This is a genomic window from Streptomyces sp. NPDC057438 (genome assembly GCF_042802995.1).
Classification (GTDB): domain Bacteria; phylum Actinomycetota; class Actinomycetes; order Streptomycetales; family Streptomycetaceae; genus Streptomyces.
Genome location: NZ_JBHVDD010000001.1, coordinates 1 through 57,671, shown reverse-complemented (window position 1 = coordinate 57,671; position 57,671 = coordinate 1). Strand labels below are relative to the sequence as shown.

Below are 57,671 nucleotides of genomic sequence, written 5' to 3'. Positions count from 1 at the left end.
CGGGAGAGTTCACGCCGCCGGGCGTGACGGCCGCCGCGCGCGCGAAGAGAGTCTGCGAAACTGGGGCTTCGTACGGATAGCTCACACAGGCCATGGTGTCAGAGGCTCCGGAGATCCCGCCGACTGGTGTTTGCGCACACGTTTCGGCGAGCGGTCGCGGGGGAGGTCACTGACACGATGATCGGGTTGCGCGGCGGGGGTCACGCGGCCCAGAAATGCGTTCGGGTGGAGATATGCATCGCGGTGGCGGACTGGGCGACGGGACCGGTGACCTCGGTCCTCGTCGTGCCCGGCGGGGCAGGCACCGACGCGAGGCGGAGGAGGCCGCGGAGACCCGTCAGGAGCGCGGCGCGTCCACCGACCGGGGCGCCTCGGCCGACCGGAGCGGATCCCCGGAGCGCGGCACCCCCACGGAACGGACCGCGCCGGGCGAGCTGAGCGGACCGGCGGGCCCCGGCCCGCAGGGATCGACGCCGGTGCCGCCTGCCGTGCCGCCCACGCCCGCCACACCACCCCCCGTACCGCCCGTGCCGCCGCCCCCGGCCGCACCACCGGCGCCTTCGGGGCCGGTGGGGTCGTCGGGGTCACAGCCCCCGTACGTCCCGCAGGGTCGGCCGGGCGTGTACGGTCCGCAGGGTGCACACGGCACACACGACGCACACGGTCCGCGGGGCGACGCCGACCGTACCGACCACACCGACCGCACGGAAGCGGGTTCCGGCCGTCCCGAGACCGGTGGCGACCGTATACAGAGCGGTTCCGACCGGATCCCGTCCAATGGTTCCGACCGGATCCAGAGCGGCGGGCCTGAGCGGATCGGGCGCCGCAGCCGTATGGACGGTATGGACCGTATGGATCGTGCCGATCATGTGGATCGCGTCAATCGTGTGGACGGAATGGATCAGACGGACCGGATGGACCGGCCTGACCTGGTGGATCGCAGGAGTCGCGCGGAGCGCAGGAGCCGCGCGGACCGCAAGGACCGCACCGACCGCGTCGAGAGCGCGGACAGCGCGGGCCGGGTGGACGGCCTGGACCACGTGGTCAACCGGCTCCGGGCGGGGAGCGGGAATGGTGGCCGGGTGGGGGTGACGTACAAATACTTCGGCGCGCCCGACGGCGCGACCGCGGCCCGTGTCCCGATCTCGATGCGCCCCGAGGAACTCGGCGGCGACGAACTCGGCATGAACGGCATGTTCACCAAGATCAAGCCGGAGACGATGGCCGCGATGGTGCTGACCGGCATCGAGGGCGTCCCCCTGCACAAGGTGCCGCCGCTGGAACTGGTCGTCCTCCACCCCGACTACGCCGTCGTCAAGCTCCCGATGACCGTCGTCGACCCGCTCCGCGGCATCGGCGAGGAAGCGGTCGGCGCGGCCGCGTTCATCTGGTCGACGGTCCCGGACCGCGGTGGACCCCGCGACGCCTTCAACGTCTACCAACTGCTGCACGAATGGCAGGACTTCAGCCACCGCCTGCACGAGGCGGGGCATCAGCCGTACTGCCTGGTCTGGCCGTGAGCTGACCTTTCGGGAGGTCCGGGCGGGGTTCTCGCGACCCCGCCCTCGTCATGTGCCGGGCCGGCGCATCGTGTTCCGACGGCGCGCCGGGTCCCGACGCGCGCCGACCGCACCCATGCCCCGGCGAGACCCCCGACGTCATGGGACTCGCCGAGATTCCCGGCATCCTCACGGCCGGCGTCGACGTGCTGCTCGCCGAGCCCCGCCGCTCCTGACTCGACCGCGACCTCGCCACGGGGCTGGGCCCGTTCCACGCGCCCGCCCTGTTGTGAGGGAACCCCGTGTGACGGGAGTGGCGTCTCAGGGAGTCGGGAAGAGATCACGACTCCATGAGGGGAAGACCTTGGAAAGCAAGGGAACACATCTTCGCCGCCGCACGATGCTCGGCATCGGCGGCCTGGGGGCCGTAGGCGCTCTCGGCGCTCTCGGCGCCGGGTCGGCGCACGCCGCGGCACCCGGGGACACCGGGCTCTCGCGGCAACTGGGCGAGCTGGAGCGGGAGTACGCCGCGCGGCTGGGGGTCTTCGCCCACGACACGGCGACCGGACGCACGGTGGCGTACCGGGCGCACGAGCGGTTCCCCCTCTGCTCGGTGTTCAAGACCCTCGCCGCGGCGGCCGTGTTACGGGACCTCGACCGCGACGGCGCGTACCTCGCCCGGCGGATCCACTACACGAAGGAGTACGTCGAGGCGGCGGGCTACCGCCCCGTCACGGGTACGGCCGAGAACGTCGCGGCCGGGATGACCGTCGGGGAGCTGTGCGCCGCGACCGTCTCGCACAGCGACAACGGGGCCGGCAATCTGCTGCTGCGCGAGCTGGACGGGCCCACCGCGATCACCCGTTTCTGCCGCTCGCTGGGCGACCGGACGACCCGCCTCGACCGCTGGGAGCCGGAGCTGAACACGGCGGAACCGTGGCGGGTCACGGACACCACCACCCCGCGGGCGATCGGCGGGACCTACGCGCGGCTCCTGCTGGGCCGGGCCCTGCCGGACGCGGACCGGGAGCTGCTGACCGGCTGGCTGATCGCCAACTCGACGAACGTCGAGCGTTTCCGGGCCGGCCTGCCCGCCGACTGGACGCTCGCGGACAAGACCGGCGGCGGGTCGGCGTACGGGGTCGCCAACGACGTCGGCGTCGTGTGGCCGCCCGGCCGCCCGCCTCTCGTCCTGTCCGTCCTGTCGACCAAGTACGACCCCGCGGGCCCCACGGACAATGCGCTGGTGGCCAGGGCGGCGGGGCTGGTCGCGGGGGCGCTCACGGCGTAGCGGCCTTCGGTCGGGGCAGGGGCCGCACCGTCCGCACGTCGGTCGGCGCTGGCCCCGGGCCCCCTCGGGGCCGCAGCATGAGCGGCATGAGTGATGTGAACGACGTGAGCGGCATGAGTGATGTGAGCGGTACGGGTGCTTCAGGGGACATCGGAGGCGCGCGCGTCTCGCGGCGGGCCCGGGCCGTCGCCCCCTTCTACGCCATGGAGTTCGCCAAGGAGGCCGCCTCGCTGACCGCGCAGGGCCATGACGTCGTCAAACTCAGCCTCGGGGAACCGGACTTCGGCGCTCCGCCGGCCGTGGTGGCGGCGATGCGGGAGGTCATGGACGGGCGGCCGATGACGTACACGGCGGCGCTCGGCCTGCCGGCCCTGCGGGAGGCCATCGCCGGGTTCTACGGGGACCGGCACGGCGTCGAGGTCGACCCGGGCCGGATCGTCGTCACCGCCGGCGCCTCCGCCGCGCTCGTGCTGGCCACCGCCGCCCTCGTCGACCCCGGCGACGAGGTGCTCATCGGCGACCCCTCCTATCCCTGCAACCGGCAGATCATGGAGAGCTTCGGCGCCGAGGTCACCCTCGTGCCCACCACCGCCGCGAGCCGGTTCCAGCTGGACGCGGCGGCGGTGCGGGCGCACTGGACGGGCCGTACGCGCGGTGTGATGGTCGCCACCCCCTCCAACCCCACCGGCACCTCCGTCCCCGCCGACGAGCTGGCGGCGCTCTGCGGCCTGGCCCGCGAGCGCGACGCGTGGCGTCTCGTCGACGAGATCTACCTCGACCTCGGCGATCACGACGAGCGGGGCCGCCCACCGCGCACCGCGCTCTCGTACGACCCCGGGGCCGTCGTGATCAACAGCTTCTCGAAGTACTTCGGCATGACCGGCTGGCGGCTCGGCTGGTGCGTCGTCCCCGAGGCCCTCGTACCGGCGCTGGAACGCCTCGCCCAGAACTACTTCCTCTGCGCCTCCGCCCCCGCCCAGCACGCGGCACTCGCCTGTTTCACCCCCGAGTCGCTGGCGGTCTGCGAGGCCCGCCGGGTGGAGTTCGGTGAGCGGCGCGCGCTCGTCCTGGACGGGCTGGCACGGATCGGGCTGCCGGTCCCGGTGCCGCCCGACGGGGCGTTCTACGTCTACTTCGACGTCAGCGGGACCGGCCTGACGTCCTGGGAGTTCTGCGAGCGGGCGCTGCGGGAGGCGCACGTCGCGCTGACGCCCGGCCGGGACTTCGGCTCGCACACGGCCGACACCCACGTCCGCCTCTCGTACGCGGCCTCGGCGGACGAGCTGCGGGAGGGCATCGCCCGGCTGGGGAAGTTCCTGACGGCACTGCGCTGAGCAGGGGCGGTCCGGCCGGTTCACCGGCGGGCGGCAGGGGTGCGGCGGCGGCCGGGCCGAGCGGGCTGCCCGCGGCGCTTATCTTGGCGCCATGCAGTCCTACACGATCGGTCAGGCCGCACGGCTGCTCGGGGTCAGCCCCGACACCGCGCGGCGTTGGGCGGACGCGGGCCGGGTGGCGACCCGCCGCGACGAGAACGGCCGCCGGCTCATCGACGGCCCGGACCTCGCCGCCTTCTCCGTGGAGCTGGCCTCGGACCCCGCCGACGAGGCCGACGCCCCGTACACCTCGGCCCGCAACGCCTTCCCCGGCATCGTCACCGCCGTGAAGCTCGGTGACGTGGCGGCCCAGGTCGAGATCCAGGCGGGCCCGCACCGCCTGGTCTCCCTGCTCACCCGGGAGGCCGTGGAGGAACTGGGGCTGGAGGTCGGCATGGAGGCCACGGCCCGCGTGAAGTCGACCAACGTGCACATCGACCGCACCTGAGCAGGTTTCCCGGGCGGCCTCACCACAGGCCCGGCGCGGCCCGGCCGTCCTCCCCTGGGCAGCGCTCGTACCGGCCGCCGGGGGCCGGCAGGTCGAACCACACCGCCTTGCCGTCGGGCTGGGAGCGGCCGTCGCCCCGGGAGGTGCCCCAGTGACCCTCGGTGAGGGCGTCCACGAGGTGGAGGCCTCGGCCCCCTTCCTCCCAGCCGCCCGCGCCGGGCTCCCTCATGACCGGCGGGTTCTCGTCACCGTCGTAGACGATCACCCGGACCCGGAAGGACTCCACCGCCAGCCGGAGCACCGACCCTCCGCCCTTGGCGTGCACACAGGCGTTCGTGACCAGCTCGGAGGTGCACAGGGTCGCCGCGTCGACGAGGGCGTCGAGGTCGAGGGCGCGCAGGACGGAGGCGACGAAGTCGCGGGCGATGTGCGGGGAGGTGTCGAGGGAGGGACAGGTGAGGGTGTACGTCGTCGTCGCGGGGGAGAGCCAGGGGGCGAGGCCCGCGAGCGGGGCCGCGGGGCCATGGGCGGTTTCGGTCATGGGTGATCAACTCCAGGGGATGGAGTCTGAGTACGGCGCCGTGTGCGGGCGGATGCGCGCGAGTAACCAGATGAGCACTCTCCGTGAGCGCAGGATCGACCGTAGTCGGCGTGTTCGCGCCGCCGCAATGGGGTCGGTGGAAGTACTACGAAAGCGGGGCCGCCCGGCCGGGTGCGCCACGGCCCGCCTTTGCCGCGAACGGCCGCGGCCCGGCCCGGACGCCGTGTGATGATGGGCGGCGGGCGCCCGTAGGGGACGGGCGGCGCTCCCCCCGGGGGGCGGGAACGGGTACGGGGACGGAACTGTCATGACCAGTCGGCTGCTCATGTCGTACAACGCGCAGACCAGGCGGGCCGGGGTGCCCGCCCGGGAGCCGGCGGGTGTGGCCGGGTCCACGCGGGCCACGGCGATCCTGGACCACGACGACCCACTGGTCGGGGCGCTCGCGCGCCGGGTGCTGAGCGAGGCGACGCCGCGTGACGCGCTGCGGACCGCGCACCGGATCATCGCGCGGGACGTCCGGCCGGTGTACTCGGTGGAGGACCGCCGGCGTGTGTCGCGGACCCTGCGGCTGCGGCGCGGTTCGTGCAGTCAGCGGATGGCCGCGCTGGAGGCGGTCGCCCGGGCCGTGCGCGTACGGACGCGGGTGCGCGGGCTGCTCGTGGACGGCAGCTTCTGGTACCCGAGGTTCCCGAGACTGAAGCCGTTCGTGCCGGAGCAGGTGCTGCTCGCCTGGCCGGAGTTCAGGATCAGCGGCGCGTGGCTCCCGATCGGCGACCTCTTCGACGCCCCCGCCCGGAGCGGCGACGGCTTCTCCAACCGGGGCGGCGAGACCCTCTTCGACGCGATCGCCCGTACCGGCGTCCAGTGGGACGCCTGCGGTGCGGCCCCCGGCGCCGTCTGTGACCTCTCCGCCCAGGTGGTCGCCGACCTCGGCCACTTCGACGACCGCGACGAACTCTTCGCCCGCCACGGCCAGACCCTGTGCCGGACGGCCCGCACCCTCGGCGAGCCGGTGCTCGGCCGCTGGAGCGCGGGAGCGGCCCGCCCCACCGCCTGACGCAGCGCCGACGGCGTCCGGGAAGACCGCCCCACCCCCGCGCCGGTCACGGAACGGCCACCTCTCTCACACTTTCCTCACATCAGACGCCCCTGGGCACTACGGTCACTCCACCCGAATCACCCAGGGGGACGAGATGACCCACCCGTACACCAGCCCCACGCCGCCGGCGCCCCGCCCGCCGGACAGCCGCCCGCTGCACAAGCGCGTCCTCGTGTGGATCGGCGGCTCGGCCCTGCTCATAGCCGGCACGCTCATCGGCTCCGCCGGGGACGACGGCCAGGAGAGCGTGCGGGCCGCCACCGAGCCCCGGGCGACGGTCACGGCGACCGTGACGGCGACCCCCGAGCCCGGCCCGACCGTCACCGAGACGGTCAAGGCGAAGGCGAAACCGCGCCCCACCGTCACCGTCACGAAGACTGCCGCCGCGAAGGCGGCCGACAGCGACGGCAGCGGCGGCGCCGGCACCAGCGACGACACCGGGGACGAGGACACCACCGGGACCTGCTCGATCGTCTCCAACTCCGGCAACTGCTACTCGGCGGGGCAGTTCTGCCGCAACAGCGACCACGGGGCCGTCACCACCACCGAGGACGGCACCGAGATCACATGCGCCTACCGCTCGAACGCCTGGCGCTGGACCTACGTCTGACCCGGCCCGACGGGGCCACCCGCCCCGGTCACCCGCCCGCACCCCGCACCGTGAACCCGGTCACCAGGCCCCCGCCCTCCCGCCGGAACGCGAACGGCGCGCCGCCGTGCGCTGCCGCCACGGCGCGCACGATCGACAGCCCGAGCCCGGACCCGGGCAGGCTGCGGGCGTCCGGGGCACGATAGAAGCGGTCGAAGATGCGTTCGAGGTCACAGTCCGGGACACCCGGCCCCCGGTCGAGGACCTCGACGCGGACGACATCCGAGCCGCCATCCGCTTCCCGCACGCCCCCTGATTCCCGCACGCCACCCGGCTCACCGAAGCCCCCCGGCCCCGCCGCACCCTCCAGGGCGCGCGGGTCTTCCGGCTCCGCCCGCTGCCCCAGCTCCTCCAGGCCGCCCAGCTCTCCCAGGCTTCCCGCCGAGCCCCGCGCCACGACGATCACGATCGCGCCGGATCCCTCGCGGTCGAACTTCGCCGCGTTCTCCACCAGGTTGGAGATGGCCCGCTGGAGGGCCCCGGCCCGGCCCTCCACGGTCGTGTCCCCGGCCACGCGGACGACGACCTCACGGCCGGTGCGGCGGCGTGCGGTCCCCGCGACCTCCTCGGCGAGGTCGGCCAGTTCGACCCGCTGCACGGGCTCGGTGCTGGACTGCCCGGCCGCCAGATCCACCAACTCGTTGACCAGATCGGTCAGTTCGAGCGCCTCCTGGGAGAGGTCGTCGACGAGTTCCGCGCGCACCCGGGGCGGCAGCTCGTCGATGCGCCGGAGCAGCGAGATGTTCGTCCGCAGGGAGGTGAGGGGGGTGCGCAACTCGTGCCCCGCGTCCTGGACCAGCCGCCGCTGGTCCTCCTCCGACTGCGCGAGGCGGACGAGCATGCGGTCGAAGGACCGGCCGAGCCGCCCCACCTCGTCCCGGCCCGCGACCGGCACCTGGATGCCCAGCTGCCCGGTGCGCGCCACGTCCTCCGCCGCCCCCGCCAGCTGCACGAGCCGCCGGGTCTGCCGCCGGGCCAGCCACCAGCCGAACAGCCCGGCGGAGATGACGATGCCGGACACGAACAGCAGGGTCCGCTGCTGCAGCTCCCGCAGCAGGTCCTCGGTGTCGCTGAACTCCTGCGCGACCTGCACGGCACCCCGGCCGCCGCCCAGCGCGACGGTCACCACCCGGTAGCGGTCGTCGCCGACCTCGACCTCGCCGTGCTCGACCATCACCCCCGGCAGGGCCGCGTCGGCCGTATGGCGGTCCGCGTCGCGCACGGGCAGCCCGGGAGCGCCCTTCTCCAGGATCTCCCCGCGCGGGCCGAGCACCTGGACGTCCGTGCGGCCGGAACGGATCAGGTCGTCGCGCGGGCCGCCGCTGCCGCTCGGCGCGAAATCCTCCGGGGCCAGCCGGTCCTGCTCGACCAGCTCCCGCAGATCCCGCACGACCTCGGCGAACACGGTCTGCTCGTCGACCCGCACCAGCCGCGCCGCCGCGCTGTAGCTGAGGATCCCGACGAGGACGGTGACGACACACGCGACCGCCACGAACGACACGGTGAACGTCGCCCGCAGCGAGGGGACCGGACGCAGCCGGGAGAGCAGACGGGACAGTGCCCGCACGGGACGCGGCGGCACCGGACGCCGCCCTCAGTCTTCCCGCAGCGCGTACCCCACACCCCGCACGGTGTGGATCAGCGCCGGCGCGCCCGGCTCGTCGAGCTTGCGGCGCAGGTAACCGACGTAGACCGCGAGGTTCTTGGAGCCGGGGCCGAAGTCGTAGCCCCAGATGCGGTCGTAGATCGTCGCGTGGTCGAGGACGATGCCCGCGTTGCGGACGAGGAGTTCGAGGAGGTCGAACTCGGTGCGGGTCAGCTCCAGTTCACGCGTCCCGCGCCAGGCCCGTCGCGCCTGCACGTCCATCCGCAGCCCGGCGGCCGCGAGCAGCCCGCCGGTCTCCGGGGCCCCGGTGGCGGTGGCGGCCGCCGCGCCGGCGGCCGGCGGCGGGAGGGGCGGGGCGAAGCCGTCCGCGCCGCCCGTCCGCCGCAGCAACGCGCGCAACCGGGCGAACACCTCTTCGACGTCGAAGGGCTTGACGACGTAGTCGTCCGCGCCGGCGTCGAGGCCGGCGATCCGGTCGGCGGTCTCCACGAGCGCGGTGAGCATCAGGATCGGCGTCCGGTCGCCCTCCGCACGCAGCACACGGCAGACCTGGAGCCCGTCTATGCCGGGCATCATCACGTCCAGCACGAGCACGTCGGGCCGGGTGCGGTGGGCCTGGGCGAGCGCCTCGACGCCGTCGGCGACCGCCGTGACCTCGTACCCCTCCAGGGTCAGCGCGCGTTCCAGGGCATGACGGATGGCACGGTCGTCCTCGGCGAGCAGCACGTTCTGGGGCACCCCACCAGTCTGCCAAGGTCACGGGCGCCCACCACCTCGTCAGGGGCGCCGGACGGTCCTTCTTACCGGCCTCTCACCCCGGCCGTTACCCGCCTCTCACCCCGACCGCGCGCTCGGCTTACCCCTCCGGAGCAGCGTCGTCCGTGTGACACCCGCCCGCACGGGAACCCGGCCGGAGCGAGCAGATGGAGTACAAAGGGTCGGAAGCATCTAAAACACCATGACCAGCACCATCAACGGACAATCGTCCCACTGTCGTACAACCGCGTCATCGCACCCCTCACCCGTCGGGAAGGCAGGGCCTTGAGCCGCCGCATGAAGATCGTGTTCCTGCTGCACAACGCGTACGCCATCGGCGGCACCGTCCGTACGACGCTGAACCTGGCGTCGGCGCTCGCGGACCACCACGACGTGGAGATCGCCTCGATGGCCCGTCACCTGGACGAACCACGCTTCACGGTCGACCCGCGGGTCACGCTCGTCCCCCTCGTGGACATCCGCCCGTACAGCCCCGACCTGCGCGAACCGGCCCAGGTGCAGCCGGCCGTGGACTTCCCCGCGGCGGACAAGCGGCACCGCCAGTACAGCCGTCTCACCGACCTCCGGGTCCGTGCCTATCTGGCCCGCTGCGGTGCGGACGTCGTCATCGGCACCCGCCCCGGCATCAACGTCTACGTCTCCCGCTTCGCCTCCCGCCGCGCGCTGCGCGTCGGCCAGGAGCACCTGCGCCACGACGCCCACGGCAAGCAGCTGCGCAAGGTGCTCGCCCGTCACTACCGCACCCTGGACGCGGTCGTCACGACCACGGCGGCGGACGCGGCCGTGTACCGCGCGCGGATGAAACTGCCGGGCGTCCGGGTGATGTCGGTGCCCAACATCGTCCCGCCGGCCTCGGTCGCGCCGTCGGACGGCACGGCTCCCGTCATCGCGGCCGCGGGCCGGCTGGCCCGCGGCAAACGCTTCGACCTCCTGCTGGAGGCGTTCGCGAAGGTCGCCGCGAAGGAGCCGGACTGGCAGCTGCGGATCTACGGCGGCGGCAAGCAGAAGGACCGGCTGGAAGCCCTCGTCGAGGACCTCCGTCTCGGCGACCGGGCCCATCTGATGGGCCCGCACACCCCGATCGAGGAGGAGTTCGCGCGCGCCTCGATCGTCGTCAGCGCCTCGGACGCCGAGTCGTTCGGGATGACCCTCGTCGAGGCCATGCGCTGCGGTGTGCCGGTCGTCAGCACGGACTGCCCGCTCGGCCCCGCCGAGATCATCACCGACGGCGTCGACGGCCGCCTCGTCCCGGTCGACGACCCCCACGCCCTCGCCGAGGCCCTCCTGGACCTCACCGCCGACCCGGACCTGCGCCGCGCGATGGGCCGGGCCGCCCTGGCGAGCGCCCACCGCTACGACCCGGCCCCGATCGTCGCCGAGTACGAGCGCCTCTTCGCCGACCTGCGCGAGACCAGGGTCCACCGCACCTGGGAACGGGGGGCGACACGGGCGCGGGCCTGGCTGGGCCGGGGGCTGCGGTCCTGCAAGCGGGCGGCTCCGGCGTACTTCAGGGGCGCGGGAACCTGCGCGGGCGGACAGAAACAGCACGCGGCCTGAAGCTCCCCGGCAACCCGGGTCCTCGGGAACCCGGTCCTCGGCGACCCCGGTCCTCGGCGACCCGGGTCCTCGGCGACCCGGGTCCTGCGCACCCCGACGGTGTTCCTCAGCCCCGCAAGGCGGCCAGCTGCTCAGCGAAGGGGACCACGACGAACCCCTCCGGTCCGGCGGGCGGCGCGGCCGCCTGCCGGGACAGCCCGCCCATCAGGCCGGCCAGCTCCGCCGCCGCCCGCTCGATCCGTCCGGCCAGCCCCTCCGCACCCCAGTCCTCGGAGGCGGCGTACACCGCCGTGGGCACCACCACGGCCCGCAGATACGCGAACAGCGGGCGCATCGCGTGCTCCAGCACCAGCGAGTGCCGGGCCGACCCGCCGGTGGCGGCGACCAGCACCGGCTTCCCCGCCAGCGCGTCGCGGTCGAGCACGTCGAAGAAGGACTTGAACAGACCGCTGTACGAGGCGGAGAACACCGGTGTCACCACGACCAGCCCGTCGGCCCCCGCCACCGCGTCCAGCGCGGCGGCGAGCTTCCGGCCCGGGAAGCCGTTGGTGAGGTGGTGGGCGATCTCCACGGCCAGGTCACGCAGTTCGACGACCTGGACCTCCACCGAGGCGTCGTGCCCGACGACCGCCGCGGCCAGCCGGTCCCCCAGCAGCCGCGTGGACGACGGCACGCTCAGCCCCGCCGAGACGACGACCAGTTTCATGCCACGCTCTCCTTCTCCTGCGCGTCCTTCGTCTGCGCGCCCGTCTTTCCCGCGTCCGTGCTGCCGGCGTCCGCGTTCCCCGCGTCCTTCCCGGCCGCGGCCAGCAGCGACGCGTGCGTCGGCGCGTCCGGCACCTCGGCGGGCCGCCCCTTCGCGAACTCCGCGCGCAGCACCGGCACGACCTCCTCGCCGAGCAGGTCGAGCTGTTCCAGGACGGTCTTCAGGGGCAGCCCCGCGTGGTCCAGCAGGAACAGCTGCCGCTGGTAGTCACCGGCGTACTCCCGGAAGGCCAGCGTCTTCTCGATCACCTGCTGCGGCGACCCGACGGTCAGCGGCGTCTGGTCGGTGAAGTCCTCCAGCGACGGACCGTTGCCGTACACCGGCGCGACGTCGAAGTACGGCCGGAACTCCCGCACCGCGTCCTGCGAGTTCTTCCGCATGAACACCTGGCCGCCGAGTCCCACGATCGCCTGCTCGGGCGTGCCGTGCCCGTAGTGGGCGTACCGCTGCCGGTACAGCTCGACCATCCGCTTGGTGTGGTCGGCCGGCCAGAAGATGTTGTTGTGGAAGAAGCCGTCACCGTAGAAGGCGGCCTGCTCGGCGATCTCGGGCGAGCGGATGGAGCCGTGCCAGACGAACGGCGGCACGTCGTCCAGCGGGCGGGGCGTGGAGGTGAACCCCTGCAGCGGTGTACGGAACTTGCCCTCCCAGTTCACGACGTTCTCGCGCCACAGGCGGCGCAGCAGCGCGTAGTTCTCGACGGCGAGGTTGATGCCCTGCCGGATGTCCTGCCCGAACCACGGGTAGACGGGTCCGGTGTTGCCGCGCCCCATCATCAGGTCCACCCGGCCGTCGGCCAGGTGCTGGAGCATCGCGAAGTCCTCGGCGATCTTCACCGGGTCGTTGGTGGTGATGAGGGTGGTGGAGGTGGAGAGGACGAGCTTCTCCGTGCGCGCGGCGATGTAGCCGAGCATGGTCGTGGGCGAGGACGGCACGAACGGCGGGTTGTGGTGCTCGCCGGTCGCGAAGACGTCGAGCCCGACCTCCTCCGCCTTCAGCGCGATCGCGACCATCGCCTTGATGCGCTCGCGCTCGGTCGGCGTCCGGCCCGTGGTGGGGTCCGGAGTCACGTCTCCGACACTGAAGATCCCGAACTGCATCATCGCTGCCACCCTCCCAGGTTGTTTACGATTCAACTATACCCATGAACGAGTGCCCCCTCTCCACTATTCCTCGACGGCACGGTGACGGTGGGGGAGCCCCCGGCGGCGCACACGGAAGCGGTGTCCCCGGCGGCGCACACGGAAGCGGCGCCCCGGCCCGCCTGACCCCCCGTGGGCGGGGGTGGCAGCGGGCGCGGGGCAGCGGGCGGCCGACGGCAGCTATTTCGCGTGCGTGACCGCGTAGATCATCACGAAGGCGACCAGGTGGATGCCGAAGAGGAAGTACGCGAGGTACCACCACACGTACCGCTCGTTCCTCTTCTCCTCCGCCAGCCGGCGCCGCTCCGGGGTCAGCTCCGCGTCGTCGGGAGTGGAGGCTCCGCCGGCCTCCATCACAGTTCCCGGTGGACCTTGGTGTTGGAGGCCTGGGCGCGGGGGCGCAGGACCAGCAGGTCGACGTTGACGTGGCTGGGCCGGGTGACCGCCCAGGCGATCGTGCCGGCGACGTCGTCGGCGGTCAGGGGCTCCGCGACACCCTCGTACACACGCGCCGCCTTCTGCGCGTCGCCACCGAAGCGGGTCAGGGCGAACTCGTCCGTCTTCACCATGCCGGGCGCGATCTCGATGACCCGGACCGGCGTGCCGACGATCTCCAGCCGCAGCGTCTCGGCGAGGACGTGCGCGCCGTGCTTGGCGGCGACATAGCCCCCGCCCCCCTCGTACGTCCCGTGCCCGGCCGTCGACGACACCACGACCACCGTGCCGTCACCGCTCGCGGTCAGTGCGGGCAGCAGGGCCTGGGTGACGTGGAGCGTGCCGATGACGTTCGTCTCGTACATCGTGCGCCAGTCCGCGGGGTCGCCGGTCGCCACCGGATCGGCACCGAGGGCGCCGCCCGCGTTGTTGACCAGCACGCCGATGGTCCTGAACGCGCTCGCGAACTCGTCGACCGCCGCTCGGTCCGTGACGTCCAGGGCGTACGCGGTGGCCTGCCCGCCCCCTGCGTTGATCTCCTCGGCCAGCGCCTCGATCCGGTCCTTGCGGCGCGCGGTGAGCACGACGCGGTACCCCGCGGCGGCGAGCTGCCGGGCCGTGGCGGCGCCGATCCCGCCGCTCGCACCGGTGACGACGGCGATGCGGGAGGCGGCGGACGGTACGGCGGTGGCCATGGGCTGCTCCTGAACGTGTGCGCGTCTGTGGACGAATCGAACAGCGATCCGCGAGGCCAGGATAGGCGCGCGGTGAGACAATGGGATGGGTGATCCCCTGCACAGGAGGTGGATCATGGGACAGGCTCGCGAGCTGATGGACCAGCTCACCGAGGCGCTCACCACACACCAGGACCCCAAGACCATCGCGAACCTCTTCGCGACGGACGCGGTCGCCCACACCCCCGACGGCGGAGAGATCCACGGGCGGGACGACATCGCCGAGTACTGGCGGCAGATGACGGACGCCGTGCCCGAAGCCACCTTCGAGTCGCTCGCGTCGTTCGAGGTCGGCGACACCGCCATCGACGAGGGGATCTACAGCGGCAGGAACACCGGCCCGCTGGAGTTCCCCGACGGAACGTCGATCCCCGCGACCCAGAAGAGCATCCGGATACGCGGCGTGGACTTCGCCACCGTCCAGGACGGGCAGATCACCAGCTACCGGCTCTACTTCGACCAGATGGACTTCCTGAACCAGCTCGGCCTGCTGCCGGAGGAGCCGGCACAGCCGTCATAGACCCACCGGCCACCGCCCCCACCCGCCGCGCGGCCCCGGCGGCCTGACCGGCCCCCCGCCACACCCCTCTCCCACGCGACCGACCCGGCGGTCGCCGCGAGGCTGCGTGGGGAGGGCGTGGCAGGGGCGTGATGGGGGCGTCAGCCCTTCACGCACACGACCTGCTTCAGCTTCGCCACCACCTGCACCAGGTCCCGCTGCTGGTCGATGACCTGCTCGATCGGCTTGTAGGCGCCCGGGATCTCGTCCACGACACCGGAGTCCTTGCGGCACTCCACGCCCCGCGTCTGCTCCTCCAGGTCCTTCGTCGAGAAGCGCCGCTTCGCCGCCGTCCGGCTCATGCGCCGGCCGGCTCCGTGCGAGGCCGAGTTGAAGGCCTTCTCGTTGCCGAGGCCTTTCACGATGTACGAACCGGTGCCCATCGAGCCGGGGATGATCCCGTACTCCCCGGAGCCCGCGCGGATCGCTCCCTTACGGGTCACCAGCAGGTCCATGCCGTCGTAACGCTCCTCGGCCACGTAGTTGTGGTGGGCGCTGATCTCGGACTCGAAGGCCGGCCTCGCCTTCCTGAACTCCTTGCGGACGACGTCCTTGAGGAGCGCCATCATGATCGAGCGGTTGTACTTCGCGTACTCCTGCGCCCAGAACAGGTCGTTGCGGTACGCCGCCATCTGCGGGGTGTCCGCGACGAAGACGGCGAGGTCGCGGTCGACCAGGCCCTGGTTGTGCGGGAGTTCCCGGGCGATACCGATGTGATGCTCCGCCAACTCCTTGCCGATGTTCCGGGAGCCGGAGTGCAGCATCAGCCAGACAGAACCGGTCGAATCTGTGCAGACTTCGACGAAGTGGTTTCCGCCGCCTAGCGTTCCCATCTGCTTTCCGGCCCGGTCTTGACGGAACTTGACCGCCTCCGCCACCCCGTCGAACCGCCCCCAGAAGCCGTCCCACCCGCCGGCCGCGAACCCGTGCAGCTGCCCCGGATCGACGGGATCGTCGTGCATCCCCCGGCCCACCGGGATCGCCTGCTCGATCTTCGAGCGCAGCCGGGAGAGGTCGCCGGGCAGGTCGTTGGCCGTCAGGGAGGTCTTCACCGCCGACATTCCACAGCCGATGTCCACCCCCACCGCCGCCGGACAGACGGCTCCCCGCATCGCGATGACGGAGCCGACCGTCGCGCCCTTGCCGTAGTGGACGTCCGGCATCACGGCCAGACCCTTGATCCAGGGCAGGGTGGCGACGTTGCGGAGCTGCTGCAGGGCGCCCTCCTCGACCGACGCGGGGTCGGTCCACAGACGGATGGGTACCTTCGCGCCCGGTATCTCGACGTACGACAAAACGCCCTCATTCCCCCGAAGAACAGATGAAAGTCTCAGAACGCAAAAGCAGCGCCAAGGACGGTGAAAAGGGATGCCGGACCGGCGTCCGCGGCAGTGCGTGCGATACACATGGTGCCCGGGGGTCACCCCTGGGCGGCAACTGAAATAACCACAGGCAGGACAGCGCAGGCGTCCCGAGGGACCCCGTCGAGAGGAGCCCCACCGTGCAGCGGAAGGCGTACGTACCCGGCGTCGCCGTGCTCCTCGCGGCACTGCTGGCCGCGTGCACGGGTTCCGGCGACGACGGGTCCCAGGACGACCCACGCCCGGGCGACCCCACCGCGACGGCCACCGTCGCCCAGCCCGGCCGCTACGACACGCTGCCCGAACCCTGTGGCTCGGTCGACGAGAGCACCCTCGACCTCCTCCTCCCCGGCATCAGGCAGCTCCCCGGCGCGGCCCAGCGCAAGCAGGCGTACAAGGGCGAGGCCACGCAGACGTACGACACGGACAGCAAGGCCGGCTGCCGCTGGAAGGTGGAGTCCACGGACGGCACGCACTACCTGTTCGTCGACTTCGAACGAGTCGTGTCGTGGAACAACGCGGTCAGCGACGACAGCAAGGCGCAGGAGGTGTACGGCGGCAAGGTCGAGGCGGCCGACCTCCCGGAGCCGGCGCCGAGCGACTCCGAGGAGGAGACCGGGGCGGCCGACGAGGAGACCGACGAGCCCGCGGAGAAGGGCACGAGCACCGCCGGCCCGTCCACGAGCCCCTCCCCCACCGCGTCGCGCACGGCGTCCCCCTCCGGTTCCGCCACGTCCTCCGGTTCCTCCTCCCCCTCCCCGTCCGGCACTCCCGCCTCCCTCCAGCCCCGCACGCTGGACGGTCTGGGCGACGAGGCGTTCCTCGACGACGCGCTCGGGACGAGCAAGCAGCGGACGGTGACTGTGGTCTTCCGCACGTCGAACGTGATCGTGACCGTGGAGTACGAGGAGCAGCCGGCGACCACGACGGTGGTGCCGGACAGTGAGGAAATGCAGGACAGGGCCCTGAATCTGGCGGACCGGCTGGCCGCCGCGTTCGAGGACTGAGGGGCGCTCGGGGGCGGTTCCGGCGTCCGCGTGAACCCCCTGAACCAGAACCGCACTTCTTCTTCACCGCGTACGGTGGCCTCTCGGAGACCCGATCCGATTGTGAAGGAACCATGCAACGAGCCGCAGAGTCAGATCAGCATCAGTCGCCGCGCGTCGCGCGTTCGCCGCGGATGACGCGCGTCGGACACCTCGGGCGTCCGGGCCGGGCCCGGGTTCTCGTCGGCGCGGCGGTCGTGCCGGTGATGCTGCTGGCGGTCGGCTGTTCGTCGGACTCCGGCTCGGACAGCGCCTCCGGTGACGAGACCCCGGCGGGCGTGGACCGGTCGGCGTCGCAGAGCCCCACGCCCGAGGTGGTCGCGGGGAAGTACGCGTCGCTGCCGGACGCCTGCGAGGTGTTCTCGGACAAGACGCTGAAGTCGGTGGTCCCGAAGGGCGTGAAGTCGGGCAAGGCCATCAACAAGGCCGAGGAGAACGTGACCGGCGACTGCCGCTGGATCAGCCTCGACAACAACGGCGTGGACGGCTCCCAGTACCGCTGGCTGAGCGTGTCGCTGCACCTGCTGGCCTCCGACGAGGCGAACGGCCCCGGCGAGGACCGCGCGGCCAAGGCGTACGAGTCGAAGGTGACCGCGGCGAAGGCCGTGGACGGCGCGAAGAACGTCAAGACGGAACCGCTGACGGGCACGGGCGACCAGGCGACGGTGGTGAAGTACGACCTGAAGAAGGACGGCGACACCTTCAAGCAGCAGACGATCGTGGTGCGCACGGCGAACGTGGTCATCACGCTCGACTACAACGGCGCCGGGCTGGCCGGTGACAAGACCCCGGACCCGGCCGGGCTGCTGAAGTCCGCGAAGTCCGCCGCCAAGGAGGCCGTGAAGGCGATCGAGGACGCGAACGACGGCACGGACGCGTCGGCGTCCCCGTCCAAGAGCGCGTCCGGGGAGCCGTCGAAGGACTCCTCCGAGAAGCCCTCGGAGGAGGAGACGAAGTCGTCGTCGTCCGGTGGTTCGGGCGCGGACGTGAGCTCCGACTCGGGCGGTGGCTCGGATTCCGATTCGGACTCGGGTTCGTCCACGTCCGGCAGCCGGAAGACCCGGTCGTAGTCCCCCTCCACCTGCGCTTTCACTGGAGCCCGGTCCCCGCGGGGGCCGGGCTCGGTGACCTCCGTCCATCCGTCCGCCGTACACATGTGCCACTCTGTTGCGCGCAACAACACGCAAGGGGAGGGGAGTACGGGTGGCCGCGCCAATACAGCTGACTCGAATGCACCGCGTTCTCATCGGCGTGGTCGTGTTCGGCGCCGTCATCATCGCCGGGATCGGCTTCGCGGGTTCCTACGCGGCGGTGCGTGAGCTGGCCCTCCAGAAGGGCTTCGGCAACTTCAGTTACGTCTTCCCGATCGGCATCGACGCGGGCATCTGCGTCCTGCTGGCGCTGGACCTCCTGCTGACCTGGATCCGCATCCCCTTCCCCCTGCTGCGCCAGACGGCGTGGCTGCTGACCGCGGCGACGATCGCGTTCAACGGCGCGGCGGCGTGGCCGGACCCGCTCGGCGTGGGCATGCACTCGGTGATCCCGATCCTGTTCGTCGTCTCGGTCGAGGCGGCCCGGCACGCGGTCGGCCGGATCGCCGACATCACCGCCGACAAGCACATGGAGGGCGTCCGCCTCACCCGGTGGCTGCTCTCGCCCGTGCCGACGTTCCTCCTCTGGCGCCGGATGAAGCTCTGGGAGCTGCGCTCCTACGAGCAGGTCATCAAGCTGGAGCAGGAACGTCTCGTCTACCAGGCCCGCCTGCGTTCCCGCTTCGGCCGGGCCTGGCGCCGCAAGGCCCCGGTGGAGTCCCTGATGCCGCTGCGCCTCGCGCGCTACGGCGTCCCGCTTGCGGAGACGGCCCCGGCGGGCCTGGCGGCGGCGGGCATCGAGCCCGCGGTGCTGCCGCCGGCGGAGCTCGCCCCGGCCGCGGACGTCCGCCCCGGCACGGCCCGTACGGGCACGCCGGCCCCCGCGGCCGAGCAGCGCCCCCAGTTGGAGAGCGCCGGACAGCACCCGGACCGGGCCGAGCAGTGGGATCAGGCGTACGCCGAGCAGGAACCTCCGGCCGACGAGAGCCCCTGGCTGCACGCCCGCCACCCCCAGGAGGTCCCCTACCAGGGCGGCTACGACCCCTCGTACGACCCCGAGGAACACTACGAGGAGTGGTACGAGGAGCAGGCCCCGGAGCAGTACCCGCAGAACCCGGACCACCCGCAGTACCAGCGGTTCGAGCCGGACCCCCGGGACCCCCGCTACCGGCAGCAGCGCTTCGAGGCCCCCGAGCTCGACGGCCAGGACCTCCAGGCCCAGGAGCCCTCCCCGGAGGAGACCGGCAGCTTCCCCATCCCGGCCGGCCCGGGCCGCACCCGCGAGCTGGGCGACGGCGGCGGCTCCCCGGAGCCGACGGAGGAGGACTACTACCAGGTCTTCCGGGAGATCACCAAGGGCGGGAACGGGGCGCCCACCCCGCGCGGGCTCATGGCCGACATCGAGGCTACGTACGGCGTCACGCTCGACGAGGCCGAGGCCAAGCGCATGGTGAACCGATTCTCCAACCGTCTCAACGCGGAACTGACGGACGAGCACATCGCTTAGGAACCTCCTGACGGAGGTCCGTCGGGCGGGCTCCAGCGGGAACCCGCGAAGCGGGCCAGGGCCGCCCCGAGATCCGAGGGCACCGAAGGACTCAGCGACATCAGCGGCAGGACGACGTACCGCCGCTCGCCCACGCGGAGCCTGCGGTGATGCGTCGCGGCGCCCGGATACACGGTGATCACCACGCCGTAGGTGGCACCTTTCCAGCCCCGCTGCGACAGCCTGGCCACCTCGACGCGGGCGATGTCACGCCAGGCGACAGCGGCCTCGTGACGGCCCACGGTGTACGCCAGGCGCTCCTGGGTCAGGCGGAGATCGAGCACCAGAGGTCTCTTCAGCAGGCCGCTGAACATCACCACCACGCCCACCCCGAGCCAGAAGAGCACGAACCGGAACCCGGTGCGCCAGTCCCCGTACGCGGCGAAGAGGACGAAGTGGAGAGGGGCGGCCAGGGCCACCGTGTTCCAGTGCGCCACCGTGAGACCCCGGTGGCGGCCCCACGCCCGGAAGCCGTGCTCGTCCTCGTGCACCGCCCACTTGGGCCGCCCCGCCAGCGGTTCCTGTCCGATGCCGGCCAGTGACCGCCGGGGGGTGGTCGGCGCAGGCCCGGGAGGCCCCAGGAAGGGTGCGCCGACAACGACACGGCCGGCCCCCGCCGCGTGCTCCCCTGCCGGGGGACCTCCCACCGATGCGGCCTTGCCACGTCCCGAGAAGTGCTCCTGGAGCCGCAGGTTGCGGAACCGGTAGACGCCGCCGCCGCGTTGCAGCAGCCCGGCCCGGTGTGCCTGCCGCAGGAACGTCATCAGCGACCACGGAACCCGGTCCACCACCGCCAGGGACGTCTTGGCCAGCAGCCACCGGGTCCATGGGCTGAACAACACGATCACCAGGGCCGCGCCCGACCAGCCGAGCAGCGCCCACACCACTCCGGCGCCCGACAGCTCGGGCAGCAGCCAGTCCATCGCGCCCTGCCCCACCCCGATGAGCGGGGCGATCGTGACCAGCGAGAGCAGCAGGGCCCGGCGTTCGTCCCGCAGCAGTTCGTCGGGGCCGCTCGTGTCCGCGGTGTCCGACGGCGCGGAGATCACCACGAGCAGCAGGGGTGCGAGGAGCGTGGAGCACACGGCCATCGCGATGAGCGGGGCCGCGTACGCGTAGCTGGTCGTCAGCGCCCAGACGGACAGCGCCGCCGTCGGCAGGACCGGGACCGCGGCGGCCGTCAGCGCCTTGCGCACGGTGGTGGCCCGGCCGGCCGAGCGCAGGGCGGCGCCCCACCGGAAGGGGTTCGCGAGCCGCCGTGGCCGTCCGTCGTCGTAGCGGCGGAACCACAGTCTCCGGAACGCCAGGAGCAGCCCGGTCAGGACCAGGCCCGTCGAGAAGGGGAGTTCCGCCCCGATCCGTAACGCGGACGCCTCGGACATATCGGATGACTCGGCCGCGGCACCGACGAGGAACCCGTTCAGCGCCTTGATGCCCCAGGCGCTCAGCGCGCACAGCAGGGGCACCGCGAGCACGGCGACGACGCGCACCGCGGGGACGCGATGCAGCCGCCACCACGCGAACTCGGTCCTGCCACGGCTCGTCAGATGGGTGGCGAGGAAGGCCAGATGGCGGCGGGCTCGCACGGGGTCCCGTCCGCCCGGCGCGTGCAACCGGTCCGGGGCGTGCGGCAGCGGGCTGAAGACGGCGGGCACGATGTGCTCCAGCAGGTGTTCCTCGATCGAGGCGGGCGTGGGGAACCGCCTCGGGTCGATCAGCTCCGCGGGATCGGTGTACGGCGCCGCGTACCCCCGGCGGGCCAGCCAGAGCATCAGCGGGTTCGACAGCGCGAGGGCGATCGGCTCGGGCGGGCTCTCCCGCAGTTCCTCGAAGACCGGCTGCCACCGGTCCAGGTGGCGGGGGTGCGTGCCGCTCTCCAGGTAGGCGAGCGCGTCCTGGCCGCGGACCGGCAGCGCTTCGACGGCGGCGGCCGAGGTGATCCCGTTCATGTCCCGCACCACGCTGCGGTATGCGGCGGTGCGCGAGGTGAGGATCAGCGGATCGCCGTCGCCCAGCGCACGGTTGAGGGCTTCGACGACGAAGGACTGCCGGTGCGCGGGCAGTTCGTCCAGTCCGTCGAGCACGGGCAGGATCAGTCCGTCGGAGACCAGACGCTCGGCGGGGTGCCGGCCGTCGACGTGCGGCAGCCCGGGGTGGTCTTCGGCGATGCGCCGCGCCAGCCAGGTGTGCAGGTGGTCGCGCTCCGCGTTCCAGGTCTCCAGGGAAAGGAACACCGGCACCGGGGCGTCGTCGGCTCCCCGGAACCGCCGGGTCAGCAGGTCCAGTGTCAACAGGACCGCCAGCGTGGTCTTTCCGGCGCCGGCCTCGCCCAGCACGACCATGCGGCGCTGTCGGAGCGCCAGGAACGCCTCGGCCATGGTGCCCACCCGGTCGCCCCGTCCGGCCACCTCACCGCCGACGTTGTAGGCGTGATCGGCGTCGGGCCAACTGGCCCTCCAGCGCACCCGGATGGGCTCCGGCTTGGCGATGTCCCACGCGCTCGCCTCCGCACGCCACTGCCGGAGGACGTTCCTCGCGAGGGTCTGGGCGGCCCGTTCCAGCGGCTCGACCGGTAACGGGGCCTGCTGGACGAACCGGAGAACGGCCGGCCCGTTGATCACGCCGATCTGGACCAGGGTTCCGATCGTGCTGTCGACGACGATGTTGTCGCCGGACGAGGAAGCGCTCAACTGCCGGGCCCGTCGGCCGGAGGGTGCTGCACCGCGTCGAGGGTCAGGTTTCCGGTGAACTCACCGATCTGTACGGCGGGGCCGTGCACGACGCTTCCCGTGATGCTGTTGCCGGGGGCGGCCGGCCTGCCTCCCGGGGTCCTCGCCCCGCCACCGGCTCCGTACGGAGCCGCGGGTGTCCCCGCGCCGGGGGCGCCGCCCATGCTTTCGGTCATCTTCCGCAGTTCCTGCGTCACCTTCCTCCACTCCCTCGCCGCGGCGGTTCCGTACTCGGTGACGGACTTGCCACTGGGAATCCACTGGAGCTGCCGGAGCGGAGAGCGCAGGGTCAGGTCGAACGGCGCGACGTTCACCGGGAACAGCCGGCATTCACCGGCCTGCCACCGTCGCATCGCCCGCGGGAGCTCCACGTCCATGCAGTAGTCGGACGAGACGTAGTGCGACGACAGGAGCAGCACGATGATGTCGGCCCGGTCGAGCTTGTCGAACAGCGTGGCCTCCCACGCGGCACCCGGCGGGATGTCCTGATCGTCGAAGAACTCGACGCCGCTGCGCTCCAGGTCCGCCGCGTGGCCGCGGAAGGTCTTCCGGTGGTGCTGTTCCACACGGGCGTAGGTGATGACGACACGGCACAGGGGATCTGACGTGGCAGGCATGGCTTCCCGATGACGTCTGCGGGACGGCACCCGGGGCATCCTGACCGAGAGTGACCGACCCGTGCGGAGGAGTTGCTGCGGAAGGGCATGACGGTACGACCCGGAAGTGACCGCCGATTCGTAGCGTACGGGCGATGCGTGATGATCGTGACCGTTTCTCCGCAGATCGACTTCTCCGTGGATCGACGTGGATCGAGGTGGGGACGTGGACCGATGTGGATCGACGTGGATCGACTTCTCCGCAGATCGGCTCGCTCCCGGATACGGCCCGCCCGCTTCCCCGCAGCACGAAGGGGGGTGCCCGCTGGACACCCCCCTTCACCGCCCCGCGGTGCGGACTACTCCCCGAGCAGGGACCGCACCCGCTCCTGCCCCACCGCCAGCAGCAGCGTGGGCAGGCGCGGGCCCGTGTCACGGCCCACGAGCAGGTGGTACAGCAGCGCGAAGAACGACCGCTGGGCCGTCTTGATCTCCGCGGGCAGCTCCTTGGGCGTGGCGTCCGCCGGGAACCCGGCCTGCACCTTGGGCACGCCGTAGACGAGGTGCGTCAGCCCGTCGAGGGACCAGTGCTCGGCGAGCCCGTCGAGGAGCAGCCGCAGCGACTGCCGGGACGGCTCGTCGAGCGACTTCAGCAACTCGCCGTCGGCCTCCGCGCGCACGACGGTCCGCTGGTCGGCGGGCACCTGCGTGTTGATCCACGCCTCGGCCCTGTCCAGCCGCGGCCGTACCTCGTCGAGGCCGGACAGCGGGTCGGTGGGGTCGAGTTCGCTGAGGATGCGCAGGGTCTGGTCCTCGGCGCCCGCGGTGATGTCGGCGACGGACGCGAGGGTCCGGTACGACATCGGGCGGGGCGTGCGCGGCAGCTCACCGGCGGCGGTTCCCACGGCCCGCGCGTGCGCGGCCACGTCGCCCGGCAGGGCGGACCCGTCCGCGACCTTGGCGTCGAGCTTGTCCCACTCGTCGTAGAGCCGCTGGATCTCCTGGTCGAAGGCGATCTTGAACGACTGGTTGGGCCGGCGCCGGGCGTAGAGCCAGCGCAGGAGCTGCGGCTCCATGATCTTCAGCGCGTCGGCGGGGGTCGGGACGCCGCCCTTGGACGACGACATCTTGGCCATGCCGCTGATGCCCACGAAGGCGTACATCGGGCCGATGGGCTGCTGACCGCCGAAGATCCCGACGATCTGGCCGCCGACCTGGAAGCTGGACCCGGGCGAGGAGTGGTCGACCCCGCTCGGCTCGAACACGACGCCCTCGTACGCCCACCGCATCGGCCAGTCGACCTTCCAGACGAGCTTGCCGCGGTTGAACTCGTTCAGCGCGACGGTCTCGGAGAAGCCGCAGGCGGTACAGGTGTAGGTCAGCTCGGTGGTGTCGTCGTCGTAGGCGGTGACGGTGGTGAGGTCCTTGCCGCAGCCCCCGCAGTAGGGCTTGTACGGGAAGTACCCGGCGCTGCCGGAGCTGCCGTCGTCCTCACCGGCGGCGCCGGAGCCCTCGGCGGCCTCCAGCTCCGCCTCGTCCACCGGCTTCTGCGACTGCTGCTTCTTCGCCGGCGCCTTCTTGGTGCGGTACTGGTCGAGGATCGCGTCGATGTCCCCGCGGTGCTTCATGGCGTGCAGGATCTGCTCGCGGTACACACCGGAGGTGTACTGCTCGGTCTGGCTGATCCCGTCGAACTCGACACCCATCTCGGCGAGCGCGTCGACCATGGCCGCCTTGAAGTGCTCGGACCAGTTCGGGTGGGCGGAGCCCCGGGGGGCGGGGACGGAGGTGAGCGGCTTCCCGATGTGCTCGGCCCAGGTGCCGTCGACGCCGTCGACGCCGTTCGGGACCTTGCGGTAACGGTCGTAGTCGTCCCAGGAGATGAGGTGCCGGACCTGGTGCCCGCGGCGGCGGATCTCGTCGGCGACGAGGTGCGGGGTCATGACCTCGCGGAGGTTGCCGAGGTGGATCGGGCCGGAGGGGGAGAGCCCGGACGCGACGACGACGGGTTTGCCCGGGGCCCGACGCTCCGACTCCTCGATGACCTCATCCGCGAAACGGGAGACCCAGTCGGTGGTCTCGGCGCTCTGAGCCACGATCGGCACGTCCTCTTTTTCCTGGGGTTTCCATGGCCGCCGGTTACGGTCCCGGGCGACCACGCCATTCTCCCAGCCTTTCACTCCGTGGGTCGAACCGGGCGCCCAATTACTCGGGGATGCGGGGTCGGGGGGCGGGTGCGGGTCCGGTGGGGGCTGGTCGCGCGGTTCCCCGCGCCCCTGAAGACCCAGGCCCAGCGGGCCTGAAAGCCAACGGCCCTGCGGGCCTGGAAAGCGCGGGGCGCAGCCCCGGCTTTTCAGGGGTGCGGAGAGCTGCGCGAGAAGCCCCACCGGACCCGCACCCGCCCCCCGACCCCGCGCCCCCACCCCCGCCGCGCCCCAGAAAAACCCCTTTACCCACCGTGGGATACTGAACGACATCCACCCGTACCCCGAGGAGAACGGCTCCCCCTGATGGCTTCGGTCACGTCCCTCACCGCCTCCGTCCACCAGCGCCTCGCGACCGCCCTGTCGGCCACCCTGCCGACCGCGGACGCGGACCCGCTGCTGCGACGCAGCGACCGGGCGGACTACCAGGCGAACGGGATCCTCGCCCTCGCGAAGAAGGCGAAGGCCAATCCCCGGGAGCTGGCCACCCAGGTCGTCGCCCAGGTGGAGTCCGGCGAGCTGATCAAGGAGATCGAGGTCTCCGGCCCCGGCTTCCTCAACATCACCCTCACCGACGGCGCGATCACGGAGAACCTCGCCGCGCGGTACGCGGACGACACCGGCCGGCTCGGCGTCCCCACCGCGGAGCACCCGGGCACGACGGTCATCGACTACGCCCAGCCGAACGTGGCGAAGGAGATGCACGTCGGCCACCTCCGCTCCGCCGTGATCGGTGACGCGGTCGTCCAGATCCTGGAGTTCACCGGCGAGAACGTGGTCCGCAGGCACCACATCGGCGACTGGGGCACCCAGTTCGGCATGCTCATCCAGTACCTGGACGAGCACCCGCACGAGCTGGACCACAAGGACGCCCAGGTGAGCGGCGAGGAGGCGATGTCGAACCTCGACCGCCTCTACAAGGCCGCCCGCAAGCTGTTCGACTCCGACGAGGAGTTCAAGACGCGGGCCCGCCGCAGGGTCGTCGACCTCCAGGCGGGCGACCCGCACACCCTCGCCACCTGGCAGAAGTTCGTCGACGAGTCGAAGATCTACTTCTTCTCCGTCTTCGAGAAGCTGGACATGGAGGTCCGGGACCCGGACATCGTCGGCGAGTCGGGTTACAACGACATGCTGGACGAGACGTGCCGCCTCCTGGAGGAGTCGGGCGTCGCGGTCCGCTCCGAGGGCGCCCTCTGTGTCTTCTTCGACGACATCAAGGGCCCGGACGGCAACCCGGTCCCCCTGATCGTCAAGAAGTCCGACGGCGGCTACGGCTACGCGGCGACCGACCTCTCCGCGATCAGGGACCGCGTCTTCCACCTCAAGGCGAACTCCCTCCTCTACGTCGTGGACGCCCGCCAGTCCCTGCACTTCAAGATGGTCTTCGAGACCGCGCGCAGGGCGGGCTGGCTGAACGACGACGACGTCAAGGCGTTCCAGCTCGCCTTCGGCACGGTCCTCGGCAAGGACGGCAAGCCGTTCAAGACCCGTGAGGGCGAGACGATCCGCCTGGTCGACCTGCTCGACGAGGCGATCGACCGCGCCACGACCGTCGTGCGGGAGAAGGCCGGGAAGATGGGCCTGACCGAGGAGGAGATCGTCGAGAACGGCCGGTACGTCGGCATCGGCGCGGTGAAGTACGCCGACCTGTCGACCTCCGCCGTACGGGACTACAAGTTCGACCTGGACCAGATGGTCTCGCTGAACGGCGACACCTCCGTCTACCTCCAGTACGCGTACGCCCGTATCCAGTCGATCCTCCGCAAGGCGGGCGAGGCCGGCCCGGCCGCCCACCCGGAGCTGGAACTGGCCCCGACGGAGCGGGCGCTGGGCCTGCACCTGGACCAGTTCGGCGAGACGGTGGCGGAGGTCGCGGACACGTACGAGCCGCACAAGCTGGCCGCGTACCTCTTCCGCCTGGCGACCCTGCTGACCTCGTTCTACGACCAGTGCCCGGTCCTGAAGGCCGAGACTCCGGCCCAGGTCGAGAACCGTCTGTTCCTGGTCGACCTGACGGCCCGCACCCTGCACCGGGGCATGGCCCTGCTGGGCATCAGGACTCCCGACAAGCTCTGACCGCCCAGGGCGGACGGACTGCTGCGGCCCGGCCGATCGTGCTCAGGCGCGATCGGCCGGGCCGCTGTCAGTGCCTGCCCCTACAGTCGCTCGCATGGCGACCCTTCCCAACCCGCTGCCCCAGCTGGCGGCCGACCCGAGCGGGCGTGTGCTCGGGCTTGACATCCCGCTTCCCCAGGGGCGGCTGATCGACGCGACGGACGAGGGCGCGTGGCACGAGCCGCTGCTGTGGTGCGCGGACGAGCCGGCCGCGCCCGGTGCCTGGGCCGCGGTCCGGCCCGCGCGCCGCACGGCCGGTCTCCTCCCGGTGCTCCTGGACGTCGGCGGCGGCCCGGGCGGCCCGGAGAAGTGGGAGCTGATGCCGGGCGAGACGTCCTACCCGGGCGACCACGACGCCGACGAGGTGCTGGCCGAGTTCTGGGACGCCTGCGCGGACACCGACGACCCAGACTGGCCGGGCCTCACCGAAGCCCCGGCCCCGGACCGGCCCCCGGGTGACCCCGACGCCCTCGCCGCCACCGCCGCCGACGCCCTCGTCCAGGACCCCTCCCGGCTGAAGGACCCCCGCCTCGCCCTGGTGCCCGCCCGCCGCAGCGCCGACATCCCGGCGGCGATCGGCTGGACCGGCCCGGTCAACCACGACAGCGACGTGGCGAGGCTCTGCGCGGTCCTGCGCTCCTGGGAGGACCGCTTCGGGATACGGGTCGTCGCCCTCACCTTCGACCAGCTCGTCCTCTCCGTCGCCGCCCCGCCCACCACCCGGGCCGAGGCCGAGGCCGTCACCGCCGAGCACTTCGCCTTCTGCCCCGGCACCATCCGGCAGAGCACACCGGACGGCACCCGCGCCGCCTACGCCCGGGCCCTCCTCTCCGAGTCCACCTGGTCCTTCTGGTGGGACTGAGCCCGTCCGGCGCCGGACGGGGCCCCCGTCACCCGCGCAGCCCCGCCCCCAGCCTGCGCAGCCCCTCCCGGATCTCCTCCGGCGTCTGCGTCACGAAGCAGAGCCGCAGGGTCGACCGGTCCGGCTCACCGGCGTAGAAGGGCGCGCCGGGCACGTACGCCACGTCCTGCTCGACGACGCGCGGCAGCAGGGCGCCGGTGTCGTAGGAGGAGGGCAGGCGGGCCCAGAGGAACATGCCGCCCTCGGGACGGTTCCAGGTGGAGCCCTCGGGGAGCGCGCCGGCGAGGCCGTCGAGCATGGCGTCGCGGCGTTCACGGTAGGCGTCGGCGACCCGGGCGACATGGGCGTCCAGGTCACGATCGGCGAGATAGCGGGCGGCGGCGAGCTGGTTGACGGTCGGGGTGTGCAGGTCGGCGGCCTGCTTGGCGACCGCGCACGCCCGGCGCAGTCCCGCGGGCGCGCGCAGCCAGCCCAGCCGCATCCCGGGGGCCATCACCTTGGAGAAGGAGCCCAGCAGCGCCGTGCGGTCCTCGGCCCCCGGGTACGAGGCGATCCACGGCACCCGGCCGCCCTCGAAGCGGAGTTCGCCGTACGGGTCGTCCTCGACGATCCACAGCCCGCGCCGGGCGGCGACGGAGGCGACGGCCGCCCGCCGCTCGGCGGGGAGGGTGCGTCCGGTCGGGTTCTGGAAGGTGGGCACGGTGTAGAGCAGCTTGGGGCGCAGCCGCGCCACCAGGTCCTCCAGCGCCGCCGGGTCCACCCCGTGCCCGTCGCCGGGCACGGCCACCACCCGCGCCCCCGCGAACCGGAACGCCTGGAGCGCCGCCAGGTAACAGGGGTCCTCGACCAGGACGACGTCGCCCGGCTCCAGCAGCGCGGTGGCGAGCAGGGACAGCGCCTGCTGCGAGCCGGTGGTGACGAGCACCCCGTCCGCGCCGGTCGGCAGTCCGCGCGCCCCGTACCGCGCCGCGAGCGCCGCCCGGAGCACCGGCTCGCCCTCGGTCGTCGCGTATTGCAGGGCGCGCCCAGCGGACTCGGCGAGGACATCGCGGTAGGCGGCCGCTATCCCCTCGGCGTCGAACAGCTCCGGGGCGGGCAACCCACCCGCGAAGTTGACGACTTCGGGACGTGAGGTGACGGCGAGGATGTCCCGAACGGGGGAACCCCCGGCCTCCGCGACCCGTGCGGCGAGACCGGGCACGGCCGCCCCGCTCTCACCAGCCGCCGGTCCCCCCGAAGCGTCCCCGGCCTCCGTTCGGGCGACAAACCCCATGTCACGCGCGGTCCGCACTGCTTCCACGGCACCCATCCCACGGCTCCTTCACCACTCGCGGACGGCCCGGTCCCGCCCCTGCCCGCACCCTAGACAGATGCGTGCCCTCTACACCCACCATTTCCGCGATGCGGACCGTGCTCCGGACCCCCTAGGCTGCGCCCATGCTGCCCAGCGTGGACACGAACGACGAGTTGCAAGAAGTCGTCGGTGACGAGGCGCTGCTGCGACCTGCTGCCCAGGATCTCTGTGCGCAGCTCGGTCTCGCAGGCGCGCGAATCGTACGTTTCCCCGAGGGCTCGCTGCCGGTGTACGCCGTCGGCGAGTCCCTCGTCCTCAAGCTCTATCCGGGTTTCGAAGCGACGGAAGCCGTCCGTGAGGCCCGCCTGCTGTCGATACTGTGGGGCAAACTCCCCATCCCCACGCCCCGGTTGCACTCGGCCGACCAGTACAAGAGCGGCTGGCGCTATGTGCTGATGTCCCGGCTTCCCGGTGAGGATCTCAGCGAGGCGTGGCCCCGGATCCCCCGTCCCGACCAGGAGCGCGTCGTCGTCGAGGCCGCCGAGGGCCTGGCCGCCCTGCACGCCCTGGACGCCACCCCGGTCGTCCCCGTCACCGGGCCGCCGGACTGGGGCAGGTTCCTCGCCGCCCAGCGGGCGACGGCGGCCGAGCAGCAGCAGATCGGGGGCCTGTCGGGCCCCTGGCTGGAACAGATCCCGGACTTCCTGCGCTCCGTGCCCCTGACCACCACGCGCCGCCCGGTCCTGCTGCACACCGAATACGCGCGCGAACACCTCACCGTCGACCCGCACGACGGCTGGCGCCTCACCGGCCTGTTCGACTTCGAACCGGCGATGGTCGGCGACCCCGCCTACGACTTCGTCAGCGTCGGCCTGCTCCTGACCCGCGCGGACCCCGCCCTGCTGAAGCTGTTCTACGAGGCGTACGGCCAACCGCCGTTCGATCCACGCGAGTTGATGGCCTACACCCTCCTGCACGTCTACAGCGACCTGAACTGGTACCTGCGCAGCCTGCCGGCTCCGCCGCGCCAGGACTTCGAGTCACTGGCGCAGACGTGGTTCGGCACCGAGGGCTGAAGCCCGGAGGTGGGGACGCCCTGGGGATGAGGCCCGGGAATGAGGCCCGGGGGTGAGGCGCCCAAGGAGCGAGGCGCCCCGGAGGTGAGGGCACGGCCCCTCGCTACCCCTTGCGTCCTGTCGCCACGTACACGTTGATGTCGGCGTCGGTCACGTCGTTGATGTCCTGGTACCGGACCTTCTCGATGTCGTCCATCGAGGCCAGCACCTGCGGCTCCACGGGCGCCGGCACCGGCGCGCCGTCCTCGAACCGCCAGTGGTGCGCCGGCACCACCCCGGGCTCGTCCACCACGAGGCCGCTCTGCTCGAAGAAGCGCGCGACCTCGTCCCGGGACCGCAGGACGAAGGTGAACCCCCGCTTGGTGTAGGTCTCCTTGACGGCACGGATGCTCGCCGGATTGAGGTCCTCGGTCAGATGGCTGAGGACCAGCCGGCTTCCGGCGGGCAGCGCGTCCACCAGCTCCCGCACGACGGGGTACGCCTCGTCGTCCTCCACGAAGTGCAGGATCGCCACCAGGCACAGCGCGATCGGCCGGTCGAAGTCGAGGGTCTTCGCGGCGGTTTCCAGGATCTGGGCCGGTGACTTCAGGTCGGCGTCGATGTAGTCGGTGACGCCCTCGGGCCCGCTCGTCAGCAGGGCACGCGCGTGAGCGAGCACCACGGGGTCGTTGTCGACGTACACGACCCGGGAGTCGGGGGCGATGCCCTGGGCGATCTGATGGACGTTCTCGCCGGTCGGCAGACCCGTGCCGATGTCCAGGAACTGCCGGATGCCCTCGTCCGCGGTGAGCGAGGTCACCGCGCGGCGCATGAAGTCGCGGTTGTGGCGGACGTCGAGGTAGCCGCGCGGATTCGCGGCGAGCGCGGCGGCGGCCGCGTCCCGGTCCACCGGATAGTTGTCCTTGCCGCCGAGGAAGACGTCGTAGACCCGTGCCGGGTGCGCCCTGGTCGTGTCGATCCTCCTCCGCAGCTCGGCGGGGTCCTGACTGAGCGCGTCACCGGCCATGGGGCTCTCCCTGGAACTTCGGGTAATTGAATGACCAACAACCTAACCCGAGGCGCGAGTTGGCGCCGCCCGGATACGGAAGCCCGTCCAGCGCCTCCGCGGGGGCCGGCGAGAATCTAACCCTCCGCGTCCTCGCCCAACGTCGTCCCCTCCTTGACCCACGCCGGCCCGCCGAGCGGGTACTCGTACGCCGGACGGCCGTTGTTGCCGCTCGTGCGGAACGGCCCGCCGTTGTCGTCCAGGATCAGCGTGCCGCTACGGGAGCCGCTGCTCCACTTCAGCTCCAGGTACCAACTGACGAAGTACGCCGAGGCGTCGGCGGTGATGTAGTAGGTCTCCGGGTCGGACTCGCTGACGGAGTACGGGAAGTTCCTGGTGCCCGCCTGCGGCTTCACGTCGGGGCGCGCGCCGTCGAGGGCGATCGTGAAGGACCGCGTCGGCACACCGGCCCCGCAGCCGACGCCGGGGTAGCCCATGGCGTAGTCGTTCCAGGCGAGGGGCGACCGCTTGTCGACCGTACGAACCGTGAGGCTCCGTACGACCACGGTCTCCTTGCCGGAGCCCTGCACGGTGAGCGTCAGGAACTGCTGCCCCGAGGACACGGCGTCCACCGACGACACCCAGGCCCGCGCGTCCTGCTCCAGCGGCGGCGGCCCCACCTCGGCCGGCGGACTCTCGGTCAGATAGCGCTGCGAACAGGGGGACTCCCAGGTGTACGGCTCCACCTTCACGGACAGCGGCGCCGCACGGGAGGCGTCCGCGCCGGAGCCGGAGGAGGTGGTGGTACCGGCCGTGGGCGCGCCGGCCCCGTCGCCGCCCTGCCCCTCCTTCGCTTCCTTCGCCCCCTTGTCACCCGACTCGCTCGCGGAGACGGAGGGCGCGGCACCGGACGGCGCGGACGAGGCCGGGCCGCCTTCCTCCTCCGCCGGGAACTCCCGGCCGCCGACGGACACGTCCCCGGCCCGCCGTGCTCCCACATCCGCCGGCCCGCCGGAGGGCAGACTCACGGCGAGCGTGACCGCACCGAGCACGGCGGCCACGGCCAGTCCGGCGACGAGCGCGACCCGCGTACGCCGCCGAGCCGGCAGGCGTGTCCCCGTCCTCGCCGTACCGCCGCCTCCGACCAGCGTCTCCTCCTCCGCCGACGCCGTGTCCTCCGCCGGGTCCGTGCCCTCCGCCGGGTCCAACCCGCGGTCGATCCCCGTGGCTCCTTCCCGCGATGCCGCTTCCTCCGGGGCGGCTTCCTCCGAAGCCGTCTCCTGCGGGGCCGTCTCCTGCGGGGCCGTCGCCGCGCCGCAGGATTCGCTCCCCTTGCGCCGCCGCGTCGCGTCCGCGAGCACCCACGTCCGATGCAGCTCGACCAGTTCGTCAGGGGTCGCCTTGCAGAGACGGGCCAGCCGCTCGACGGGGGCGTAGTCCGCCGGCACCGCGTCCCCGTTGCAGTACCGGTGGAGCGTCGACGTACTCATGTGGAGCCGCTTGGCGAGCACCCCGTAACTCAGTCCGGAGCGCTCCTTCAACTCCCGTAGCAGCTCGGCGAAATCGGCCCCCAGACCGTTCGCGGTACCGCTCCCCGACACGTCTTCCTCCGTCTTCCCCTGCCCGTGCGTCCCGTTCCGCGTTCCAGAGAAGGAACGTTCCCCCAGGTCAGAGCGGGTGTGGGCATTCCAGCGTCCCGGATCGTCCGTCGGCTGTGGCGGCCGGGACGGATCACCCCACAAGCTCTGGTCATCCAAGCACGCCGCTCCCGGCACACCGGTCGAGCGGCACGGCTTCGACCACCTGTTCTCAGCCCGCTCCATCAGCTTTGTCCGAAAGGGATCCGTCATGCGCACGTTCCGCTCCGCCCGCACCACCCGCTCCGCCCGCCCCGCCCGTCTGCTCGCGGCGACCGGCGTGGCCCTCGCCGCCCTCGCCCTGACGGCGTGCGCCAACGGCATGGGCACGAGGGTCGAGGGCTCGGAGAACACCTCCGGCACGGCCTCGCGGACCACCGGCGGCTCGGACGCGACGACCGGCGGTACGACGACCACCGGGGGCGGCTCGGACGCGACCACGGGCGGCTCCACGACCGATCAGGCGTCCGCCAGGACGGGCAAGGGCACCGGCGGCACCGCCACCTCCGCCTCCACCGACCCCTCGGACCCCGCCAACCGCGTCACCTGCAAGGGCTCCAACACCACCGTCACCGCGAAGCCGGTGACCCGCCCGATCAACCATCTGCTGATCACCGTCAAGAACACCGGCTCGAAGTACTGCGACCTCTACTCCTACCCGTCGGTGCGGTTCGGTGAGGCCCAGTCCGCCCCGCGGGTGATGGAGGAGTCCCAGCCGCAGGCCGTGGTGACGCTGGCCCCGGGCGAGTCCGGCTACGCGGGCGTCCTCCTCTCCTCCGGCGACGGCAGCGGCGGCCCCGGCGCGACGGAGAAGAAGGTCGTCGTCCACTTCCAGGGCCGCAAGCCCGGCAGCGACGCCGGCTCCCCCGCTTCCCCCGCCCTCCCGGCCAAGGGCGTCCACGTCGACGGCTCCGTGGCCGTCACCTACTGGCAGTCGACGGCGGCGGACGCCCTCCAGTACTGAGCGCGGACCACGCCACACGTACCGGGCCGGGGGGAAGGGAGGCGAGGGGATGCCGGATGCTCAGCGCAGCATCCGGGCCGCCTCGACGGCCCAGTACGTGAGGATGTTCCGCGCCCCGGCCCGCTTGATCCCGGTCAGCGTCTCCAGGATCGCCCGCTCCCGGTCGATCCACCCCTTCTCGGCGGCGGCCTCGACCATCGAGTACTCACCGGAGATCTGGTACGCGGCGACCGGCACGTCCACGGCGTCCGCGACCCGCGCGAGGATGTCGAGGTAGGGCCCGGCCGGCTTGACCATCACCATGTCGGCGCCCTCCTCCAGATCGAGGGCCAGCTCCCGCAGCGACTCCCGCGCGTTCGCCGGATCCTGCTGGTACGTCTTGCGGTCCCCCTGCAGCGAGGAGGCGACCGCCTCCCGGAAGGGGCCGTAGAAGGCCGAGGCGTACTTGGCGGTGTAGGCGAGAACGGCGACGTCCTCGCGCCCGATCTGGTCGAGCGCGTCCCGGACGACCCCGATCTGGCCGTCCATCATCCCGCTGGGCCCGACCACATGGGCACCGGCGTCGGCCTGCACCTGGGCCATCTCGGCGTACCGCTCCAGGGTCGCGTCGTTGTCGACGCGCCCTTCCGCGTCCAGCACCCCGCAGTGCCCGTGATCGGTGGTCTCGTCGAGACACAGATCCGACATCACGAGCAGCTCGTCCCCGACCTCGGCCCGCACATCACGGATGGCGACCTGCAGGATCCCCTCGGGATCGGTCCCCGGCGTACCGAGCGCGTCCTTCTTGTCGTCCTCCGGCACCCCGAACAGCATGATCCCGGAGACCCCGGCCTCGACGGCCTCCGCGGCGGCCTTCTTCAGACTGTCCCGCGTGTGCTGCACGACCCCCGGCATCGCCGCGATGGGCACGGGCGCGCTCACGCCCTCGCGCACGAACGCGGGCAGGATGAAGTCCGCGGGATGCAGCCGCGTCTCGGCCACCATCCGCCGCATGACGGGCGTCGTACGAAGCCGCCGGGGCCGCGTACCGGGAAACGATCCGTACTTCGACATACACCTACGCTACGCCCGCCCCGCCTGCCCCTTTGCCAACACCGCGTCGGCAGCGCCTCTCCCCCTTCCGCGCCCCCTGCACACCGTCCGGCACGAACCGGGACACCCCACAGGGCAGCCCCCGCATGGGGTCCCACGCCTTCCTCTTCAGGTATTCCAGGGGGCCGGCGCATCTCGCGGGGTGCTGCACATCTGCGCATACGTGGCATGGACGGTGTGGTCGGTCATGCGGCACTCCTCGGGAAGCCGGGTGGACCGGTCCGCCCCGCATGCGGATCCGACGGCTCGGACGATACGGACGGACTCGGCTCCTGCCGCCCCACGGCCCCCGCGGCCCCGGCAGTACGGCGGTCGCGTGCGGCGCGACAGTCTCGGCACCAGGTCCCCTCGGGCCTGCGGAAGGCACGGTCGCAACCGCCCGCACAGTCCACCATCCGGTACACCGGGGCGGGTTCGTCCTCTGCGGCCCGCTCCTCGCCCACTGCCCGCAGGACCGGCAGCGGCGGTGGCAGCAGTTCCCTCAGCCGGTAGGCGAGGAACCGGGCCGGATTCCTGAGAGGCACGGGAAGATCGGTTGTCATGGCGTGGTGCACCGCCGCCGCACTGGCCCCGTTGTCGAACCAGGCGGCGACGCCCGGAGCGAGACGGCACACATCCTTCTGCGAGAGCGTGAACCGATCGTCGCCCCGGCGCAGCCGGACGAGCAGCGCGACGGCCTTGTCGTGATGCTCACCGGGTTCCGACGACTCGGGGCCGTCGACGGCCTCTGCTGCGGGCGGTACGACGGGATCCGCGGGGCCGGGCCCGTCCTCGACGCACTCCTCCCCGACCGTCGGCCGTAGGGGCACGGGGTCCACCGGGGCGGCAACCGGAGCGGCGACGGAAGGGGCGGCAGCGACCGGCCCCTCCCCCGCGACCCCACGGGCCCGCGTGAGCGCCGGAGCGTTGTACGCGTACGTCCGCGTGACCACCCGCCCACCGTCGACCCGCTCCCGCACTCGCTCGACATACCCGTGTGCCTCCAACTCCCGTAGGGCGAAGGCGATCCGGTCCCTGCCTTCGGTGAACCGCTCGGCCAGCGTGCGGATGTCGGCGGAGGCCCCCGGGGGCAGCGAGAGGATGTGCGTGCCGAGCCCGATGGCGGTCAGCGACAACTCCCGGTGCTGGGCGAGGTGGTTGCCGATGATCGTGTACCGGTCGGGCTGGTACTCCTTCACGTGAGTGACACCGGAAGTGACACCGGAACGGGTGGCACTTTGCCGGATACGGGGCTGCGGGCGCACGGCGCCACTAGGTTTGGTCTCAGCCATGAGGGAAGCCCTACTTCTCCTCGGTGGTCAGGCCCTCGCACTGGGATTGCCGTCCCGGCGAGGGCCGTCGCATGTCTGCGGTTGTCTGACCCGAGCGTGCACGCCCGAACCACCCCTCCGCCACCCGAGTTGGACCAGTTCACCCACCCGAGTGACGAACACGGGGTTTGGTTTGGTTTGGAGGGTTTCTTTCCCGGAGTTCTTACTCCTTTACCGCCCGCGCCCCCGACGCCCGCCCGACCGGGTCCCGTGCTTCCGGGCGTCGGTGCGAGGTCGCGGAGCCACTACGGCACGAGCTTTGGCCAGAACTGCATGGGATCGCGATCGCAACTTTGGTACAAATGATCGACTGGGTGATCCCGTGTGTCCGAGCGTCAGGTACGTGGGTGGGAAGCCGGGTTGGAGTAACGAATCTGCGAAGGCGTCCACGGGGGTAGGCGTGAGCGAGGACAGGCCCGTCGTCTCGGCCGAGATACCGGAGTTCACCGGGAATCTGGAGCAGTTGGAGACGGATGCGGGGGACATCGCGTTCGACGGGATGGCGGTCGGTGCCGCGGGGCTGCTGATCGACGCCAACTTCCAGCTGCTGGAACCTTTCTACAAAGCTCCCGAGGCCGACCAGTTGTTCGCGACGACCGCGCCGGTCGCGGCGGCGGGACACGCTCTGCAGAGCGAGCTGGCCACGGTGTCGAAGGCGTTGCTGGACTACGCGGCCGAGGTGCGGCCCCTGGTGGACCGGCTCGACGCGCTGCGTGCGGAGGCGGCGGCGTTCGAGCGGCGCGTCGCCGACGACGAGGACTGGGTCGCGGACGGTGACCTCATCGAGGAGAACACGGGCCGCCGCAACGCGGTGAACGCCGCCTGGGCGGCCTTCCAGGCCGCCGAGCGGGCGTGCCACAACAAGATCGTCGCGCTGGTCGGCGGTGAGTCGCTCGCCGTCGGCGACGGGTCGGGCAAAGAGAACACCTACGGCTACCGCGCCGAGGACCTCGACAACGCCGGCGGGCTGCCGTGGGGCGATCCGGTGGAGGAGTCCAACCCCTGGTACTACGTCCACGAACACGCCTGGGACTTCACCGTCGGCTTCGTCGTCGACGGCGTGTGGGGCACGATCAAGGGCCTGGGCACGCTGGTCGGCTTCAACGGCTGGGACGCCGCCGGGCAGGCCTGGGTCGGCCTCGGCAAACTCGCCACCGGCATCCTGATCACGGGAACCCCGCTCGGTGCCGCGTACTGGCTCACCCCGGCCGACCGACTCCCCTCCTGGCTGCGCGACTCCCGAACAGCGGTGGTGGAGACCGGCAAGGCACTGATCGCCTACGACGAGTGGGGCAAGAACCCCTCCCGCGCGGCCGGAGCGGTGACGTTCAACGTCCTGACGACCGTCTTCACCGGCGGGGCGGGAGGCGCGGTCGCGGCCACCGGCAAGGCCGGTGCGATCGCGAAGGCCCTCTCCTTCGCCGGCAAGGCAGGCCGGATCGTCGACCCGATGACCTACATCGCCAAGGGCATCGGCGGCACCGCGGTGAAGATCAGCGACGTCATGGCGAGCCTGCGCGGCATCACCGACGGCACCCACATCCGCCTCGGCGAGGGCACCTACCGCATAGCCGACGCCCCCGACCTGGCAGACGACCTCCCCGCCGGCCTCACCCCCGACAACACCGTCCGCATGACCACCCCCGAGGGCCAGGTCGTCTACCTCGACACCAAGACCTTGGTCATGCACAACGCGGACGGGACGGTACGCGAGTCCCTGGACGACATCCGCCACGAGCCGACGGCCGAACAGCGGGCCGGGGAGAGCGGGACATCGCGAGCCGACGGTGAACACCAGCTGGTGGGGGCCGGGGCCGGCGCGCGGGTGGGGGACAGTGCCGCGGTGGGAGGCCGCGGGGGTGACTCGACCGCCGTCGGCGGACGCGGCAACGACAACCCCGGCGGGTCCGGCAGCCGTACCGGCGAGACCCCGCCAGTGGGCCGCGGTGGCCCGGGCGGCTCCGGCGGTGGCGGCCTGGACGACCTCGGCCGGACCGGTGACGACGGACCCGGCGATGCGGGGCGTACCGGTGATGAGGTCGCCGGGGACGGGCACGCGTCGGACAACGGGGCCGGAGGCGCGGACGAGGGACAGCAACCGCCGAAGCGGACCCCGGAAGAGGCGACGAAGGTCGTCGAGGAACAAATCAGGAAGGCGAACGACCCCGACAAGACCTGGTTCGACACGTACTACCGCTCGGACGGCCACCGTTGGAGCACCAAGGCCACCGACGAGAACGGCGACCCGTTGCCCATCCTGGCCAAGGACGAGCACGGCGACTGGATCGCGAAGGACTCCCTTCCGGCCAAGGCGGGTGCGACGGGCAGACTCGATCCCGGGACGTTCGACCGTAAGTCGGTGCGGATCGACCAGATCGATCACCTCGATGACGCCGCGTTGGACCGGAAGGCCTCCAAGGACCTCACCAACGCCGAGCGGGCGTACACGGCAGACCCCTCAGCCGAGAACCTGGCGAAGCTCGACAAGGCTCAGAAAGCATTCGATCTACAGCTCCCGGGGCGGCCCAACAACAGCTCGATCGCCGAGGCCCTCGGTGAGCAGGCGGCCATGCGGCATGTCATTCCGCAGAGGTTCCCGGACGCCCAGTGGATCGACCTGCCGAAGACACCTAACGGCGCCAATATGTTCGATCAGCTCTATCGGCTCGACGACGGCACGCTCGTGATCGCGGAGGCGAAGGCGCCTCAGGGCAATCCGATCTGGCGCAAGGGTGCCGGAGAAGCGGAAGGCTGGATGGTGCAGCAGGGGACACGCCCCTACATCGAGACGATCCTTTTTCAGATGGAGAAGAACTTCAAGCTCGAGGCAACGGACAGCGCAGGCAACCGGATACTCGATGCCCAGGGCAAGCCGGTGACCAATGGCGACATGGCGGATCTGATATCCGACGCCCTGGAGAACGGCAAGCTGCGGTACGTCATGGTGAAGGCGGCGGAGAATCCAGGCACCTACGCTGGTGCGAAGCTGGAGCACTTCGATATTGACTAAGAGGAGAAAACCCGTGGTCACGCGCATTCCTCGCCATGACACCCCGCCTGGTCTCGCTGCCCACGTCAATGCGGCGGCGGGTCTCGAAGCGCTGGCGGGTTCCGTGGCGCGTGTGCTGGAGCGTCTTGAGCAGTCCGACATGTCCCGGCGGCGTGCCCTGGATACGACATTGACCTACGCCATGGCCCGATGTGAGGTGGATCCGGATGCCGAGGAGTTCGAGACGTGGGAGGCCTGGGTCACCGCGATGCAACTGGGCCACACGCGTTTCGCTCTGGCCATCGAGCCCGAGGGCCGTACCCTGACCTGCCGGATCAAGGAGAAGGAACGAACGCTTCCGACGACTGGGCCCCGGCCCAACGTGAACGCCGACAGCTGGCTCAAGGCTTTCTACCTCGCGCTGATCTGCCGAGAGAACGAGCGGCTGACCGGACTTGCGCGAGTTCCCATCCCGCTGCTGCGCGAATCGGGTGCGACGTTCGACGAGTACGTCTACTCATGGGTGGAGACCCTCCAGCGCTTCTGGCTGGGCCAGGACGGCGTGCGTGATCCGCTGGTCGCCGCCGTCGACGGCACCGGTCCGGACTCGGCCCGTTGGGCCGACCAGGACTACATGTCCTCGATCCTGTATCCGCCGATCATTCTCTTCTACCGCTACCTGCGCGAGGACCACGAGAAGTTCAACGAGGCGCTCATCGACGCGCTCCGCTGGCACAAGGAGTACTGGACGGCGGATGACGACCGGGCCATCAACAGTGACGGCCTCATTGCCTTCGGTCCGCTTGCCATCGCCTGCCTCGCCCACGACAAGGGCTTTCCCATCGAGGTCGAGTCGGAGTACCTGCCGAAGGCTCTACTGACGTTCGCGTGGCAGGGCGAGATCGACACCTGACCGGGCCTTGGCGCCAGCAGGCGCCTGTCACCATCGACGCCAATGCAGGCTGTTCCGGGGCCCGGGGCCCCGCACGGACGCACCGCACCGCACCGACTGCAGTGCTTGAGATCCAGATCCGCCCAGACGGTCTTGGACGACGCCGGCCTGTCCGCGACATACGCGCGGGCTGCCCGCCGTTCCGATCGTCATGTGTTGCCCACGCTTCCGCGTTCATGCCCTGAGCAAGGCGGTCCTACCAGCCCACATGCACTTACGCAGCGCCCGGGAACCGCGCGGGAAATCCGGAGCACGCGAACGAAGCAAGGCATCCACAACCGCAAGGGGCGGCAGCCGCAGCCACCGCCCCCTCTCACGCCTCGTCTCAGGTCGTCGACCTTCGCCGCCGCGCCCCCGGCCGCCGTTCGCTCGGACGGGTCACGGGGTCGCCCGCCTCGGTCGCGGCGGCCCGCCGCCGCAGGCCGAAGTCCGCCAGCGCCTCCGCCAGCCGGTGCACGGACGGCTCGGGAGCCATCACGTCCACCCGCAGCCCGTGCTCCTCGGCCGTCTTGGCCGTGGCGGGGCCGATACAGGCGATCACCGTCACGTTGTGCGGCTTGCCGGCGATGCCCACCAGGTTCCGCACGGTGGACGACGAGGTGAACAGCACGGCGTCGAAACCGCCGCCCTTGATCGCCTCTCGGGTCTCGGCCGGCGGCGGCGAGGCCCGCACGGTCCGGTACGCGGTGACGTCGTCGACCTCCCAGCCCAGCTCGATCAGCCCGGCCACCAGCGTCTCCGTGGCGATGTCGGCCCGCGGCAGGAACACCCGGTCGATCGGGTCGAAGACCGGGTCGTACGGCGGCCAGTCCTCCAGAAGTCCGGCGGCCGACTGCTCACCGCTCGGCACCAGATCCGGCTTCACACCGAACGCGATGAGCGCCTTGGCGGTCTGCTCGCCCACCGCCGCGACCTTGATCCCGGCGAAGGCGCGCGCGTCGAGCCCGTACTCCTCGAACTTCTCCCGCACCGCCTTGACGGCGTTGACGGAGGTGAACGCGATCCACTCGTAGCGGCCGGTCACGAGCCCCTTCACGGCCCGCTCCATCTGCTGCGGCGTCCGCGGCGGCTCGACCGCGATCGTCGGCACCTCGTGCGGTACGGCCCCGTACGAGCGCAGTTGGTCGGAGAGCGAGGCGGCCTGCTCCTTCGTACGCGGCACGAGGACCCGCCACCCGAAGAGCGGCTTGTTCTCGAACCACGACAACTGGTCGCGCTGGGCCGCCGAGGAACGCTCGCCGACCACCACTATCACCGGCCGGCCGCCCTCGGGCGAGGGCAGCACCTTGGCCTGCTTCAGCGTCTGCGCGATCGTGCCGAGCGTCGCGCTCCAGGTGCGCTGCCGCGTCGTCGTACCGGCGACCGTCACGGTCATCGGCGTATCGGGCTTGCGGCCGGCCGCGACCAGCTCACCGGCGGCCGCGGCCACGGTCTCCAGCGTCGCCGAGACGACCACGGTCCCGTCCGACGCCCCGACCTCCGCCCAGCACCGGTCGGAGGCCGTGCGCGCATCGACGAACCGCACGTCCGCGCCCTGCGCGTCCCGCAGCGGCACACCGGCGTACGCGGGCACACCCACGGCGGCGGCCACACCGGGCACCACCTCGAAGGGCACGCCGGCGGCGGCGCACGCCAGCATCTCCTCGGTGGCGTACGTGTCGAGTCCGGGGTCCCCGGACACCGCACGCACGACCCGCTTGCCGCCCCTCGCGGCCTCCATGACAAGATGTGCCGCATCCCGCACAGCGGGTGCACCAACGGTTGTTGACGCGCCGTCAACAACCGTCAGCTGAGGCGTGCCTGTGCCCGAAAACGTATCCGCTGAAGTAGCCGCGGAAGAGGCAGAGGACGCCGCAGTCAGAGCCGACGGCGGGCTCGAGTCGGTGTCCAGTAGGGCGACGCCGGCGCGGGCGTGCGTACGCACCACGTCGAGCACATCGTGCTCGGCGATGAGAACGTCCGCGTTCGCCAGGGCCTCGACGGCGCGCAGTGTCAGCAGTCCCGGATCCCCGGGTCCGGCACCGAGGAAGGTGACGTGACCGTGGTCCGGACCGGCGGGAAGGGTGGTGGGGCTCAATGTGCTCGCTCCCCCATCAGACCGGCCGCGCCCTTAGCGAGCATCTCGGCGGCGAGTTCACGGCCGAGCGCCATTGCTTGGTCGTACGTCTCGGGCACGGGACCGGTGGTGGACAGCTGCACCAGCGTCGAGCCGTCGGTCGTGCCGACGACGCCGCGCAGGCGCATCTCCTTGACAGTCTGCCCGTCGGCCAGAAGGTCGGCGAACGCACCCACAGGTGCGCTGCAACCGGCCTCCAGGGCGGCGAGCAGGGACCGCTCGGCGGTCACGGCGGCCCGGGTCCCCGGGTCGTCGAGCCCACCGAGCGCGGCGATCAGCGCAGTGTCGTGGGCGGTGTGCCCCGCCCTGCACTCGATCGCCAGTGCCCCCTGGCCGGGGGCGGGCAAAACAGTGTCGACCGAGAGGAAGTCGGTCACCTCGTCGAGCCGTCCGATGCGGCTCAGTCCGGCGGCGGCCAGGACGACGGCGTCCAGCTCGCCCTTCCGCACGTATCCGATGCGCGTGTCCACGTTCCCGCGGATCGGCACCGTCTCGATCGAGAGCCCGTGACTGCGCGCGTAGGCGTTCAGCTGGGACATCCGGCGCGGCGAACCGGTACCGACCCGGGCGCCCTCGGGGAGCCGCTCGAAGGTCAGTCCGTCCCGGGCGACCAGGACGTCCCGCGCGTCCGCGCGCACCGGCACGGCGGCCAGCGCCAGCTCGTCCGGGTAGGCGGTCGGCAGGTCCTTGAGGGAGTGCACGGCGAAGTCGACCTCGCCGCGCAGCAGCGCCTCGCGCAGCGCGGCGACGAACACGCCCGTGCCGCCGATCTGCGCGAGCTGCTCGCGGGAGACGTCGCCGTACGTCGTGATCTCCACGAGTTCGACGGGCCGCCCGGTCAGCCGGCGGACCGCGTCCGCCACCTGCCCGGACTGGGACATGGCGAGGGTACTTCGCCTGGTCCCGAGCCTCAGGGCCCTGTTGTGCGGCTCACTCATGATCGCCCTCGGTTCTCGGCGTTCGCTCCGACGTACTGGCCGCCGGCTGTGCGCTGGTCGCTGTCCTCGGCCCGGGACACGGCGGCGACCGTCTCCTGGTCCAGGTCGAAGAGGGTCCGCAGCGCGTCCGCGTACCCGGCGCCGCCGGGTTCGGCCGCGAGCTGCTTGACCCGTACGGTCGGCGCGTGCAGCAGCTTGTCCACCACGCGCCGCACGGTCTGGGTGATCTCGCCCCGGTGCTTGTCGTCGAGGCCGGGCAGCCGGCCCTCCAGGCGGGCGATCTCGCTCGCGACGACATCGGCGGCCATGGCGCGCAGCGCCACGACGGTGGGTGTGATGTGCGCGGCCCGCTGGGCGGCGCCGAAGGCCGCCACCTCGTCCGAAACGATCCTCCGCACCAGGTCGACGTCGGCGGCCATCGGCGCGTCGGCGGAGACCTCGGCGAGCGACTCGATGTCGACCAGCCGCACCCCGGCCAGCCGGTGCGCGGCCGCGTCGATGTCGCGGGGCATCGCCAGGTCCAGCAGCGCCAGCACGGGCGCGGGCCGGGGCACCTCGACGACCGCCTCGGGACGGCGCAGCTCGGTGATCCGTCCGCTGACGGCGACGGCCGCGGCGAGCGCGGCGATCAGCTCCGCGTCGGCGGCGGGCGTACGCGGGGCCTCGCGCTCCGGCGTGCGGCGGCTCGCGCGCCGGTCCACGGTCGCGTTGTCCACCCAGGCCGCGTGCTGTTCCAGCGTGGCCGCGTCCATCCCGGCGACCGCGTCCTCCCCGTGCACGGAGAAGCCGCCGCCCTGGACGGCGGGCAGGTCGAGCGGGCAGTCGTCGTCACTGCCGACGGAGGTCGGCGGCAGGACGGCACGTATCCCGGTACGGATCTCCGGTCGGGCCGCCGGTCCGGCGGGGACGCCGTCGGGCACCCGGCCCTCGACGGCCGCCGCGACCATGTCGGCGGTCAGGACCAGGCCCGTGGCGCCCGTACAGGAGACCGCGATGTCAGCACGTGTCAGCTCGCCCGGCACCGACGCCATCGGTACCGCGCGGGCCAGCACGTCCGTTTCGCCCTGCTCGGTGAGGATCTGGGCGAGCCGCTCGGCCCGGTCGTACGTCCGGTTGGCGATCACGATCTCGCCCACGCCCGCGCGCGCGAGGGTCGCGGCGGCCAGCGAGGACATGGACCCCGCGCCGATCACCACGGCCCGCTTGCCCCGGGCCCAGCTCCCGACATCGGCGCCCGCGGTGAACTGCTCCAGGCCGAAGGTCACCAGCGACTGCCCGGCCCGGTCGATCCCGGTCTCGGAGTGCGCCCGCTTGCCGACCCTGAGGCTCTGCTGGAACAGGTCGTTGAGCAGCCGCCCCGCGGTGTGCAGCTCCTGGGCGCGGGCCAGCGCGTCCTTGATCTGCCCGAGGATCTGCCCCTCGCCGACGACCATCGAGTCGAGCCCGCAGGCCACGGAGAACAGATGGTGGACGGCCCGGTCCTCGTAGTGCACGTACAGATACGGCGTGATCTCGTCGAGGCCGACCCCGCTGTGCCGGGCGAGCAGCGTGGACAGCTCGGCGACGCCCGCGTGGAACTTGTCCACGTCCGCGTACAGCTCGATGCGGTTGCAGGTGGCGAGGAGCACGGCCTCGGTGGCCGGCTCCGCGGCGACCGTGTCCTGAAGCAACTTGATCTGCGCGTCCACGGACAGCGCGGCCCGCTCCAGCACACTCACCGGAGCGCTGCGGTGACTCAGCCCGACGACCAGGAGACTCATGCCGGCATCACGGCGGGGACATCCCCGTCGGGCCCTTTCCCTGGCTCCTGGGGAGCCGGCGCCACGGCGGCGGCCTCGGCCGCGGCCTCCTCGCCGGCCTTGCGCTGCTCGTGGAACGCGAGGATCTGCAGCTCGATGGAGAGGTCCACCTTGCGGACGTCGACCCCGTCCGGCACGGACAGGACGGTGGGCGCGAAGTTCAGGATCGACGTGATCCCGGCGGCGACCAGCCGGTCGCACACCTGCTGGGCGGCACCGGCGGGCGTGGCGATCACACCGATCGACACACCGTTGTCGTCGATGATCTTTTCCAGCTCGTCCGTGTGCTGCACCGCGATCCCCGCGACCGGCTTGCCCGCCATCGCCGGGTCGGCGTCTATCAACGCGGCCACTCGGAAACCACGGGAGGCGAACCCGCCGTAATTGGCCAGAGCGGCGCCGAGATTACCGATACCGACGATCACGACCGGCCAGTCCTGGGTCAGCCCCAGCTCACGCGAGATCTGGTAGACGAGATACTCGACGTCGTATCCCACACCCCTGGTCCCGTAGGAACCGAGGTACGAGAAGTCCTTGCGCAGCTTCGCGGAGTTGACCCCCGCCGCGGCCGCGAGTTCCTCGGATGAAACGGTGGGTACCGAACGCTCGGAGAGCGCGGTCAGAGCACGGAGGTACAGCGGAAGTCTGGCGACGGTGGCCTCGGGAATCCCTCGGCTACGGGTCGCCGGTCGGTGAGTTCGGCCAGTTGCCACGGTGCTCCTGCGGGTAGAGCGGGGCTGCGGGCGGTCGTGCGTCCCCAGACCGCCCCGTCGACAGCAGGCTATGTCTTTGTGAACGCGTGCACAAAGATGGTGTCCGATTTGCCCGGCCAACGTGACCGGGGTCACGCACACCCGACGCACGCGTACGGAACCGGCGCACACGCACCGTCGTTCCTCACCGGACGCCTTGCACGACAGGGGCAAAACCGCACACTCTCCTCACGAATCCCGCCCCCGAGACCAACCAGCCCATCGATCCTAAGCGACTATTGGGACCACTTGGACTGGTCGGTCAGGTCACATCATCGTCACCTTGATGCGAGGGCTTTGCGAAGGCGCTCCTCGTTCACCCGCCAGAAGGTGTGCTGAGCGCCGTCCACCAGCACGACCGGAATCTGCTCCCAGTACTGCCGGTGCAGTTCCGCATCCTGGTCGATGTCCTTCTTCTCCCAGGGAACGCCCAGCTCACCGCAGACCTTCCCGATCACCGCCTCGGCGTCGTCGCAGAGATGACACCCGGATTTCCCGATCAGTGTGACGAGACGCTCACCGGAATTCTTCGGCGTCCGCCGGAACATGGCACTCATGACGGCCATTGTCACCCCACGCCCGATGTCCCCGCCCCTTGCGCACCACACCACGCACGACCTGCTCTTTTCCCCGTCGGCCGCGGCCCGTTCCGCACCGGGACACGCCGTCGGCGGCACTTCTTTAACGGCACGGTCGCGGAGAGTTCACAGCCCGCGAACCCTTCGGCTCCGGAACCGCCGAACGGACTGGCTATGCTCACGACATGGCCGCTCTCGGATGGCTCACTCCCCGTAGGCGCTCCGCCACGGCGCGGAGCGTTTTGGCAGGCGAGGCCTCTGCGGAGGCAGCGCGCAAGTCCTCCCAGGAGTTGGAGGACATCTCCCCCGCACCCGACGCCGTCAAGGAACCGGAATTCCCGGTCCTCGGCGACGACAGGGCCGCCGCGTTCTTCGATCTCGACAACACCGTCATGCAGGGCGCCTCGCTCTTCCACTTCGGCCGCGGCCTGTACAAGCGGAAGTTCTTCGAGACCCGCGACCTCGCCCGATTCGCCTGGCAGCAGGCGTGGTTCAGGCTGGCGGGGTCCGAGGACCCCGAGCACATGCAGGACGCCCAGAACTCCGCGCTCTCCATCGTCCAGGGCCACCGCGTCGCCGAACTGACGATCATCGGCGAGGAGATCTACGACGAGTACATGGCCGAGCGCATCTGGCCGGGCACCCGCGCCCTGGCGCAGGCGCACCTCGACGCCGGCCAGAAGGTCTGGCTCGTCACCGCCGCGCCGGTGGAGATCGCCCAGGTGATCGCCCGCCGCCTCGGCCTGACCGGCGCCCTGGGCACGGTCGCCGAGTCCGTCGACGGCGTCTACACCGGCAAGCTGGTCGGCGAACCGCTGCACGGCCCCGCCAAGGCCGAGGCCGTGCGCGCCCTGGCCGTCGCGGAGAGCCTCGACCTCTCCCGCTGCGCCGCGTACAGCGACTCCCACAACGACATCCCGATGCTGTCGCTCGTGGGTCACCCGTACGCCATCAACCCCGACAGCAAACTCCGCAGGCACGCCCGGGACATGGACTGGCGTCTGCGGGACTACCGCACCGCCCGCAAGGCCGCCAAGGTCGGCCTCCCCGCGGCGGCGGGCGTGGGCGCGGTGGCGGGCGGAACGGCGGCCGCGATCGCCCTGCACCGCCGTCGCCGCTGAAACTGAACTGTCTGTCGTTTTTCGAACGCCGGAGGGGCTGGGAAACCAGCCCCTCCGGCGTTCGCGCGTCCGGCCCCGCGACCCCGCATTCCAGCGGTCCTACCCCCTCTCCACCCCCCTCAGTCACGCCGTCCGCACCCGACCACAACACGCCCCACACCCAGACGGAACACGAACCCAATCGATCAACAACCGATCACGGACGTGTACTTGAGCAGCCGTCAATCAGTAACAGAAGCGACGTAATCGATGATTTGAGCAACTGGGTGTAGCAGTGCCTGCACGAAGCGTTATTCTCCTCAAACGCAAACCGGTACCCCTCCGTCGCTACGACGGGTGAAAGGTTCCGCACTGCACGTGATGGAAGCTCTGCCTCTGGGAGTCCCGTGTACCCACACGTCGGGGTTGACGCCTCGGGCCTGGCTACGCTGCGCGCGACGGTCAACCAACTGTTGCGCGGCTTCGTCCCCACCGCGTACGCCGTCCCCGCCCTCGCCACCTCCGCCGCGCCCGTCGGCCCGTGCTACGCACTGGCCGACGGCAGTGCGGCGGTGGGCAGACGAGGTCGTTCGGGATCCACCGCCACGACCACCCGCCGTCCCGCCGCGGACAGCGACAGCGCCCGCATGATGGACCTCGTCGAACGCGCCCAGTCCGGCGAGGCCGACGCCTTCGGCCGCCTGTACGACCAGTACAGCGACACGGTCTACCGCTACATCTACTACCGCGTCGGCGGCAAGGCGACCGCCGAGGACCTCACCAGCGAGACGTTCCTGCGCGCCCTGCGGCGCATCGGCACGTTCACCTGGCAGGGCCGCGACTTCGGCGCCTGGCTGGTCACGATCGCCCGCAACCTGGTGGCCGACCACTTCAAGTCCAGCCGTTTCCGGCTGGAGGTCACCACCGGCGAGATGCTCGACGCCAACGAGGTCGAGCGCTCCCCCGAGGACTCCGTCCTGGAGTCCCTCTCCAACGCGGCCCTCCTCGAAGCCGTACGCCGCCTCAACCCCCAGCAGCAGGAGTGCGTCACGCTCCGCTTCCTGCAGGGCCTCTCCGTCGCCGAGACCGCCCGCGTCATGGGCAAGAACGAGGGCGCGATCAAGACCCTCCAGTACCGCGCGGTCCGCACCCTCGCCCGCCTCCTCCCGGACGACGCCCGCTGACCCCGCCGACCGGGACCACCGCCGCCGAGCGACACCGCGCCGAGGGTGGCGACCGGACACGCTCCGCGCTCCTCAACTCACCCTCCGTCGAAGTCCGTTGACTTCCCCGCCGAATCACCCGCCGTCCGTAACCCAAGTGCCACGCCGCTCGTTGTGCGGGATACAGGCTCCCTGTGGTCGCGCCTGGCCGACACCGATCACTCGATCGTGTGGACCGGCCGGGGACGTGCAACCCTCAGGACCCCCTGGGGAGTCGACCGTCATGACGAGAGGAGGTGCCGCCAGTGATCGCGAACGTATCGGCGCACCGGCGGGCGAACGCCTTCGCCCAGGCCCTGGAGGAGCTGTCCGACCAGGGCACGGCGGCCGAGCGGCCCGAGGGATCGGCACCGGCCCCGGCAGCGCGTCAGACCGAGCAGGGCCACATGCTGGCCCTCACCACCGGTCTCGACGAGCTGCCCAAGCCGGTGCTCGACCCCGAGGTCAAGGTCGTCCATCGCGCCCAGTTGGTGGCCGCGATGGAAGCCATGCTGCGGGACGGCACGCTGCCGGGGCGCGAGGCGTCGGACCCTTCGGTGCCCGAACAGCGATCGGGGAAGGCGCGGGGCGCGCACCGGGCAAGTCCGCTGGGCAAGCTGCGACCACGGTCCCGTCTGACGAAGGGCCTCGCCGCGGGCGGGCTCAGCGTCGGGGTGGCCGCGAGCGCGTTCGGCGGTGTGGCAGCCGCCAGTTCGGACGCCCTGCCCGGTGACTCGCTCTACGGCCTCAAGCGCGGCATCGAGGACGTGAAACTCACCTTGGCCGACGACAGCGACGACCGGGGCCGGCTCTATCTGGACCAGGCGTCGACCCGGCTCGGCGAAGCCCGCCGCCTCATGGAGCGCGGCCGGAGCGGACAGCTCGACCACGAGTCCCTCGGCGAGATCCGCCGCGCCCTCACCGGGATGCGGCACGACGCCTCCGAGGGCCATCGCCTGCTCCACGAGGCGTACGAGCGGGATCCGGAGTCCCTGGGCCCCATCCGGGCCCTCTCGGCGTTCTCCCGGTCCCACCGCGAGGCCTGGGGCGCCCTGCGCGACCGGCTGCCCGTGCAGCTCGGAGACGTGAGCCGGCAGGTCTCGTCGGTCTTCGACGCCATAGACGACGAGGTCGCCCCGCACTCGTCGCTCCTGCCCCAGCCCCCCGCACCGGGCGGCGACGGCCGGCAACGCTCCGCGGGCTCCGGCACCCCCGGCACCACCGACCCCGGCCGCCCGGCCCCGAGCGCCACCGAGGGCTCGACCGGCGGCGACAGCGAGGACACCAACGGCAAGCCGAAGCCGTCCACCTCGGCCGGCGGCGAGGGCCTCGTCGGCGGCACCACCGGCGGCCTGCTCGACCCACCCCAGCAGGACACCGCCACCACCTCCCCGTCCGCCGGCAGGTCCGCCCCGGCCGAACAGCCCGAGGTCACCCTCCCTCCGCTCCTCCCGGGCCTCCTCCCGAGCCTGGGCATCGACGGCCAGAACAGCGACTGACCCCTGACGACGGTGGGGGCGCCCTTCTTCGAGAAGGACGCCCCCGCTGTCGTACGACCGCCGCGACGGCTAGAAGAACACCGACCGCCGCTGCACCAGCAGCTTGTACAAGGTGTGCTGGATCTGCTCGCGAACCTGGTCGGTCAGGTTGAACATCAGCATCGGGTCCTCGGCGGCCTCCGGCGGATAGCCGTCCGTCGGGATCGGCTCGCCGAACTGGATCGTCCACTTCGTCGGCAGCGGCACCGCGCCCAGCGGACCGAGCAACGGGAACGTCGGCGTGATCGGGAAGTACGGGAAACCGAGCAGCCGGGCGATCGTCTTCGAGTTCCCGATCATCGGATAGATCTCCTCCGCGCCCACGATCGAGCACGGGATGATCGGCGTGCCGGCGCGCAGGGCGGTGGAGACGAAGCCCCCGCGCCCGAAGCGCTGCAGCTTGTAGCGGTCCCCGAAGGGCTTGCCGAGGCCCTTGAAGCCCTCCGGCATGACCCCGACCAGCTCGCCCTGCTGCAGCAGCCGCGAGGCGTCCTCCGCGCACGCGAGGGTGTGGCCGAGCTTGCGGGCCAGCTCGTTGACCACCGGCAGCATGAAGACCAGGTCCGCCGCGAGCAGCCGCAGGTGCCGCCCGGTGGGGTGGTTGTCGTGCACGGCGACCTGCATCATCAGGCCGTCCAGCGGCAGCGTCCCCGAGTGGTTGGAGACGATCAGGGCGCCGCCGTCCGTCGGGATGTTCTCGATGCCCTTCACCTCGACCCGGAAGTACTTCTCGTACACCGGCCGCAGCAGGGACATCAGCACCTGGTCGGTGAGCTCGGCGTCGTAGCCGAAGTCGTCGACCTCGTAGTCACCTGTGAGCCGCTTGCGCAGGAACGCCAGTCCGCCCGCGATCCGGCGCTCCAGGCCGCCGCCGTCGTGTGCCTCGCCGGCCTCCAGGGGCGGCTCCGGCTTCTCCCGTGTCACAGGAACATCATCGGTGCTGGTCGGCCGTCCGGGGAGGGCCTGGACCTCGCCGGATTCACGAACATCCCGGACGACCGCGTTGTCGCCCTTGCGCCGGCTCCCCGTACTGCGCCGACGCGGCGGGCGCTGCACGGCGCCGCCGCGCGTCCGGTCGTCGTCGAAGGGAATGACCTTGGCATCCGCCATCGTTGATGCGCTCCTCAGTTGGCGCTCTGCGTCGGGGGGTGGCCGCCGCCCGGCGTGGACACGGGCAGGGCGGCGATCCGGTCGATGGCCCCAGCGAGGGCCTCCGGGGGCAGGAGGCCGGGGCCCCTGCTGCGGGCGAAGTCGGCGAACGTCTCCGCGGTCGTGTATCTGGCCTTGTAGCCCAGTGTCTCGCGCATCTGGTTCGTCGACACGACCCGCCCGTGGGTCAGCAGCCGCATCTGCTCCGGCGAGAAGTCGGTGAAGCCCAGCGTGCGAACCATCGAACCGACCCAGCTCACGGCCGGCATCAGCAGCGGCACCGTCGGCCGGCCGAGGCGCCGCGCGCACTGCGAGAGCAGCAGGACGCCGTCACCCGCGATGTTGAACGTGCCGCTGTTGAGCGTGCCCCGCGCCGGCTCGTGCGAGGCGATCCGCAGCACCTCGATGACGTCGTCCTCGTGCACGAACTGCAGCCGCGGGTCGTAGCCCAGCACGGTCGGCAGCACCGGCAGCGAGAAGTACGAGGCGAGCGGTGAATCCGCGCTCGGCCCGAGGATGTTCGCGAACCGCAGCACGCACACGGCCACGTCCGGCCGCCGCCGGGCGAATCCGCGGACGTACCCCTCGACCTCGACGGTGTCCTTGGCGAAGCCGCCGCTGGGCAGCGACTTGGGCGGCATGGTCTCGGTGAACACGGCCGGGTCACGCGGCGCGGACCCGTACACGTTCGTACTGGACTTCACGACCAGCCGCTTGACCAGCGGGGACTTCTGGCAGGCACCGAGCAGCTGCATGGTGCCGATGACGTTGGTCTCCTTCAGCGTGGCCCGGCCGCCGCTGCCCAGCGGGGTGCCCGTGACGTCCATGTGCACCACGGTGTCCACGTTGTGCTCGGCCAGCAGGCGGGCTATGGCCGGCTGCCTGATGTCGGCCTGCACGAAGTCCGCGCCGCCCAGATGATGTGCCGGGGGCACCGCGTCGACCGCGATGACCCGGTCGACCTGCGGGTCCCGCTGGATGCGCCGCACGAAACGGCCCCCCAGCTGACGGGCCACCCCGGTGACGAGCACGACCTTCCCCAAGATCAGCGCCTTCCTTCCAGACGTCCGCTCACATAGGCGTAACTCTGCTCGTTCTCTGCCGCGTTCCCCGTGTGCCGCCACGTTAGCGGTTCGATGTTGCGGTGTGGTGACCACGACCCCGTCAATGACCGGCAAAAACAGCGAGCGCCGAAAAACACCGTGGCCCCCCACCGCATTCGGTGGAGGGCCACGGCAACGCGCTCTCAACAGCGCTCGCGCAAGAAAGCAAGGCGTGCGGCCCCCTTACGCGAGGGGGGCCGGCCAGGACCCCGTTCCCGGGGCCGGACCGCCTTACTTCTTGTTGCGACGCTGAACGCGGGTGCGCTTGAGCAGCTTGCGGTGCTTCTTCTTAGCCATCCGCTTGCGCCGCTTCTTGATAACAGAGCCCACGACTACCCTCGCTCACTTCTCATCACTCGGCGTTTGGGCGCCATGGGCCCATACGACCTACGAGGGGCTAGCCTACCCGTCCGAGCGCTGAGGTCGTAATCGAGGGGGAGCGGGGGGCTTCCGGAGGTACCGCACGGCCTCCGGGAGCCCCTCGGCCCCGGTGGCCGTCAGGCCGTCTCCACCCCCACATAGCTCTCGCGGAGGTACTCGTGTACCGCTTGCTCCGGCACCCGGAAGGACCTGCCCACCCGGATCGCCGGCAGATGACCGCTGTGCACCAGGCGGTACACGGTCATCTTCGACACTCGCATCACCGAGGCGACTTCCGCCACGGTCAGGAACTGAACCTCGTTCAGAGGCCTCTCGCCAGCTGCAGCCATGACACACCTGAACCTTCCGCACTCGACGGCCACCGGCTTCCCCTTCCGGTGACTCTTCGTCGTTGCGTGCTCACTCCCCAATGTAGGGGCGGGTGATGCGAGTGGGGAAGAGGGGATGCCATCGGCGGCCTACTGTGACAGACACGCCCGATTGAGTACGTAGCGGGTCAGTGGTCGGTAGTAATCAGACCGCACACCGTCATCAAGTGGAACGGCGACGGACACCCGCCCCTCCGCCTCACCCACGAACGGCGCCGGATCGTCCGTGTCGGCGAGGCCGATCGCCTCGAACCCCAGCTGACCTGCCCCGCAGAGCCATCCATGGTCCCCGACCACGAGTTCCGGGAGTGGCCCGCCGGCCTCCGCCGCGGCCGCCAGAACCGTCCGAACCGGGAGCGGCGAGTGGGTGTGCACGCCGGTCGCACAACCGGAGCGCAAGGCGGGCGCCTCACGGACGACGGCGACTCCTCGTACGTAGTCGAGGTTGTGCGTGCGTAGACCGAACCGGGTCGTTATGTCGACACGTCTACCCGTCGCTGGGGTGAGGACTTCACATCCCGCCGCCGACATGGCGTCTGCCAACGCGCCGTAGAAACCGATCAGCCGATGCGGATGCCCGGTGCCGAAGAGCACGGTCCCGCCACTGCGAGCGACCGCCGCGACACGTTCCGCAAAGCGGTCCAGCGCGCGCATCGTGCGCTCGGGGTCAATGACATCCTGCCCTGAAGTGCATCCCGGATCGGCCGAAACGCCGCACTTCTCCGCCATCAGATCGAGCACATCCCGCTGCCGCCAGGACAGTTCAGGATCGAGTCCGATCAGGAACCGAGGGTCCCGGGCCGCGAACAACCGATAGCTCCGCAGACTCGCCTCCCGGGCGGTGGCGACCCGCCCGGCCAGCCCGCAGGCCACCAGATGCTCCCGCAACGCCGCACCACTCACCACGCCCCGATGCTGACGCACAGCCCGCACCGCCACCCCGAAAACCCCCGCCCCGCCACACAGTTGGCGTAACCCCGCCGCCCAGGGGCGCGGAGAATGCACGAACGGAGTCCGGGGCGGAGCCCGGAGTCTCGGACGGGGGCCTCAGTGGGCACGCAGCCCCCTGAGGGAGGGGACGGGTAGGGGCGGCGGGGGCGAGAAAATCCCTACGGCAACAGCCCCCGCAACGGAAACACAGCCTTCCGCGCGGCGAGGACCGCCTGGTCCAGCCGGTCCGCGGGGTCGTACCCCGCCTCCCAGTCCGCCCAGGACACCGGCCACCGCCCGTCGGTCATCCGCGCCGGAGCCAACTGCCGCGTCCGGGCGAACACCTGCTGACGCCACTCCTCGGGAACGGCACTCTCCGGCGCGATCTCCCGCCCCGCCGCGATCGCCACCAGATGCGTCCACGACCGCGGCACCACGTCCACCACCGCGTACCCACCCCCGCCGAGCGCGACCCACCGCCCGTCGGCGTACGCGTGCGCCAGCTCGTGCAGCGCGACCTGCACCGCCCGCTGGGCGTCCAGCGACACCGCCAGGTGCGCCAGCGGGTCCTCGAAGTGGGTGTCGGCGCCGTGCTGGGTCACCAGCACCTGCGGCCGGAAATCCGCGATCAGCTCCGGCACCACCGCGTGGAACGCCCGCACCCATCCCGCGTCCCCGGTCCCCGCCGGCAGCGCCACGTTCACGGCCGACCCCTCCGCGCTCGGCGAGGCCCCCGTCTCCTCGGGCCAGCCGGTCTGCGGGAACAGGGTCCGGGGGTGCTCGTGCAGCGAGATCGTCAGAACCCTCGGGTCCTCCCAGAACGCCGCCTGCACCCCGTCGCCGTGGTGCACGTCGACGTCCACGTACGCGACCCGCTCCGCTCCCAGCTCCAGCAGCCGGGCGATGGCGAGCGACGCGTCGTTGTAGATGCAGAACCCCGACGCGCCCCCGGGCATCGCATGGTGCAGCCCGCCCGCGAAGTTCACCGCGTGCAGCGCGTCCCCGCGCCACACGGCCTCCGCGGCCCCCACCGACTGCCCCGCGATGAGCGCGGACACCTCGTGCATCCCGGCGAAGGCCGGATCGTCCACCGTCCCCAGCCCGTACGTCCCGTCCGCGCTCCGGGGATCGGCGGACGCGGCCCTGACCGCCGCCACGTAGTCCTCGCGGTGCACGAGCCGCAGGGTCGACTCCCCCGCCGGCTTCGCCGAGACGACGTCCATCTCCCGGTCCAGCCCGAAGGCGCTCACCAGGCTCCGGGTCAACGCCAGCCGGACCGGATCCATCGGATGGTCCGGGCCGAAGTCATAGCCCGTTACTGCCTCGTCCCACATCAGCTGTGCGCGGCCGCTCATGCCCGTCACCGTATCGGTCCGGTTCGGTCTCGAACGAGCGGGCGTACACCAACGTCACCAGCACCAGGACCATGGGCACGAGCATCGCCCCGCGATAGCTCCAGAGGTCGCCCAAAGCTCCCACCAACGGAGAACCGATCAGGAAGCCGACATAGTTGAAGATGTTCAGTCGCGCGACGGCCGCGTCCGAAGCTCCGGGGAACAGCCGCCCGGCCGCGGCGAACGTCTGCGGCACCAGCACACACAGCCCCAGCCCCAGCAGCGTGAACCCGAGCATGCCCACCCAGGCGCCCGGCGCCCCCGCCACCACGGCGAAGCCGACCGCCGCCACCACCGCTCCCGCCCGCACGACGGCCGCCGCCCCGAACCGCCGCACCCCGAAGTCACCGATGGAACGCCCGAGCAGCGTGGTGACCATGTAGACGTTGTACGGAACGGTCGACAGCTGGTCGGAGCTGCCGAGCACGTCCTGCAGGTACTTCGCACTCCAGTTGGAGACGGTCGAGTCCCCGATGTAGGCGAAGCACATCACCAGACAGAGCGGCAGCAGCAACTTGAAGGCGACGTTCCCGCCCTCCGCGGCGGCCGCCGGAACCTTGTCCTCGGGGCCGCCCCCGTCCACGTACCACCGACTCGCCACCAGGGCGGCCGGCAGCAGCACGGCCCCCACCGGCAGATACAGGGACAGCAGCGCCAGATCCCAGTGCGCCCCCACCCACGCCAGCGAGGCCCCGGCTATCCCGCCCAGGCTGTACACGGCGTGGAAACCGAGCATGATGCTCCGCCCGTACGACCGCTGCAGGCTCACCCCGAGCATGTTCATGGACGCGTCGAGCGCTCCGACCGCCAGCCCGAAGGCCGCCAGCGAGGCGCCCAGGACGACCATCTGGTCACCGGCACCGACGCCGAGCAGCGCCAGGAGCACGACGGGCTGGGACCACCGCAGCACCCGGCTCGGCGGCACTCGCTTCACGAGGTGCTCGGTGCAGACGCTGCCGACTCCGGCGAGGATCGGCACGGCGGCGAGGAAGAGGGGCAGCAGTCCGTCGGAGACGCCGTACCGGTCCTGGATGGCCGGAATCCGCGTCACGAGCAGCGCGAAGGCGACACCCTGAGCGAAGAAGCTGAACGCCAACGCGGCCCTACCGCGCCGCAGCACATCTGTCATGGCGGCACAGTAGGGGGCACGGCCTACTCATGGGTAGAGGAAGTTGAATACTGCTCAACTAAGCAGGTCGAGCAGCTCTCCCATGTCCGAAAAGTACCCCCTGGCTCCAGCCAGCTTCTCGGCGGGCGTCATCGCTGTGTACCCGTACACATCCATCCCTGCCGCGAGTCCCGCCCGCACGCCGAGAGGGCTGTCCTCGACGACGGCACACCGCTCCGGAGCGACGCCCATCCGCTCGGCCGCGTGCAGGAAGAGATCCGGAGCCGGCTTGCCCCGCCCCACGTCCTGCGCACTGAACTCGAGCCCCTCCCCGAACCACCGGTCGAGCCCGGTCGTCCGATGTCCGACCCGGATCCGCTCATGACTCCCGGACGACGCCACGCAGTACGGCACTCCGCCCGCGACCAGCTTCTCCAGTACCGCGACCACACCCGGTACGGGCTTCAACTCCCGTTCGAACCCGGCGAACACCCGCTGGTGGAAGACGTCGTCGAAGTCCTCCGGGAGGGTCTGTCCGGTCCGCTCCCGCACGAGCTCGTGAATGCGGTGCATCGCCGACCCCATGTAGTCCCGGATGGAGTCCTCGTACGAGGTCGGGTGCCCGAGTTCGGTGAGGTACTCGGCGAGGAGCCGGTTGGAGATGGGCTCGCTGTCGACGAGGACACCGTCATTGTCGAAGATCACGAGGTCGTAGCGCATGGTCCGACCCTAAACGAAGCCCAAACGCAGAAAACCCCCGCCGGTTTCCCGGCAGGGGTTTTCTCAATATTTGTTCGGCGGCGTCCTACTCTCCCACAGGGTCCCCCCTGCAGTACCATCGGCGCTGTAAGGCTTAGCTTCCGGGTTCGGAATGTAACCGGGCGTTT

At 71.4% G+C, this 57,671-nt stretch carries 50 protein-coding genes and 1 rRNA gene (1 of these 51 running past the window's edge); 20 read left to right on the top strand and 31 right to left on the bottom strand.

The window, feature by feature from the left end; all coding sequences use genetic code 11:
- Positions 1–94: the start of a glutamate-1-semialdehyde 2,1-aminomutase gene (gene hemL, locus ACFU5F_RS00255; protein WP_383879941.1), read on the bottom strand. The gene continues 1,226 nt to the left of window position 1, outside the view; only the first 94 of its 1,320 coding nucleotides appear in the window; its start codon is at positions 92–94; its stop codon lies beyond the left edge, outside the window.
- A gap of 988 nt (positions 95–1,082) precedes the next feature.
- On the opposite strand from hemL, the gene ACFU5F_RS00250 reads away from it, so the two are divergent.
- The 4 genes from ACFU5F_RS00250 (at position 1,083) to ACFU5F_RS00235 (ending at position 4,611) form a co-directional block, all read left to right on the top strand.
- Complete coding sequence (locus ACFU5F_RS00250; protein ID WP_003974483.1) at positions 1,083–1,520, top strand: hypothetical protein; 438 nt, start codon at positions 1,083–1,085, stop codon at positions 1,518–1,520.
- A gap of 379 nt (positions 1,521–1,899) precedes the next feature.
- Complete coding sequence (gene bla, locus ACFU5F_RS00245) at positions 1,900–2,790, top strand: class A beta-lactamase (RefSeq protein WP_383880413.1); 891 nt, start codon at positions 1,900–1,902, stop codon at positions 2,788–2,790.
- Between the two features lie 86 nt (positions 2,791–2,876).
- Entirely contained in the window at positions 2,877–4,124 is a 1,248-nt protein-coding gene (locus ACFU5F_RS00240; RefSeq protein ID WP_383879939.1) for a pyridoxal phosphate-dependent aminotransferase, read from the top strand.
- Positions 4,125–4,215: 91 nt separating this feature from the next.
- The gene (locus ACFU5F_RS00235) at positions 4,216–4,611 is read left to right on the top strand and encodes a molybdopterin-binding protein (protein WP_383879938.1); all 396 of its coding nucleotides are present in this window, start codon (positions 4,216–4,218) and stop codon (positions 4,609–4,611) included.
- Positions 4,612–4,630: 19 nt separating this feature from the next.
- Here ACFU5F_RS00235 and ACFU5F_RS00230 read toward each other — a convergent pair whose 3' ends face one another.
- Positions 4,631–5,152: an ATP-binding protein gene (locus ACFU5F_RS00230; protein WP_383879937.1), complete on the bottom strand. Its 522-nt coding sequence runs from the start codon at positions 5,150–5,152 to the stop codon at positions 4,631–4,633.
- 307 nt (positions 5,153–5,459) lie between these two features.
- Between ACFU5F_RS00230 and ACFU5F_RS00225 the strand changes: the two genes are divergently transcribed.
- Together ACFU5F_RS00225 and ACFU5F_RS00220 are read left to right on the top strand one after the other, a co-directional pair.
- The gene (locus ACFU5F_RS00225) at positions 5,460–6,212 is read left to right on the top strand and encodes a transglutaminase domain-containing protein (RefSeq protein WP_383879935.1); all 753 of its coding nucleotides are present in this window, start codon (positions 5,460–5,462) and stop codon (positions 6,210–6,212) included.
- A gap of 136 nt (positions 6,213–6,348) precedes the next feature.
- A complete protein-coding gene (locus ACFU5F_RS00220) occupies positions 6,349–6,864 on the top strand; it encodes a hypothetical protein (protein ID WP_383879933.1) in 516 nt (171 codons plus the stop codon).
- Between the two features lie 28 nt (positions 6,865–6,892).
- Here the strand turns inward: ACFU5F_RS00220 and ACFU5F_RS00215 are convergent, their stop codons facing one another.
- Positions 6,893–8,485 carry an ATP-binding protein gene (locus ACFU5F_RS00215; RefSeq protein ID WP_383879931.1) on the bottom strand — a complete coding sequence of 531 codons (1,593 nt, stop codon included), beginning with the start codon at positions 8,483–8,485 and terminating at the stop codon, positions 6,893–6,895.
- A 12-nt stretch (positions 8,486–8,497) separates the two neighbouring features.
- Entirely contained in the window at positions 8,498–9,247 is a 750-nt protein-coding gene (locus ACFU5F_RS00210) for a response regulator transcription factor (RefSeq protein ID WP_383879929.1), read from the bottom strand.
- A gap of 315 nt (positions 9,248–9,562) precedes the next feature.
- On the opposite strand from ACFU5F_RS00210, the gene ACFU5F_RS00205 reads away from it, so the two are divergent.
- A complete protein-coding gene (locus ACFU5F_RS00205; protein WP_383879927.1) occupies positions 9,563–10,843 on the top strand; it encodes a glycosyltransferase family 4 protein in 1,281 nt (426 codons plus the stop codon).
- Positions 10,844–10,949: 106 nt separating this feature from the next.
- On the opposite strand, the gene ACFU5F_RS00200 is transcribed toward ACFU5F_RS00205, so the two are convergent.
- From ACFU5F_RS00200 to ACFU5F_RS00185, 4 genes are all read right to left on the bottom strand, one after another.
- Complete coding sequence (locus tag ACFU5F_RS00200) at positions 10,950–11,549, bottom strand: CE1759 family FMN reductase (protein ID WP_383879925.1); 600 nt, start codon at positions 11,547–11,549, stop codon at positions 10,950–10,952.
- Entirely contained in the window at positions 11,546–12,709 is a 1,164-nt protein-coding gene (locus ACFU5F_RS00195) for an LLM class flavin-dependent oxidoreductase (RefSeq protein WP_383880410.1), read from the bottom strand. The genes ACFU5F_RS00200 and ACFU5F_RS00195 overlap by 4 nt, the downstream gene beginning before the upstream one ends.
- Before the next feature lie 222 nt (positions 12,710–12,931).
- A complete protein-coding gene (locus ACFU5F_RS00190) occupies positions 12,932–13,105 on the bottom strand; it encodes a hypothetical protein (RefSeq protein ID WP_383879923.1) in 174 nt (57 codons plus the stop codon).
- A complete protein-coding gene (locus ACFU5F_RS00185; protein WP_383879921.1) occupies positions 13,105–13,881 on the bottom strand; it encodes an SDR family NAD(P)-dependent oxidoreductase in 777 nt (258 codons plus the stop codon). The genes ACFU5F_RS00190 and ACFU5F_RS00185 overlap by 1 nt, the downstream gene beginning before the upstream one ends.
- A gap of 115 nt (positions 13,882–13,996) precedes the next feature.
- Here ACFU5F_RS00185 and ACFU5F_RS00180 point away from each other — a divergent pair, with 115 nt between their 5' ends.
- A complete protein-coding gene (locus ACFU5F_RS00180; protein WP_383879920.1) occupies positions 13,997–14,440 on the top strand; it encodes an ester cyclase in 444 nt (147 codons plus the stop codon).
- A gap of 140 nt (positions 14,441–14,580) precedes the next feature.
- Here ACFU5F_RS00180 and ACFU5F_RS00175 read toward each other — a convergent pair whose 3' ends face one another.
- Positions 14,581–15,774, bottom strand: coding sequence for an RtcB family protein (locus ACFU5F_RS00175; RefSeq protein WP_383879918.1), 1,194 nt, complete (start codon positions 15,772–15,774; stop codon positions 14,581–14,583).
- A 206-nt stretch (positions 15,775–15,980) separates the two neighbouring features.
- On the opposite strand from ACFU5F_RS00175, the gene ACFU5F_RS00170 reads away from it, so the two are divergent.
- From ACFU5F_RS00170 to ACFU5F_RS00160, 3 genes are all read left to right on the top strand, one after another.
- Positions 15,981–16,847, top strand: a complete 867-nt coding sequence (locus ACFU5F_RS00170; RefSeq protein ID WP_383879916.1) for a DUF3558 domain-containing protein — start codon at positions 15,981–15,983, stop codon at positions 16,845–16,847.
- 173 nt (positions 16,848–17,020) lie between these two features.
- On the top strand, positions 17,021–17,956 hold the full coding sequence (locus tag ACFU5F_RS00165; protein WP_383879914.1) for a hypothetical protein: 936 nt from the start codon (positions 17,021–17,023) through the stop codon (positions 17,954–17,956).
- Positions 17,957–18,116: 160 nt separating this feature from the next.
- Positions 18,117–19,484, top strand: a complete 1,368-nt coding sequence (locus tag ACFU5F_RS00160) for a DUF2637 domain-containing protein (RefSeq protein WP_383879912.1) — start codon at positions 18,117–18,119, stop codon at positions 19,482–19,484.
- On the opposite strand, the gene ACFU5F_RS00155 is transcribed toward ACFU5F_RS00160, so the two are convergent.
- The 3 genes from ACFU5F_RS00155 to lysS form a co-directional block, all read right to left on the bottom strand.
- A complete protein-coding gene (locus tag ACFU5F_RS00155; RefSeq protein WP_383879910.1) occupies positions 19,481–22,213 on the bottom strand; it encodes an NACHT domain-containing protein in 2,733 nt (910 codons plus the stop codon). The genes ACFU5F_RS00160 and ACFU5F_RS00155 overlap by 4 nt on opposite strands.
- Positions 22,210–22,869, bottom strand: a complete 660-nt coding sequence (locus ACFU5F_RS00150; protein WP_383879908.1) for a toll/interleukin-1 receptor domain-containing protein — start codon at positions 22,867–22,869, stop codon at positions 22,210–22,212. Before ACFU5F_RS00150 ends, ACFU5F_RS00155 begins: the two co-directional genes overlap by 4 nt.
- A gap of 338 nt (positions 22,870–23,207) precedes the next feature.
- Positions 23,208–24,953 carry a lysine--tRNA ligase gene (lysS, locus tag ACFU5F_RS00145; protein ID WP_383879906.1) on the bottom strand — a complete coding sequence of 582 codons (1,746 nt, stop codon included), beginning with the start codon at positions 24,951–24,953 and terminating at the stop codon, positions 23,208–23,210.
- Between the two features lie 405 nt (positions 24,954–25,358).
- On the opposite strand from lysS, the gene argS reads away from it, so the two are divergent.
- Both argS and ACFU5F_RS00135 read left to right on the top strand, forming a co-directional pair.
- A complete protein-coding gene (gene argS / locus ACFU5F_RS00140; RefSeq protein WP_383879904.1) occupies positions 25,359–27,128 on the top strand; it encodes an arginine--tRNA ligase in 1,770 nt (589 codons plus the stop codon).
- A gap of 94 nt (positions 27,129–27,222) precedes the next feature.
- Positions 27,223–28,029 (top strand): DUF4253 domain-containing protein, encoded by an 807-nt coding sequence (locus tag ACFU5F_RS00135; RefSeq protein WP_383879902.1) that lies wholly within the window; start codon positions 27,223–27,225, stop codon positions 28,027–28,029.
- Between the two features lie 28 nt (positions 28,030–28,057).
- On the opposite strand, the gene ACFU5F_RS00130 is transcribed toward ACFU5F_RS00135, so the two are convergent.
- Positions 28,058–29,338: a PLP-dependent aminotransferase family protein gene (locus ACFU5F_RS00130; RefSeq protein ID WP_383879900.1), complete on the bottom strand. Its 1,281-nt coding sequence runs from the start codon at positions 29,336–29,338 to the stop codon at positions 28,058–28,060.
- A gap of 128 nt (positions 29,339–29,466) precedes the next feature.
- Between ACFU5F_RS00130 and ACFU5F_RS00125 the strand changes: the two genes are divergently transcribed.
- Entirely contained in the window at positions 29,467–30,399 is a 933-nt protein-coding gene (locus tag ACFU5F_RS00125; protein ID WP_383879898.1) for a phosphotransferase family protein, read from the top strand.
- Between the two features lie 103 nt (positions 30,400–30,502).
- Here the strand turns inward: ACFU5F_RS00125 and ACFU5F_RS00120 are convergent, their stop codons facing one another.
- Together ACFU5F_RS00120 and ACFU5F_RS00115 are read right to left on the bottom strand one after the other, a co-directional pair.
- Entirely contained in the window at positions 30,503–31,405 is a 903-nt protein-coding gene (locus ACFU5F_RS00120; RefSeq protein ID WP_383879896.1) for an SAM-dependent methyltransferase, read from the bottom strand.
- A 116-nt stretch (positions 31,406–31,521) separates the two neighbouring features.
- Positions 31,522–32,985 (bottom strand): helix-turn-helix domain-containing protein, encoded by a 1,464-nt coding sequence (locus ACFU5F_RS00115; protein ID WP_383879894.1) that lies wholly within the window; start codon positions 32,983–32,985, stop codon positions 31,522–31,524.
- A gap of 247 nt (positions 32,986–33,232) precedes the next feature.
- Between ACFU5F_RS00115 and ACFU5F_RS00110 the strand changes: the two genes are divergently transcribed.
- Positions 33,233–33,985: a DUF4232 domain-containing protein gene (locus tag ACFU5F_RS00110; protein WP_383879892.1), complete on the top strand. Its 753-nt coding sequence runs from the start codon at positions 33,233–33,235 to the stop codon at positions 33,983–33,985.
- Positions 33,986–34,045: 60 nt separating this feature from the next.
- Here ACFU5F_RS00110 and hemB read toward each other — a convergent pair whose 3' ends face one another.
- Positions 34,046–35,038, bottom strand: a complete 993-nt coding sequence (hemB, locus tag ACFU5F_RS00105) for a porphobilinogen synthase (RefSeq protein ID WP_383879890.1) — start codon at positions 35,036–35,038, stop codon at positions 34,046–34,048.
- A gap of 224 nt (positions 35,039–35,262) precedes the next feature.
- Positions 35,263–36,255 carry a helix-turn-helix domain-containing protein gene (locus ACFU5F_RS00100; RefSeq protein ID WP_383879888.1) on the bottom strand — a complete coding sequence of 331 codons (993 nt, stop codon included), beginning with the start codon at positions 36,253–36,255 and terminating at the stop codon, positions 35,263–35,265.
- A 532-nt stretch (positions 36,256–36,787) separates the two neighbouring features.
- On the opposite strand from ACFU5F_RS00100, the gene ACFU5F_RS00095 reads away from it, so the two are divergent.
- Both ACFU5F_RS00095 and ACFU5F_RS00090 read left to right on the top strand, forming a co-directional pair.
- The gene (locus ACFU5F_RS00095; RefSeq protein WP_383879886.1) at positions 36,788–39,397 is read left to right on the top strand and encodes a hypothetical protein; all 2,610 of its coding nucleotides are present in this window, start codon (positions 36,788–36,790) and stop codon (positions 39,395–39,397) included.
- A 13-nt stretch (positions 39,398–39,410) separates the two neighbouring features.
- Positions 39,411–40,289 (top strand): immunity 49 family protein, encoded by an 879-nt coding sequence (locus tag ACFU5F_RS00090; protein ID WP_383879884.1) that lies wholly within the window; start codon positions 39,411–39,413, stop codon positions 40,287–40,289.
- A gap of 364 nt (positions 40,290–40,653) precedes the next feature.
- On the opposite strand, the gene ACFU5F_RS00085 is transcribed toward ACFU5F_RS00090, so the two are convergent.
- From ACFU5F_RS00085 to ACFU5F_RS00065, 5 genes are all read right to left on the bottom strand, one after another.
- Complete coding sequence (locus ACFU5F_RS00085) at positions 40,654–42,405, bottom strand: uroporphyrinogen-III synthase (RefSeq protein ID WP_383879882.1); 1,752 nt, start codon at positions 42,403–42,405, stop codon at positions 40,654–40,656.
- Positions 42,402–43,382 carry a hydroxymethylbilane synthase gene (hemC, locus tag ACFU5F_RS00080; RefSeq protein WP_383879880.1) on the bottom strand — a complete coding sequence of 327 codons (981 nt, stop codon included), beginning with the start codon at positions 43,380–43,382 and terminating at the stop codon, positions 42,402–42,404. Before hemC ends, ACFU5F_RS00085 begins: the two co-directional genes overlap by 4 nt.
- Complete coding sequence (locus ACFU5F_RS00075) at positions 43,379–45,142, bottom strand: glutamyl-tRNA reductase (protein ID WP_383879878.1); 1,764 nt, start codon at positions 45,140–45,142, stop codon at positions 43,379–43,381. Before ACFU5F_RS00075 ends, hemC begins: the two co-directional genes overlap by 4 nt.
- Positions 45,139–45,894, bottom strand: coding sequence for a redox-sensing transcriptional repressor Rex (locus ACFU5F_RS00070; protein WP_383879876.1), 756 nt, complete (start codon positions 45,892–45,894; stop codon positions 45,139–45,141). The genes ACFU5F_RS00075 and ACFU5F_RS00070 overlap by 4 nt, the downstream gene beginning before the upstream one ends.
- 317 nt (positions 45,895–46,211) lie before the next feature.
- Complete coding sequence (locus ACFU5F_RS00065; protein WP_383879874.1) at positions 46,212–46,499, bottom strand: glutaredoxin family protein; 288 nt, start codon at positions 46,497–46,499, stop codon at positions 46,212–46,214.
- A 197-nt stretch (positions 46,500–46,696) separates the two neighbouring features.
- Here ACFU5F_RS00065 and ACFU5F_RS00060 point away from each other — a divergent pair, with 197 nt between their 5' ends.
- From ACFU5F_RS00060 to ACFU5F_RS00050, 3 genes are all read left to right on the top strand, one after another.
- Complete coding sequence (locus tag ACFU5F_RS00060; RefSeq protein WP_383879872.1) at positions 46,697–47,632, top strand: HAD family hydrolase; 936 nt, start codon at positions 46,697–46,699, stop codon at positions 47,630–47,632.
- A 386-nt stretch (positions 47,633–48,018) separates the two neighbouring features.
- Positions 48,019–48,795, top strand: coding sequence for an ECF subfamily RNA polymerase sigma factor, BldN family (locus tag ACFU5F_RS00055; protein WP_020113793.1), 777 nt, complete (start codon positions 48,019–48,021; stop codon positions 48,793–48,795).
- Positions 48,796–49,079: 284 nt separating this feature from the next.
- Positions 49,080–50,312: a DUF5667 domain-containing protein gene (locus ACFU5F_RS00050; RefSeq protein WP_383879870.1), complete on the top strand. Its 1,233-nt coding sequence runs from the start codon at positions 49,080–49,082 to the stop codon at positions 50,310–50,312.
- Positions 50,313–50,381: 69 nt separating this feature from the next.
- On the opposite strand, the gene ACFU5F_RS00045 is transcribed toward ACFU5F_RS00050, so the two are convergent.
- The 9 genes from ACFU5F_RS00045 to rrf all read right to left on the bottom strand — a co-directional run.
- Positions 50,382–51,461 (bottom strand): lysophospholipid acyltransferase family protein, encoded by a 1,080-nt coding sequence (locus tag ACFU5F_RS00045; RefSeq protein WP_383879868.1) that lies wholly within the window; start codon positions 51,459–51,461, stop codon positions 50,382–50,384.
- 14 nt (positions 51,462–51,475) lie between these two features.
- Positions 51,476–52,543, bottom strand: a complete 1,068-nt coding sequence (locus tag ACFU5F_RS00040) for an NAD-dependent epimerase/dehydratase family protein (protein WP_383879866.1) — start codon at positions 52,541–52,543, stop codon at positions 51,476–51,478.
- 291 nt (positions 52,544–52,834) lie between these two features.
- Positions 52,835–52,933, bottom strand: coding sequence for a 30S ribosomal protein bS22 (locus tag ACFU5F_RS00035; RefSeq protein WP_003948845.1), 99 nt, complete (start codon positions 52,931–52,933; stop codon positions 52,835–52,837).
- Between the two features lie 167 nt (positions 52,934–53,100).
- Complete coding sequence (locus ACFU5F_RS00030; protein ID WP_004984898.1) at positions 53,101–53,313, bottom strand: helix-turn-helix domain-containing protein; 213 nt, start codon at positions 53,311–53,313, stop codon at positions 53,101–53,103.
- Positions 53,314–53,442: 129 nt separating this feature from the next.
- Complete coding sequence (locus ACFU5F_RS00025) at positions 53,443–54,258, bottom strand: phosphatase (RefSeq protein WP_383879864.1); 816 nt, start codon at positions 54,256–54,258, stop codon at positions 53,443–53,445.
- A 203-nt stretch (positions 54,259–54,461) separates the two neighbouring features.
- Positions 54,462–55,637 carry an acetoin utilization protein AcuC gene (locus tag ACFU5F_RS00020; protein ID WP_383879862.1) on the bottom strand — a complete coding sequence of 392 codons (1,176 nt, stop codon included), beginning with the start codon at positions 55,635–55,637 and terminating at the stop codon, positions 54,462–54,464.
- Complete coding sequence (locus ACFU5F_RS00015) at positions 55,588–56,805, bottom strand: MFS transporter (protein WP_383879860.1); 1,218 nt, start codon at positions 56,803–56,805, stop codon at positions 55,588–55,590. The genes ACFU5F_RS00020 and ACFU5F_RS00015 overlap by 50 nt, the downstream gene beginning before the upstream one ends.
- A gap of 54 nt (positions 56,806–56,859) precedes the next feature.
- Entirely contained in the window at positions 56,860–57,504 is a 645-nt protein-coding gene (locus ACFU5F_RS00010) for an HAD family hydrolase (protein WP_383879859.1), read from the bottom strand.
- 72 nt (positions 57,505–57,576) lie between these two features.
- A 5S ribosomal RNA gene (gene rrf, locus ACFU5F_RS00005) occupies positions 57,577–57,671 on the bottom strand; the annotation flags it as partial.

Coding starts and splice junctions, on each gene's coding strand:
- bla (WP_383880413.1), top strand. CDS start 1,900: ATGCTCGGCATCGGCGGCCTGGGGGCCGTAGGCGCTCTCGGCGCTCTC.
- ACFU5F_RS00240 (WP_383879939.1), top strand. CDS start 2,877: ATGAGTGATGTGAACGACGTGAGCGGCATGAGTGATGTGAGCGGTACG.
- ACFU5F_RS00235 (WP_383879938.1), top strand. CDS start 4,216: ATGCAGTCCTACACGATCGGTCAGGCCGCACGGCTGCTCGGGGTCAGC.
- ACFU5F_RS00230 (WP_383879937.1), bottom strand. CDS start 5,152: ATGACCGAAACCGCCCATGGCCCCGCGGCCCCGCTCGCGGGCCTCGCC.
- ACFU5F_RS00225 (WP_383879935.1), top strand. CDS start 5,460: ATGACCAGTCGGCTGCTCATGTCGTACAACGCGCAGACCAGGCGGGCC.
- ACFU5F_RS00220 (WP_383879933.1), top strand. CDS start 6,349: ATGACCCACCCGTACACCAGCCCCACGCCGCCGGCGCCCCGCCCGCCG.
- ACFU5F_RS00205 (WP_383879927.1), top strand. CDS start 9,563: ATGAAGATCGTGTTCCTGCTGCACAACGCGTACGCCATCGGCGGCACC.
- ACFU5F_RS00200 (WP_383879925.1), bottom strand. CDS start 11,549: ATGAAACTGGTCGTCGTCTCGGCGGGGCTGAGCGTGCCGTCGTCCACG.
- ACFU5F_RS00195 (WP_383880410.1), bottom strand. CDS start 12,709: ATGCAGTTCGGGATCTTCAGTGTCGGAGACGTGACTCCGGACCCCACC.
- ACFU5F_RS00190 (WP_383879923.1), bottom strand. CDS start 13,105: ATGGAGGCCGGCGGAGCCTCCACTCCCGACGACGCGGAGCTGACCCCG.
- ACFU5F_RS00185 (WP_383879921.1), bottom strand. CDS start 13,881: ATGGCCACCGCCGTACCGTCCGCCGCCTCCCGCATCGCCGTCGTCACC.
- ACFU5F_RS00180 (WP_383879920.1), top strand. CDS start 13,997: ATGGGACAGGCTCGCGAGCTGATGGACCAGCTCACCGAGGCGCTCACC.
- ACFU5F_RS00165 (WP_383879914.1), top strand. CDS start 17,021: ATGACGCGCGTCGGACACCTCGGGCGTCCGGGCCGGGCCCGGGTTCTC.
- ACFU5F_RS00160 (WP_383879912.1), top strand. CDS start 18,117: ATGCACCGCGTTCTCATCGGCGTGGTCGTGTTCGGCGCCGTCATCATC.
- ACFU5F_RS00150 (WP_383879908.1), bottom strand. CDS start 22,869: ATGCCTGCCACGTCAGATCCCCTGTGCCGTGTCGTCATCACCTACGCC.
- argS (WP_383879904.1), top strand. CDS start 25,359: ATGGCTTCGGTCACGTCCCTCACCGCCTCCGTCCACCAGCGCCTCGCG.
- ACFU5F_RS00135 (WP_383879902.1), top strand. CDS start 27,223: ATGGCGACCCTTCCCAACCCGCTGCCCCAGCTGGCGGCCGACCCGAGC.
- ACFU5F_RS00130 (WP_383879900.1), bottom strand. CDS start 29,338: ATGGGTGCCGTGGAAGCAGTGCGGACCGCGCGTGACATGGGGTTTGTC.
- ACFU5F_RS00125 (WP_383879898.1), top strand. CDS start 29,467: ATGCTGCCCAGCGTGGACACGAACGACGAGTTGCAAGAAGTCGTCGGT.
- ACFU5F_RS00120 (WP_383879896.1), bottom strand. CDS start 31,405: ATGGCCGGTGACGCGCTCAGTCAGGACCCCGCCGAGCTGCGGAGGAGG.
- ACFU5F_RS00110 (WP_383879892.1), top strand. CDS start 33,233: ATGCGCACGTTCCGCTCCGCCCGCACCACCCGCTCCGCCCGCCCCGCC.
- hemB (WP_383879890.1), bottom strand. CDS start 35,038: ATGTCGAAGTACGGATCGTTTCCCGGTACGCGGCCCCGGCGGCTTCGT.
- hemC (WP_383879880.1), bottom strand. CDS start 43,382: ATGAGTGAGCCGCACAACAGGGCCCTGAGGCTCGGGACCAGGCGAAGT.
- ACFU5F_RS00075 (WP_383879878.1), bottom strand. CDS start 45,142: ATGAGTCTCCTGGTCGTCGGGCTGAGTCACCGCAGCGCTCCGGTGAGT.
- ACFU5F_RS00065 (WP_383879874.1), bottom strand. CDS start 46,499: ATGGCCGTCATGAGTGCCATGTTCCGGCGGACGCCGAAGAATTCCGGT.
- ACFU5F_RS00060 (WP_383879872.1), top strand. CDS start 46,697: ATGGCCGCTCTCGGATGGCTCACTCCCCGTAGGCGCTCCGCCACGGCG.
- ACFU5F_RS00045 (WP_383879868.1), bottom strand. CDS start 51,461: ATGGCGGATGCCAAGGTCATTCCCTTCGACGACGACCGGACGCGCGGC.
- ACFU5F_RS00030 (WP_004984898.1), bottom strand. CDS start 53,313: ATGGCTGCAGCTGGCGAGAGGCCTCTGAACGAGGTTCAGTTCCTGACC.
- ACFU5F_RS00020 (WP_383879862.1), bottom strand. CDS start 55,637: ATGAGCGGCCGCGCACAGCTGATGTGGGACGAGGCAGTAACGGGCTAT.
- ACFU5F_RS00015 (WP_383879860.1), bottom strand. CDS start 56,805: ATGACAGATGTGCTGCGGCGCGGTAGGGCCGCGTTGGCGTTCAGCTTC.
- ACFU5F_RS00010 (WP_383879859.1), bottom strand. CDS start 57,504: ATGCGCTACGACCTCGTGATCTTCGACAATGACGGTGTCCTCGTCGAC.